Source organism: Photobacterium angustum (genome assembly GCF_003026365.1).
GTDB lineage: Bacteria > Pseudomonadota > Gammaproteobacteria > Enterobacterales > Vibrionaceae > Photobacterium > Photobacterium angustum.
This window is the reverse complement of sequence record NZ_PYOM01000017.1, coordinates 1-57,671: the sequence shown is the minus strand read 5'-3', so window position 1 is coordinate 57,671 and position 57,671 is coordinate 1. Positions and strand designations below refer to the sequence as shown.

At 41.8% G+C, this 57,671-nt stretch carries 49 protein-coding genes and 2 tRNA genes (1 of these 51 running past the window's edge); 26 read left to right on the top strand and 25 right to left on the bottom strand.

Annotation, left to right across the window (positions count from 1 at the left end):
• Together CTN01_RS16880 and ilvN are read left to right on the top strand one after the other, a co-directional pair.
• Positions 1 to 1,013: the 3' portion of an acetolactate synthase 3 large subunit gene (locus tag CTN01_RS16880; protein ID WP_045083521.1), read on the top strand. Its footprint begins 706 nt before the window's first position; only the last 1,013 of its 1,719 coding nucleotides appear in the window; the start codon falls outside the window, past its left edge; it ends in the stop codon at positions 1,011 to 1,013.
• Entirely contained in the window at positions 1,013 to 1,510 is a 498-nt protein-coding gene (gene ilvN / locus CTN01_RS16875) for an acetolactate synthase small subunit (protein WP_045083520.1), read from the top strand. The genes CTN01_RS16880 and ilvN overlap by 1 nt, the downstream gene beginning before the upstream one ends.
• Before the next feature lie 322 nt (positions 1,511 to 1,832).
• Here the strand turns inward: ilvN and CTN01_RS16870 are convergent, their stop codons facing one another.
• The 7 genes from CTN01_RS16870 to rpsU form a co-directional block, all read right to left on the bottom strand.
• Positions 1,833 to 2,456 carry an FCD domain-containing protein gene (locus tag CTN01_RS16870; protein ID WP_005369843.1) on the bottom strand — a complete coding sequence of 208 codons (624 nt, stop codon included), beginning with the start codon at positions 2,454 to 2,456 and terminating at the stop codon, positions 1,833 to 1,835.
• A gap of 358 nt (positions 2,457 to 2,814) precedes the next feature.
• Entirely contained in the window at positions 2,815 to 4,227 is a 1,413-nt protein-coding gene (gene pykF / locus CTN01_RS16865; protein WP_005369842.1) for a pyruvate kinase PykF, read from the bottom strand.
• Positions 4,228 to 4,800: 573 nt separating this feature from the next.
• Positions 4,801 to 4,876: transfer RNA gene (locus CTN01_RS16860), tRNA-Ile, on the bottom strand.
• Between the two features lie 199 nt (positions 4,877 to 5,075).
• Positions 5,076 to 6,926, bottom strand: a complete 1,851-nt coding sequence (gene rpoD / locus CTN01_RS16855; protein WP_045128295.1) for an RNA polymerase sigma factor RpoD — start codon at positions 6,924 to 6,926, stop codon at positions 5,076 to 5,078.
• 92 nt (positions 6,927 to 7,018) lie between these two features.
• Positions 7,019 to 8,776, bottom strand: a complete 1,758-nt coding sequence (gene dnaG, locus CTN01_RS16850; RefSeq protein ID WP_045148704.1) for a DNA primase — start codon at positions 8,774 to 8,776, stop codon at positions 7,019 to 7,021.
• A gap of 134 nt (positions 8,777 to 8,910) precedes the next feature.
• A complete protein-coding gene (locus CTN01_RS16845) occupies positions 8,911 to 9,354 on the bottom strand; it encodes a GatB/YqeY domain-containing protein (protein WP_005369839.1) in 444 nt (147 codons plus the stop codon).
• Positions 9,355 to 9,385: 31 nt separating this feature from the next.
• The gene (gene rpsU, locus CTN01_RS16840; RefSeq protein WP_005301411.1) at positions 9,386 to 9,601 is read right to left on the bottom strand and encodes a 30S ribosomal protein S21; all 216 of its coding nucleotides are present in this window, start codon (positions 9,599 to 9,601) and stop codon (positions 9,386 to 9,388) included.
• A 249-nt stretch (positions 9,602 to 9,850) separates the two neighbouring features.
• On the opposite strand from rpsU, the gene tsaD reads away from it, so the two are divergent.
• Positions 9,851 to 10,870 carry a tRNA (adenosine(37)-N6)-threonylcarbamoyltransferase complex transferase subunit TsaD gene (gene tsaD, locus CTN01_RS16835; protein WP_045128293.1) on the top strand — a complete coding sequence of 340 codons (1,020 nt, stop codon included), beginning with the start codon at positions 9,851 to 9,853 and terminating at the stop codon, positions 10,868 to 10,870.
• Between the two features lie 54 nt (positions 10,871 to 10,924).
• On the opposite strand, the gene plsY is transcribed toward tsaD, so the two are convergent.
• Positions 10,925 to 11,536, bottom strand: coding sequence for a glycerol-3-phosphate 1-O-acyltransferase PlsY (gene plsY / locus CTN01_RS16830; protein ID WP_045083517.1), 612 nt, complete (start codon positions 11,534 to 11,536; stop codon positions 10,925 to 10,927).
• A 247-nt stretch (positions 11,537 to 11,783) separates the two neighbouring features.
• Here plsY and folB point away from each other — a divergent pair, with 247 nt between their 5' ends.
• The 3 genes from folB to CTN01_RS16815 all read left to right on the top strand — a co-directional run bounded on the left by folB (position 11,784) and on the right by CTN01_RS16815 (position 13,473).
• Complete coding sequence (gene folB, locus CTN01_RS16825) at positions 11,784 to 12,137, top strand: dihydroneopterin aldolase (RefSeq protein ID WP_045130746.1); 354 nt, start codon at positions 11,784 to 11,786, stop codon at positions 12,135 to 12,137.
• Positions 12,134 to 12,607 (top strand): 2-amino-4-hydroxy-6-hydroxymethyldihydropteridine diphosphokinase, encoded by a 474-nt coding sequence (gene folK / locus CTN01_RS16820; protein ID WP_045148703.1) that lies wholly within the window; start codon positions 12,134 to 12,136, stop codon positions 12,605 to 12,607. The genes folB and folK overlap by 4 nt, the downstream gene beginning before the upstream one ends.
• A gap of 62 nt (positions 12,608 to 12,669) precedes the next feature.
• Positions 12,670 to 13,473 (top strand): undecaprenyl-diphosphate phosphatase, encoded by an 804-nt coding sequence (locus CTN01_RS16815; protein WP_045148702.1) that lies wholly within the window; start codon positions 12,670 to 12,672, stop codon positions 13,471 to 13,473.
• Between the two features lie 73 nt (positions 13,474 to 13,546).
• Here the strand turns inward: CTN01_RS16815 and CTN01_RS16810 are convergent, their stop codons facing one another.
• Entirely contained in the window at positions 13,547 to 14,782 is a 1,236-nt protein-coding gene (locus tag CTN01_RS16810) for a multifunctional CCA addition/repair protein (RefSeq protein WP_045148699.1), read from the bottom strand.
• 236 nt (positions 14,783 to 15,018) lie between these two features.
• Here CTN01_RS16810 and CTN01_RS16805 point away from each other — a divergent pair, with 236 nt between their 5' ends.
• Positions 15,019 to 16,692 carry an AAA family ATPase gene (locus CTN01_RS16805; RefSeq protein WP_045148698.1) on the top strand — a complete coding sequence of 558 codons (1,674 nt, stop codon included), beginning with the start codon at positions 15,019 to 15,021 and terminating at the stop codon, positions 16,690 to 16,692.
• Positions 16,692 to 17,648, top strand: coding sequence for a general secretion pathway protein GspB (locus CTN01_RS16800; RefSeq protein WP_045148696.1), 957 nt, complete (start codon positions 16,692 to 16,694; stop codon positions 17,646 to 17,648). Before CTN01_RS16805 ends, CTN01_RS16800 begins: the two co-directional genes overlap by 1 nt.
• Before the next feature lie 82 nt (positions 17,649 to 17,730).
• Here CTN01_RS16800 and CTN01_RS16795 read toward each other — a convergent pair whose 3' ends face one another.
• From CTN01_RS16795 to CTN01_RS16785, 3 genes are all read right to left on the bottom strand, one after another.
• A complete protein-coding gene (locus CTN01_RS16795; protein WP_045083510.1) occupies positions 17,731 to 18,348 on the bottom strand; it encodes a TIGR04211 family SH3 domain-containing protein in 618 nt (205 codons plus the stop codon).
• Positions 18,349 to 18,464: 116 nt separating this feature from the next.
• Positions 18,465 to 19,733 carry an inorganic phosphate transporter gene (locus tag CTN01_RS16790; protein WP_005369823.1) on the bottom strand — a complete coding sequence of 423 codons (1,269 nt, stop codon included), beginning with the start codon at positions 19,731 to 19,733 and terminating at the stop codon, positions 18,465 to 18,467.
• Between the two features lie 30 nt (positions 19,734 to 19,763).
• Entirely contained in the window at positions 19,764 to 20,444 is a 681-nt protein-coding gene (locus CTN01_RS16785) for a TIGR00153 family protein (protein WP_005369822.1), read from the bottom strand.
• Positions 20,445 to 20,629: 185 nt separating this feature from the next.
• Here CTN01_RS16785 and CTN01_RS16780 point away from each other — a divergent pair, with 185 nt between their 5' ends.
• A complete protein-coding gene (locus CTN01_RS16780) occupies positions 20,630 to 22,144 on the top strand; it encodes a CYTH and CHAD domain-containing protein (protein WP_045148695.1) in 1,515 nt (504 codons plus the stop codon).
• A 66-nt stretch (positions 22,145 to 22,210) separates the two neighbouring features.
• Here the strand turns inward: CTN01_RS16780 and CTN01_RS16775 are convergent, their stop codons facing one another.
• Entirely contained in the window at positions 22,211 to 23,005 is a 795-nt protein-coding gene (locus tag CTN01_RS16775) for an ion transporter (RefSeq protein WP_045083506.1), read from the bottom strand.
• Between the two features lie 130 nt (positions 23,006 to 23,135).
• On the opposite strand from CTN01_RS16775, the gene CTN01_RS16770 reads away from it, so the two are divergent.
• From CTN01_RS16770 to hldE, 3 genes are all read left to right on the top strand, one after another.
• Positions 23,136 to 24,716, top strand: coding sequence for a methyl-accepting chemotaxis protein (locus CTN01_RS16770; protein ID WP_045148694.1), 1,581 nt, complete (start codon positions 23,136 to 23,138; stop codon positions 24,714 to 24,716).
• A gap of 122 nt (positions 24,717 to 24,838) precedes the next feature.
• Entirely contained in the window at positions 24,839 to 27,736 is a 2,898-nt protein-coding gene (gene glnE, locus CTN01_RS16765; RefSeq protein ID WP_107188514.1) for a bifunctional [glutamate--ammonia ligase]-adenylyl-L-tyrosine phosphorylase/[glutamate--ammonia-ligase] adenylyltransferase, read from the top strand.
• A gap of 78 nt (positions 27,737 to 27,814) precedes the next feature.
• Positions 27,815 to 29,245, top strand: coding sequence for a bifunctional D-glycero-beta-D-manno-heptose-7-phosphate kinase/D-glycero-beta-D-manno-heptose 1-phosphate adenylyltransferase HldE (gene hldE / locus CTN01_RS16760; protein WP_045148692.1), 1,431 nt, complete (start codon positions 27,815 to 27,817; stop codon positions 29,243 to 29,245).
• Between the two features lie 73 nt (positions 29,246 to 29,318).
• Here hldE and tolC read toward each other — a convergent pair whose 3' ends face one another.
• A complete protein-coding gene (gene tolC / locus CTN01_RS16755) occupies positions 29,319 to 30,617 on the bottom strand; it encodes an outer membrane channel protein TolC (protein WP_045148690.1) in 1,299 nt (432 codons plus the stop codon).
• Here tolC and CTN01_RS22820 point away from each other — a divergent pair.
• The 9 genes from CTN01_RS22820 to idi all read left to right on the top strand — a co-directional run bounded on the left by CTN01_RS22820 (position 30,616) and on the right by idi (position 39,449).
• A complete protein-coding gene (locus CTN01_RS22820; RefSeq protein WP_005369808.1) occupies positions 30,616 to 30,762 on the top strand; it encodes a hypothetical protein in 147 nt (48 codons plus the stop codon). The two genes, tolC and CTN01_RS22820, sit on opposite strands and share 2 nt — an antisense overlap.
• A gap of 175 nt (positions 30,763 to 30,937) precedes the next feature.
• On the top strand, positions 30,938 to 31,561 hold the full coding sequence (gene nudF / locus CTN01_RS16750) for an ADP-ribose diphosphatase (protein ID WP_045148688.1): 624 nt from the start codon (positions 30,938 to 30,940) through the stop codon (positions 31,559 to 31,561).
• A gap of 38 nt (positions 31,562 to 31,599) precedes the next feature.
• The gene (locus tag CTN01_RS16745; protein WP_080896193.1) at positions 31,600 to 32,028 is read left to right on the top strand and encodes a DUF1249 family protein; all 429 of its coding nucleotides are present in this window, start codon (positions 31,600 to 31,602) and stop codon (positions 32,026 to 32,028) included.
• 38 nt (positions 32,029 to 32,066) lie between these two features.
• Positions 32,067 to 32,891 (top strand): 3',5'-cyclic-AMP phosphodiesterase, encoded by an 825-nt coding sequence (gene cpdA, locus CTN01_RS16740; RefSeq protein ID WP_045148686.1) that lies wholly within the window; start codon positions 32,067 to 32,069, stop codon positions 32,889 to 32,891.
• Positions 32,891 to 33,469 carry an esterase YqiA gene (yqiA, locus tag CTN01_RS16735; RefSeq protein WP_045083501.1) on the top strand — a complete coding sequence of 193 codons (579 nt, stop codon included), beginning with the start codon at positions 32,891 to 32,893 and terminating at the stop codon, positions 33,467 to 33,469. Before cpdA ends, yqiA begins: the two co-directional genes overlap by 1 nt.
• Positions 33,470 to 33,683: 214 nt before the next feature.
• The gene (gene parE, locus CTN01_RS16730; protein ID WP_045148684.1) at positions 33,684 to 35,567 is read left to right on the top strand and encodes a DNA topoisomerase IV subunit B; all 1,884 of its coding nucleotides are present in this window, start codon (positions 33,684 to 33,686) and stop codon (positions 35,565 to 35,567) included.
• A gap of 73 nt (positions 35,568 to 35,640) precedes the next feature.
• On the top strand, positions 35,641 to 37,917 hold the full coding sequence (gene parC / locus CTN01_RS16725) for a DNA topoisomerase IV subunit A (protein WP_045148682.1): 2,277 nt from the start codon (positions 35,641 to 35,643) through the stop codon (positions 37,915 to 37,917).
• Between the two features lie 173 nt (positions 37,918 to 38,090).
• A complete protein-coding gene (locus CTN01_RS16720; protein WP_045083499.1) occupies positions 38,091 to 38,816 on the top strand; it encodes a 1-acylglycerol-3-phosphate O-acyltransferase in 726 nt (241 codons plus the stop codon).
• A 108-nt stretch (positions 38,817 to 38,924) separates the two neighbouring features.
• Positions 38,925 to 39,449, top strand: coding sequence for an isopentenyl-diphosphate Delta-isomerase (gene idi / locus CTN01_RS16715; protein ID WP_045128280.1), 525 nt, complete (start codon positions 38,925 to 38,927; stop codon positions 39,447 to 39,449).
• 98 nt (positions 39,450 to 39,547) lie between these two features.
• Here idi and CTN01_RS16710 read toward each other — a convergent pair whose 3' ends face one another.
• From CTN01_RS16710 to CTN01_RS16690, 5 genes are all read right to left on the bottom strand, one after another.
• Positions 39,548 to 39,934 carry a RidA family protein gene (locus CTN01_RS16710; protein ID WP_005369791.1) on the bottom strand — a complete coding sequence of 129 codons (387 nt, stop codon included), beginning with the start codon at positions 39,932 to 39,934 and terminating at the stop codon, positions 39,548 to 39,550.
• Between the two features lie 111 nt (positions 39,935 to 40,045).
• Positions 40,046 to 40,534, bottom strand: a complete 489-nt coding sequence (locus CTN01_RS16705; protein WP_045083497.1) for an arginine repressor — start codon at positions 40,532 to 40,534, stop codon at positions 40,046 to 40,048.
• A 217-nt stretch (positions 40,535 to 40,751) separates the two neighbouring features.
• On the bottom strand, positions 40,752 to 41,219 hold the full coding sequence (gene pyrI, locus CTN01_RS16700) for an aspartate carbamoyltransferase regulatory subunit (protein WP_045083496.1): 468 nt from the start codon (positions 41,217 to 41,219) through the stop codon (positions 40,752 to 40,754).
• 15 nt (positions 41,220 to 41,234) lie between these two features.
• Positions 41,235 to 42,164: an aspartate carbamoyltransferase gene (gene pyrB, locus CTN01_RS16695; RefSeq protein WP_005369787.1), complete on the bottom strand. Its 930-nt coding sequence runs from the start codon at positions 42,162 to 42,164 to the stop codon at positions 41,235 to 41,237.
• 272 nt (positions 42,165 to 42,436) lie between these two features.
• Positions 42,437 to 43,447 (bottom strand): ornithine carbamoyltransferase, encoded by a 1,011-nt coding sequence (locus CTN01_RS16690; RefSeq protein WP_045148680.1) that lies wholly within the window; start codon positions 43,445 to 43,447, stop codon positions 42,437 to 42,439.
• A 305-nt stretch (positions 43,448 to 43,752) separates the two neighbouring features.
• On the opposite strand from CTN01_RS16690, the gene rraB reads away from it, so the two are divergent.
• Together rraB and CTN01_RS16680 are read left to right on the top strand one after the other, a co-directional pair.
• On the top strand, positions 43,753 to 44,151 hold the full coding sequence (gene rraB, locus CTN01_RS16685) for a ribonuclease E inhibitor RraB (protein ID WP_005369784.1): 399 nt from the start codon (positions 43,753 to 43,755) through the stop codon (positions 44,149 to 44,151).
• Positions 44,152 to 44,344: 193 nt separating this feature from the next.
• Positions 44,345 to 46,777, top strand: a complete 2,433-nt coding sequence (locus CTN01_RS16680; protein WP_045148678.1) for a beta-mannosidase — start codon at positions 44,345 to 44,347, stop codon at positions 46,775 to 46,777.
• A 71-nt stretch (positions 46,778 to 46,848) separates the two neighbouring features.
• On the opposite strand, the gene CTN01_RS16675 is transcribed toward CTN01_RS16680, so the two are convergent.
• The 5 genes from CTN01_RS16675 to pepA all read right to left on the bottom strand — a co-directional run bounded on the left by CTN01_RS16675 (position 46,849) and on the right by pepA (position 53,341).
• Positions 46,849 to 47,754: a bifunctional helix-turn-helix transcriptional regulator/GNAT family N-acetyltransferase gene (locus CTN01_RS16675; protein WP_080896192.1), complete on the bottom strand. Its 906-nt coding sequence runs from the start codon at positions 47,752 to 47,754 to the stop codon at positions 46,849 to 46,851.
• Between the two features lie 88 nt (positions 47,755 to 47,842).
• A complete protein-coding gene (locus CTN01_RS16670; protein WP_045148677.1) occupies positions 47,843 to 48,259 on the bottom strand; it encodes a DUF2061 domain-containing protein in 417 nt (138 codons plus the stop codon).
• 181 nt (positions 48,260 to 48,440) lie between these two features.
• Complete coding sequence (locus CTN01_RS16665) at positions 48,441 to 51,302, bottom strand: valine--tRNA ligase (protein WP_045148675.1); 2,862 nt, start codon at positions 51,300 to 51,302, stop codon at positions 48,441 to 48,443.
• A 28-nt stretch (positions 51,303 to 51,330) separates the two neighbouring features.
• Positions 51,331 to 51,783, bottom strand: coding sequence for a DNA polymerase III subunit chi (locus CTN01_RS16660; RefSeq protein ID WP_005369774.1), 453 nt, complete (start codon positions 51,781 to 51,783; stop codon positions 51,331 to 51,333).
• 49 nt (positions 51,784 to 51,832) lie between these two features.
• Entirely contained in the window at positions 51,833 to 53,341 is a 1,509-nt protein-coding gene (pepA, locus tag CTN01_RS16655) for a leucyl aminopeptidase (protein WP_005369773.1), read from the bottom strand.
• 195 nt (positions 53,342 to 53,536) lie between these two features.
• Between pepA and lptF the strand changes: the two genes are divergently transcribed.
• On the top strand, positions 53,537 to 54,637 hold the full coding sequence (lptF, locus tag CTN01_RS16650; protein WP_045148673.1) for an LPS export ABC transporter permease LptF: 1,101 nt from the start codon (positions 53,537 to 53,539) through the stop codon (positions 54,635 to 54,637).
• Positions 54,637 to 55,710 (top strand): LPS export ABC transporter permease LptG, encoded by a 1,074-nt coding sequence (gene lptG / locus CTN01_RS16645; RefSeq protein ID WP_045148671.1) that lies wholly within the window; start codon positions 54,637 to 54,639, stop codon positions 55,708 to 55,710. The genes lptF and lptG overlap by 1 nt, the downstream gene beginning before the upstream one ends.
• Before the next feature lie 33 nt (positions 55,711 to 55,743).
• Here the strand turns inward: lptG and CTN01_RS16640 are convergent, their stop codons facing one another.
• Positions 55,744 to 56,235, bottom strand: a complete 492-nt coding sequence (locus CTN01_RS16640; protein WP_045148669.1) for an RDD family protein — start codon at positions 56,233 to 56,235, stop codon at positions 55,744 to 55,746.
• A 223-nt stretch (positions 56,236 to 56,458) separates the two neighbouring features.
• On the opposite strand from CTN01_RS16640, the gene CTN01_RS16635 reads away from it, so the two are divergent.
• Positions 56,459 to 56,543: transfer RNA gene (locus CTN01_RS16635), tRNA-Leu, on the top strand.
• The last annotated feature ends 1,128 nt before the right edge of the window (positions 56,544 to 57,671 follow it).

The window sequence follows — 57,671 nt, the reverse complement described above, 5'->3', positions numbered from 1 at the left end:
CTGTTGTAAATACCCTGATGGGGCTAGGGGCGTTCCCTGGCACACATAAACAGTGTTTAGGTATGTTGGGTATGCATGGCACTTATGAAGCTAATATGGCAATGCATAACGCAGATCTTATATTTGGTATTGGAGTGCGTTTTGATGATCGTACGACCAACAACTTAGAAAAGTACTGCCCTGATGCAACGATCATGCACATAGATATTGATCCTTCATCAATATCTAAAACCGTATCAGCAGATATTCCTATTGTGGGCTCGGCGGATACCGTATTAAATAGCATGCTTAAATTATTGAAAGAGCATGAAGTTAAAAATGATCAACAAGAGATCGCGCAATGGTGGCAATCAATTGAATCGTGGCGTGAACGTGAATGTTTAAGTTATGACACTGATAGCGATCGAATTAAACCACAGCAAGTCATTGAAGTGCTTCACCGCTTAACGAATGGCGAAGCTTATGTCTCTTCTGATGTTGGTCAGCATCAAATGTTTGCCGCACTGTATTATCCATTTGATAAGCCACGTCGTTGGATTAATTCTGGTGGTTTAGGCACGATGGGCTTTGGTTTACCTGCTGCGATGGGAGTGAAGTTTGCTTTACCTGATGCAGAAGTGGTGTGCGTAACCGGTGATGGCAGTATTCAGATGAATATCCAAGAGCTATCTACGGCGCTGCAATACGATATTCCTGTTAAGATCATTAACTTAAATAACCGATTCTTAGGTATGGTGAAACAGTGGCAAGATATGATCTATCAAGGTCGCCATTCACATTCATACATGGACTCTGTGCCTGATTTTGCGGCTATTGCTGAAGCTTATGGCCATGTTGGTGTACGAATTTCAGATCCTAATAAATTAGAAAGTGAACTAGAGAAAGCTTTAGCACTAAAAGATAAATTAGTCTTTATTGATATCAGTGTTGATGAAACAGAGCACGTTTACCCAATGCTTATCCGTGGTGGTGCAATGAATGAGATGTGGTTAAGCAAGACGGAGAGAACATAATGCGTAGAATTATTTCAGTATTACTTGAAAACCAACCGGGCGCATTATCTCGTGTGGTGGGACTGTTTTCTCAACGTGGTTACAATATCGAGTCACTTACTGTTGCGCCGACTGATGATCCAACGTTGTCTCGCTTGAACATCACGACCAATGTGAAAAATGAATCGGCTTATGAGCAAATTGAAAAACACCTTCATAAGCTGATTGATATTTTAAAGGTCAGTAACATTACTGAATCAGAGCATGTTGAGCGTGAATTAATGCTAACCAAAGTTAAAGCAAGTGGCTTTGCGCGAGCAGAAGTTAAACGTACTGCAGATATTTTTCGGGGACAGATTATTGATGTTACAAGCCAAATTTATACTATTCAATTAATCGGTACAGGTGAAAAACTTGATGCATTTCTAGCGGCCGTAGGTGAAGCGACAGAAATTATTGAAGTCGCTCGAAGTGGTATAGTCGGCATGGCTCGAGGAGAGCGTGCATTAAAGGCGTAATTGTATAGCGCACTATTAACAAAGCCGATTGTTGTAATAAGCAATCGGCTTTTGTTTTTTTAATGCATGGATATCTACTAACCTTTAGTAAGGAGCAGAAGGCAGGGAAGCGCTTATACCATATGAGGTAAGCGATGCTGCGGCAATTTTTGGTCCGATTAACCACAGCTATTCTCGTTCTTTTAGGTTTTAAAGTGAGTGCAATTTACTTTTTGTTAGTTGTATTACTGTTAAATACCCATCATAAAGAGCTCTTTGGCTGGTAAGATCAAAAAGCTCGTTAATTGTATTAACGAGCTTTTTTTATTTATTATTGAAAAGGTTAGAGATGATTCTTTATATCATCAACCGCTCTTTCAAAGTGGGTCTGCATGATTTTCTGTGCGAGCTCTATATCACGATCAAGGACTGCTTTCATTAAGGCTTCGTGTTCCCCTTGATCGTTGTAGCGATCTTCAGCTTCTCGTGTTTTACTTACCCAAATATGACGATAACGTTTTATTTGATCGTAGATATCATTATAGATATCGAGCATTACAGGAGAGTTGGCACTGGTTAAAATGGCGGTATGAAAATCACTATGACGTTGTTCCCATTCAGATAAGTCAGTGTCATCAAGAGCTGGATCTAAGCGACTGAGTTTGTGATAGGTCGTTAAGATATTGAGCTCCCAAGCTTCATCACCTTGTGTGATTGCGCGCGTTAATAGCTCTCGAGAGATAACATTATTAGCACTAAAAAGATCTTGTAGTTCTTCAATTGAAACGGGGGCGACCCAACACCCTTTTTGTGGTGCAAATTTAACGTACTTTTTCCATGATAATTGCACTAAGGCTTCTCTAATTGGAGATGCACCTACGTTGTATCGCTCTTTAAGATCAGCGACAACGAGCTTTTGGCCTGGGGTAAGTTTACCGAGCAAGATATCTTGTCGGATAACCTCCATAACCTGATTCGTTAAAGTCGGGCTAGACACGTCAATCCTCTTCAGCTTCTTAAATTCTCGTTATTATTATTATTGAGAATTTATCGTCTTGTTATATATGAATTTATTAGTGATTTGAGATTAAAGTATACATTGGTTTGTTTATTGCTTAAACATTTTAGGTGCTATTTGGGCATTTATAGTAGGGGTATCATATAAGTGATGGCTAACATAAGGATGTCGCATTCCCCAAAGTAAGGGCTATCACGTATTTATTATTAAGGTTACAAGCAGCGCCTTAAGAGGGAGGGTGTTTAAGGTGTTAAGAGAATAAAAAAGGAGCTACTAGAGCTCCTTTTTATACATCAGTAGGTACGAATTAAAGTACGTGTACAGATGCTGTGTTTGTAGTACCTGAAGCTACTAGAGCACCAGAAACCATAACAACGATGTCGCCTTTAGCACCAAGACCCGTTTCAAGCGCTAGCTCTTTACCGCGTAGGTAGAATGCATCTGTGCTTTCAATTGAATCAACAACAACAGGTGTAACACCTTTAGAAAGACATAGCTGAGCTGCTGTCTTAGTATTTGTTGTTACAGCAAGAATACGTGCTGTTGGGAAGTACTTACGTACAGAGCGAGCTGACTTACCAGCTTCAGTAGCAACGATAATTAGCGGAGCGTTTAGTTTCTCAGCTGTATCTACTGCACCTTTACATACCGCTTCTGTGATACGTAGACGAGGGCTATCTAGACGAGAACCTAGCTCTGGCTTAACAACGTAATCTGTACGTGCACAGATTTGCGCCATGATAGTTACAGCTTCAATTGGGTATTTACCCTTCGCTGACTCACCAGAAAGCATTACTGCATCTGTACCATCCATGATTGCGTTAGCAACGTCGCCCGCTTCTGCGCGAGTTGGACGTGGGTTCTTAATCATAGAATCAAGCATTTGAGTTGCAGTGATTACAACTTTACGTGCGCGGTTACATTTCTCGATCATCATCTTCTGAGCGAAGATTACTTCTTCTACTGGAATCTCAACACCTAGGTCACCACGAGCAACCATGATACCGTCAGATGCATCAAGAATCGCGTCGAAGTTATCAACACCTTCTTGGTTTTCGATCTTAGAGATGATTTGGATGTTTTCGCCACCGTTAGCGGTTAGAAGTGCACGGATTTCTTGTACATCTTCAGCTTTACGGATGAAAGATGCAGCAACGAAATCAACGCCTTGCTCACAACCAAACTTAAGATCAGCTTTGTCTTTTTCAGCAAGTGCAGGAAGTTTTACAGAAACGCCAGGTAGGTTAACACCTTTGTTTTCGCCTAAGTCACCGTTGTTAAGTACTTTACACTTTACTTCAGTATCAGTTGTTTCTAACACTTCCATTTCGATTAGACCGTCGTCTACTAGGATAGTGTTACCTTTTGTGAGGTCTTTAGCAAAACCTGGGTAAGTTACTGCAACGCAGTTTTGGTTACCTACAACTGAAGTGTCAGTTGTAAATGTAAAATCTTGACCAGCTACTAGAGAGAAGTCTTGACCGCCTTCTAGTTTGATTGTACGGATTTCAGGGCCTTTAGTATCTAACAGGATTGCTAGCTCTTTGCCTGTATTAGCCATTACTTCGCGTAGGTTACGAATACGTTGACCGTGCTCTTCGAAGTCACCGTGTGAGAAGTTAAGACGCATTACGTTCATACCAGCGTTAGCTAGTTTAGTAAGCATTTCTACAGATTCAGTTTTAGGTCCAATCGTACATACGATCTTGGTCTTTTTCATTGAGGGTCTCTCCAGACGAACTTTTACCCGAGGGGAAATTATTATCATAGAACCAGTGTTCTCATCTGATTGCTGTATCACTACATCCTAAATGAGAGAATAGTTACTACGATGGTTGTAATAAAAAACTCGATAAACATTACTTTATAAAAACGTTGGCGCTTTGATAAAGTGACAGTACAAAATTTTTATTGTTACTTATCGTTGGTTAGATCTTGGTACTTGCGTTAATTTATAATATCAAACAGTTTATTGGATATGAGCTTAACGAGCGCAACATTATAGCAGAACTCTTATGATTTGCACTTAGAGTTAAGAGCCTAAATCGTCTCATTGTTATGTGACGTAACGATGATGATTATGCTGATAAATAAAAATAAAGTATTGTTATTTATCAAGACTTGAAGGGTTATTTAATATTGTCTTTACGCTGTAATATATTCTGTTGTGGTGAAGAAGTATCAAAGTAATTGATGAAATCACAATAATGGTTTTTGTGATCTGAATCTGAAAGGGTGTATATAGATAAAATAAAAGGCAGAGAAGGATTAACCTTTTCTGCCTTTCTATGTTTGGTGGCCCCTCCCAGACTTGAACTGGGGACCAAGCGATTATGAGTCGCCTGCTCTAACCACTGAGCTAAGGGGCCAATATGGGGCAAATTATAGGGGATGGATTTGCCCTTGTCTAGCGATTAAGGCTAGGATTTTGTTTGCTTTTTCAACAGTTAGTCTTCTATTCGAGATATTTGCAGCATAAATCAAATAAGTGACTTTGTTATTTTATTGTGTGCATTGCTTAAGATACAAAAAAGCGAGCGCTAGGCTCGCTTTTTTTAATGCTTAAGTTTACTCGTCGAGGAAACTGCGTAGCACATCAGAACGGCTTGGGTGGCGAAGCTTACGTAACGCTTTTGCTTCAATCTGACGAATACGCTCACGCGTTACATCAAACTGTTTACCCACTTCTTCTAACGTGTGGTCAGTATTCATATCAATACCGAAACGCATACGTAGTACTTTAGCTTCACGTGGTGTTAGGCCTGCAAGTACATCGTTTGTCGCTGCACGTAGATTGGTTGCTGTTGCTGCATCCATTGGTAATTGAAGCGTAGTATCTTCAATGAAGTCACCTAGATGTGAATCTTCATCATCACCAATTGGGGTTTCCATTGATATTGGCTCTTTAGCAATCTTCAATACCTTACGGATCTTGTCTTCCGGCATTTGCATGCGTTCAGCCAATTCTTCAGGTAATGGCTCACGACCCATCTCCTGAAGCATCTGACGAGAGATACGGTTCAGTTTGTTGATGGTTTCAATCATGTGAACAGGAATACGAATAGTACGTGCCTGATCTGCGATTGAACGTGTGATTGCCTGACGGATCCACCATGTCGCATAAGTTGAGAATTTGTAACCACGACGGTATTCAAATTTATCAACAGCTTTCATCAAACCAATGTTACCTTCTTGGATTAGATCCAAGAACTGCAGACCGCGGTTGGTGTACTTCTTCGCGATAGAAATAACCAGACGTAAGTTTGCTTCAACCATCTCTTTTTTCGCACGGCGAGCTTTTGCTTCACCGATAGACATACGACGGCTGATGTCTTTAATACGTTCGATTGAAAGACCTGTTTCTTCTTCTAGCATGCGTAGCTTAAGCGAAGAACGACGAAGATCTTCTTCGTATACCTTTAAGCGCTCAGCATAAGGTTTGCCAGAATTTAGTGCTTCATCAATCCAATCTTGGCTTGATTCGTTACCTGCAAATAAGGAAACGAATGTTTTCTTTGGCATTTTGCTGTTATCAACACACATACGCATGATAAGACGCTCGTTAGTGCGTACTTTATCCATAGAATCACGTAGTGAGCTAACCAAACGGTCAAACTGCTTAGGTATCAGACGGAACTGCTTGAATACTTCTGATAGCTCTTCAACTGCAACTTCAGTCGTCGCATTTTGACGACCGTTTGTTTCAATTGCTAACGCCATTTTATCGTAGGCTTGGCGTAGTTCTAAGAACTTCTCGCGAGCAAGCTCTGGATCGATGCTGCCGTCATCTTCTTCTTCATCGCTATCTTCAGCGTCTTCGTCATCTTCAAGATCTTTATCTTCGTCTTCAAGATCACTTTCGCTTAGCTCTGAACCAATGTGCGTTGCTGTTGGTGCAGCAGTTGCTTCTTCGTTAGGATCAACAAAGCCTGAAATAATATCAGTTAGGCGAAGCTCATCAGCTTCAACTTTATCGAATTGCTCAAGTAAGTGAGCAATTGCAGATGGGTATTCAGCGACAGAACATTGAACTTGGTTAATACCATCTTCAATGCGTTTTGCGATATCAATTTCGCCTTCACGAGTAAGTAGTTCAACCGTACCCATCTCACGCATGTACATACGTACAGGGTCTGTCGTGCGGCCGATCTCGCTTTCTACGCTTGATAATGCTTGCGCCGCTGCTTCAATGGCGTCTTCGTCGGCATTATCTTCAGTCATCATGAGTTCATCGGCATCAGGGGCAGTTTCAACTACCTTAATACCCATGTCATTAATCATTTGAATAATGTCTTCAACCTGATCAGAATCAACAATATCTTCTGGTAGGTGGTCATTTACTTCGGCGTAGGTCAGATAGCCTTGTTCCTTGCCTTTCGCAACAAGTAACTTTAGCTGTGACTGCGGATTTTGCTCCATAGACGGTATCCAACTTCGGGTCTGAGTGATAATTTAGTATGCAGAGTTGCAAACCGTTAATTATAACAAATTTCTTAATTGTTGACTACTTATTAAACAGGACGATTCAGTAATAGTAACTGTAATTCCTGTTTTTCTTCGACTGATAAGCCGACTGTTCTCGATTTAGTCTGCAACTGTTCAATTTGTTGTTTGACGCACTGATCAATAATTTTGTCCATTGCGTCTAAAAATACATCTAAGCTGTTGTCTTCATCTTTCGACAACGGTAATACCCACGCAGCGAGACGAGCCATTGTGGCTTCATTCTTGGTACCGCGCCAGTGTTCTAAAAGTTGTCCAGTGCTGATATTGGGGTTACTTCGGCATTTATCAACTATCGATAGCAATAAATTTAAGCCTGATAATTCAATATTTTCAAATGCACTCATGTCAAACTCAAGGTGAGTGACAAAGTTAGGGTGCTGAATCAATAATGCGATCACTTCTCGCATTGGTGTTCGTTTAATTTGTACTTGGCCAACAGGCTTTGATGTTTTGCCATGCATTGATATTAGTTGCTGAAGCTGGGCTTCGTCAGGCAAACCTAAATTTTTGCCAAGCAGCTCACGTAAGTATAGCCTGAGCGTGCCACCAGGGACCTTATCGATCAGTGGAACGGCGAGGGTGCTAAGTTTTGCTTTCCCTTCGCGGCTGGTGGTATCTACCTGTCGCATTAAACTGTTGAAGAGAAAATCTGATAATGGCATCGCTTCATCAACACGTTGTTCAAAGGCGTCTTTGCCTTCAGCACGAATACATGAATCAGGATCTTCGCCGTCAGGCAAGAACATGAATTTGAGTTGGCGACCATCCGTTAAATACGGCAGTGCTTGCTCCATTGCTCGCCATGCAGCGTCTCGTCCAGCTCTATCGCCATCATAACAACATACAACCGTGCTAGTTTGACGAAATAGACTTTGAATATGATCGCCTGTGGTTGATGTACCGAGTGACGCTACGGCGTAATCAACACCAAATTGCGCTAACGCGACGACATCCATATAACCTTCAACTACCATGATTTTATTTGGTTCACGGTGAGTTTGTAACACTTCATATAAGCCGTATAACTCGCGACCTTTATGGAAAATATCGGTTTCAGGTGAGTTGAGGTATTTTGGGGTGCCATCGCCTAACACGCGTCCGCCAAAACCAATAACTCGTCCACGTCGATCATGGATCGGAAACATCACTCGGCCACGGAAGCGATCATAACGACGACCATTGTCGTTCTCGATCAGCATACCTGTGTTTACAAGTGCTTTTTGCGATTCATTATCTCTGCCAAAACGACTCCGTACCATGTCCCATTGATCAGGAATAAACCCGATCGAGAATTTTTTTACGATTTCACCGGATAAGCCACGACCTTTGAGATAATCGATAGCAATTTCACCTTCTTTGGTACGAAGTTGAGATTGGTAAAATTGTGAAACTTGTCCCATCAACTCATAGTAATTACGTTTGTCAGCGGCTTTTGGACCACGATGGGTATTATTTCCATCGTTTTCACGTGGCACTTCCAAACCTAGCTGTGAAGCTAATTCTTCAATCGCATCAACAAAATCAAGGCGATCAAACTCCATGACAAAATCGAGTACGTTACCGTGCACACCACAACCGAAACAGTGGTAAAACTGCTTTTCTTGGCTAACAGAAAAAGAGGGTGTTTTTTCGTTATGGAAAGGACAACAAGCACCAAAGTTTTTGCCTTGTTTTTTGAGTTTTACCCGTGCATCAATGACATCGACAATGTCATGTCGAGAAATAAGATCATCAATGAATGAACGTGGTATTTTTCCTGCCATAAGAAAGCAAATAACCTGATAGTGAAATGAAAGAAGATTGTTATTGGAGTGTGTTGAGTTCTTGTTCAATCAGATACGAACAAGCCGTGCATCCCCAAAAGGATAGCACGGCTTGTCGCTGAATAGGAGAGTGATTAACCTAGTTTAGTTTTCACTAACTTGCTAACAATCCCCATATCGGCACGACCCTGAATTTGCGGTTTCAGTACGCCCATCACTTTGCCCATATCTTGCATAGTGGCAGCGCCAGTCGCAGCAATAGCTTCATCCATTAACGCAGAGATTTCCTCTTCAGTTAGTGGTTGAGGCATAAACTCGGCTAGAACACTGATTTCAGCATGCTCAACATCAGCTAAGTCTTGACGGCCTGCAGCTTCATATTGGGCTACAGAGTCACGACGTTGCTTAACCATTTTTGTTAATACAACCAACACGTCGTCGTCGTTAAGAGTGATCTTTTCGTCAACTTCACGTTGTTTAATTGCTGCAAGAACTAAACGGATAGCGCCAAGACGAGGTTTATCCTTCGCCTTCATCGCCGCTTTTTGTTCGTCTTTAAGACGTTCAATTAGAGTCATTACGCGATCCTTCTGTATTAAAATCTAAAGATTAGTACAGACGAACGCGACGCGCGTTTTCGCGAGCCAATTTCTTCAGGTGACGCTTAACTGCCGCTGCTTTAGCGCGCTTACGTACAGTTGTTGGCTTTTCGAAGTGCTCACGACGACGAACTTCAGAAAGGATACCTGCTTTTTCGCAAGAGCGCTTAAAACGACGTAGTGCTACGTCAAACGGTTCGTTTTCACGTACTTTGATTACTGGCATGTAATACTCACCTCAGAGTGATTCTATTTAAAGCTGACGTTCAAAGTGTCAGCTGATTAAAAATGGTGCGAAATTCTAATCTGATCTGGGGGCATTTGTAAAGCATTCTGCGCCTATGAACTGGTTAATTTATGTCAACAACGGTAACATGCCCCTTAATTAGTACTTCCTAACCCTATTTGAGTTATCGGTTGTTATTGAAACTATACCGATTTTTCATTTAAACCCCCTAATAGTATAGAGGTTGTTATGCGTATACTGGGCATCGAGACTTCCTGTGATGAAACAGGTATTGCGATTTTCGATGATGAAAAAGGTCTCTTGGCACATGAACTTTACAGTCAAGTAAAGCTACATGCGGATTACGGTGGTGTTGTGCCTGAGTTGGCATCGCGTGATCACGTTAAGAAAACGATTCCATTGATTAAGGCTGCGCTTGCTTCTGCCGGACTGACTCATGACGATCTTGATGGTGTTGCTTATACCGCAGGCCCTGGTCTTGTTGGTGCATTATTAGTGGGTGCAACCATTGGACGCAGTCTGGCGTACGCGTGGGATTTACCTGCCGTTGCGGTGCACCATATGGAAGGACACCTTCTCGCGCCAATGTTAGAAGATAATGCACCTGAATTCCCATTTGTTGCCTTGTTGGTTTCTGGCGGTCATACCATGATGGTTGAAGTTAAAGGCATTGGTGAATACCAAATCCTAGGCGAGTCGATTGATGACGCGGCAGGTGAGGCTTTTGATAAAACAGCGAAGATGATGGGGCTTGATTACCCAGGTGGCCCATTACTGTCTAAAATGGCAGAAAAAGGCACTAAAGGGCGTTTTAAATTCCCTCGACCAATGACAGATCGTCCCGGTCTTGATTTTAGCTTTTCTGGTTTAAAAACATTTGCGGCGAATACGATTCGTGCTAACGATGATGATGAACAAACCCGAGCTGATATCGCGTTTGCATTCCAAGAGGCGGTAGTCGATACCTTAGCAATTAAATGTAAACGTGCACTAAAACAAACAGGTTTAAAGCGCTTAGTGATTGCTGGTGGTGTCAGTGCAAACAAGCACTTACGTCAAGAGCTTGAAAGCATGATGAAGAACCTAAAAGGTGAAGTGTTCTATCCTCGTACAGAATTTTGTACAGATAACGGTGCAATGATCGCTTATGCAGGCATGCAGCGTTTGAAAAACAAAGAGACGATGGATTTAGGTGTTAAAGCCTTCCCACGCTGGCCAATTGATCAACTGAAACCGATTGCTGACTAATAAAAAACTGGTATAGCAATAGAAGAGCGAAGCAAAGAGCTTCGCTTTTTTTGTTTAAACGTCTTTGTTTTTCTTGGAAAACTTATCCCAAATCTTGGTTTCTTGTCCATCGAGAAGGCGACGAATATTTTCGTGGTGTCGCAAAATGATTAAGCAAGAAAGCATGGAAACTGGCATGGTGTATTCAGGTTTTACAAGCCAAGTGAGCATCGGTGCAGCAAGGGCTGTGATAAGTGAAGCGAGTGAAGAGTAGCCAGTTACAACCAGTGTGAGTACCCATGTTGTAATGAGCATGCCGCTTAAATCCCATCCAATAGGCGCTAATGCCCCAAGGGCTGTTGCAACTCCTTTACCGCCTTGGAAATGAAAAAACAGCGGGTAGATGTGGCCTAGGCAAGCCGCAATACCGATGATACCGAGTAAAAAAGGATTAATACCTAAAAAGTAGCTTAGCCATACAGGTAACATACCTTTTAGAATATCTGACACTAAAACTAACGCTGCTGCACTTTTTCCACCTAAACGAAGCACATTGGTGGCACCAGGATTACCGGAACCACTTTTTCGAGGATCGGGAAGTCGATACAACCGTGAAATTAATACGGCGCTAGAAATAGACCCAAGTAAGTAGGCGGCAATGATCATCAGTAGCGCTAGTGGTGTCATGCATTTATCCGGATATCTAAGGTAAGAGCCAGTTCAACAGGAATTGAAATGTTAACTGGATCTTATCTGCGTCAATATTACGGAACTGTAATTTTGACTCGTTCATGGCTGTGGTATAGTTCCAGCCAAGTTAACAGTGATAATGTTACATAGTTAATAACAACACTTATGTTAACGAATATTACCTGATAATACGCGCTTTTGCTGACATTGGGTATCCGACCTCTAACAAAATTAGCGATTGAGCATGGATACGGTATTTATCGAAAAATTAGAAGTTATTGCCACTATTGGGGTATATGACTGGGAGCAGGAAATTAAGCAAAAATTAGTGCTTGATTTGGAAATGGCGCATGATAATCGACCTGCTGCTAACAGTGATGATGTTACTTATGCATTGGATTATTCAACGGTAAGTACCGCTGTTACGAATTTGATTGAACAGGGACGATTTCTGTTAGTTGAGCGTGTAGCTGAAGATGTGGCAAATTTAATCATGACAGACTTTAATGTGCCTTGGATCAAAGTACGAGTGACTAAACCTGGTGCTGTGGTGAATGCGCGTGGCGTTGGAGTGCAAATAGAGCGAGGTAGTAAGTGATCACCGCGTATATCAGTATTGGTAGTAATATTGAACGTGAATATCATTTAAAAGCTGGCTTAGATGCGGTGAAGACACTGGCAAGTAAATGGCGAATGTCTCGCATTTTTGAAGCTGAGCCTGTGGGTTTTGATGGCGATAATTTTTTTAATGCAGTGATCGAAATACAGACATCGTTATCGTTATCTGCATTACAATCTCAACTTAAAGAGATTGAACGCAAATTAGGGCGTCCGACACATGCAGTTAAAAATCAAAGTCGTACTATCGATCTTGATTTGTTGTTGTATGGCGATGCTGTGAGTGATGCTTTACCGTCGTTACCACGTTCTGATATTTACCGTTTTGCTTTTGTTCTGTGGCCGCTCAGTGAATTAAATCCTGATTTAGTGATACCACAAGAGACTCAAACATTGGCGCAACTTTGGCAAAATTTTTCTCAACAGCAAATATTATGGCCTGTTGAGTGAGTCGTTTAGTAGAAAGTTAGTCATTACTTACTTTTTATTCTGTGTTTAATTAAGGACAATTAATGAGTCATCTTGAAGCATTTATGTTAGCCCTTATTCAAGGACTAACAGAGTTTTTACCCGTCTCTAGCTCTGCCCATTTAATCTTACCGTCTGAGATCTTAGGTTGGCCAGATCAAGGCTTAGCGTTTGATGTCGCTGTACACGTTGGTACGTTGATGGCGGTTATTCTTTATTTTCGAAAAGAAGTGGTTTCGTTATTAACCGCTTGGATGAACTCCATTTTTAAACGTGAGCATAGCGCTGAATCGAAATTAGCATGGATGATTGTGATAGCGACAATCCCCGCCTGTATCTTCGGTTTGGTGATGAAAGACTTTATTGAAATGTACTTGCGTTCAGCATGGGTGATTGCGTGTACCACGATTATTTTTGGTTTGTTGCTATGGTGGGTTGATAAACGTGCGAAGCAAACCGATAACGAGTATCAAGTGAATTGGAAGAGTGCGTTGTTTATTGGTCTAGCGCAGGCAGCGGCCATTATTCCTGGAACCTCTCGCTCTGGTGCGACGATGACTGCGGCTCTTTATCTTGGCTTTACTCGTGAGGCTGCAGCGCGTTTTTCATTTTTAATGTCGATCCCTATTATTCTTTTAGCAGGCGGTTATCTAGGTTTAAAACTGGTGACAGGCGCTGATCCTATTGATGTAGGAAACTTAAGTATTGGTATCGCAGTATCATTTATCAGTGCTTATGCGTGTATCCACGTATTTTTGAAATTAGTAACGCGCTTGGGGATGACACCGTTCGTTATCTACCGCTTAATTTTGGGTATTGGTTTGTTCCTATTCTTGATGTCCAAGTAATTTGAACGTGCTATTTACACACAAAAAAAGCCGACATCATGTCGGCTTTTTTGTATTTATCACTGAGCGAGTATTAGAATTCTTTTCGGGTTTCTTTTAGATATTGCGCGACGGCTTCGCTACGTTTTAAGGCAAGTTGCTCTCTGATCTCTGCGCCTTTAAAACCTGCGGCGACAATGGCTTTGACATCAACGGTTAGTGCAGTCTTAAAGACCGCTTGTAGAATGTCTGCTTGCTGATACGGTGTTTGCTCAAAGTGGGTGCGTCCACGAGCATCAGCACGACAGCACATTGCTAGTTGAGCAACACGGTCGGGTTTTCGCCATGCGTCAATTTGATCAAAGATTTTAATAAAGGTATCAGCACGCATTTCTTCAGCATAATGGATTTTGGTGTGCTGTTCACAGACCAATAATGCTAGATCGCGATAGTCATTTGGTATACGCAAACGTTGGCACAGCGCTTTGATAGGTTTGATACCATCTCGACAGTGTGTCTTGTGATGAGGAAGATCCTCTTTTGGGGATAAGGCTTTACCCAAATCATGTACCTGTGCGGCAAAACGAATGGTTTTATCGGTGGTTAACTCAGCGGCTTTTTTAGCCACTAATAAAGTATGGATACCGCAATCAATTTCAGGATGCCATTTTTCAGGTTGTGGTACGCCAAACAGAGCATCAATTTCTGGCATGACAACCGATAAAGCACCACATTGGCGCAGTACCGTAAGAAATACTTGTGGATCATCACTAGAGAGTGATTTCTCCCACTCTTTCCATACCCGCTCAGGTGTTAGACTTTCTAATTCACCACTGATCACCATCTCTTGCATTAACGAGATAGTTTCAGGTGCGACAGTAAAACCTAAATGAGCGAAACGCGCGGCAAAACGAGCGACACGTAAGACACGCAAAGGATCTTCACTAAATGCAGGGGAGACGTGACGTAAAATTTTATCGTGAAGATCTTGTTGACCATGGTAAGGATCTATTAACTCCCCCGTTGGTGATTGAGCTATCGCATTGATGGTAAGATCACGGCGCTGTAAATCTTGTTCAAGCGTTACATCAGGTGCAGAATAACAAATAAAGCCAGTATAACCATGCCCGGATTTTCGCTCGGTTCGAGCTAGAGCATGTTCCTGTTTCGTTTTTGGGTGAAGAAAAACAGGAAAGTCACTGCCTATTTGTTCAAATCCTGCAGCTAGCATTGCTTCTGGTGTTGTGCCAACCACAACCCAGTCTTTATCTGTTACCGTAAGGTTTAATAAGGTGTCACGAACGGCACCACCAACAAGATAGGTTTGCAATGAAAGCTCCTTATATTTGATACAAATGAGATGAATCTCTACCGATTTTAGTTAAAAACTGACCATAATACTGTATTCAGTGTGAACTTGGTCTATGCGCTACTGCTTGGCAGTATACAATAACCCAATCAATACCCATGATAATAAATACCGCAATGTTGACGGGTATTTTAGAACAAAAGAGCATTTAACCTTGCTTTACGGTTATCACTTATTTTAAGCATCAGAGTATTTTTATGTATCAGGACTTTTTCGGGATCACTGAAGCGCCTTTTTCTATCGTCCCTAGCGCACGCTTTTTATATCTCAGTGAACGACATCGAGAAGCATTGACACATATGTTGTCAGGATTAACCGATGGTGGTGGCTTTGGTTTATTAACGGGAGAAGTTGGTACCGGTAAAACAACCGTACTACGTGCGATGATTTCCCGATTGTCACACCAAACACAAGTTGCTGTTATTTTAAACCCAGCGTTATCAGCTCATGATTTATTAGCTGCAATTTGTGATGAGTTAGGCTTACATTATCAATCTGACGCAAGCTTTAAACAGTTAACTGATATCATTTATCGCCACTTGATTGCTAATCATGCTGAAGGTCGACAAACATTGCTGCTGGTGGATGAAGCACAGCACCTTATGCCTGATGTATTAGAACAATTACGCTTATTGACCAACTTAGAAACGGACAGCAGAAAACTGCTTAAGGTTGTGTTAATTGGTCAGCCTGAATTACAGCAATTATTGCAACAAGAGCGTTTACGTCAGCTTGCTCAACGTATAACTTCTCGTTATCACCTACTACCTTTAACCGAAACAGAAGTGAGCGAGTATATTCACTACCGTTTAACTGCTGTCGATTGTTTATATCCTGTGTTTGATGCAAGTAGTATCAAGCATATTGCAAAAGCAACTCAAGGTATTCCGCGCTTAATTAACCTTGTGTGCGATAAGTCGATGCAATTGGCTTGTCAAGCCGGCACGCATCAAGTGACTAAAGCTATGGCGGTGCAAGCGTGTGAAGATATTTTAAGTTGGCAAGTTCCTGTTCAGTCAAAAGTGCACTCGCAAGGGGGTAAAACTGCGGCATCATGGCTCCCGTGGGGAGTTGCTATGGCATTATGTTCAACATTAGTGGTGGGTGTCTGGCATTATTGGCCATTACCTGTTGCACCCGCTGTGCCACCGATAGCACCGAACCATTCGTTATACGCTGCTGCAAATTTGTCAGCTGTTGAAACATTGAGTGAGTTAAAAAATCAGGAAATAACAACAGCGTTAAATCACCCAGAAAATACCCAAGGAAGGTTAGTGAAACTGATTGATGCGAGTCGTAAAGAGCGAACTTCGATGCAAACGTTATATCGTTTATGGGGCTTTGATACCGCATTAAATCAAGCAACATGTGCTACCAGTTCGCGGATCAGCTTGGCATGCTTTAGTGGTAAAGCGACATTAGCAAAATTAGGCTTAATTAACCGTCCCGTGATCGTAACTTTAAAAGATGGCGCGCAGAAGCCTTTCTACGCGGTGTTATATGCGATTACCGATGATCGTATTGAATTACTTCTGGGAAAAGAGCGAATTTCGGTGACACCAAAATGGTTTGAATCACGTTGGGATGGACAATTTAGTTTATTGTGGCGCCCACCATTAGGTGATAAAACCAGTATTCGTTTTGGACAGAATGGTCCACGCGTTGCATGGCTTGACCAACAATTGAATGATTTTCTTGGTGAGGAATCGCCAAGAAAAGGTTATTTTGATCAATCAATATTAGATAAATTGCGTCGTTTCCAACGTTCACAAGATTTAGCGGCTGATGGGATAGCAGGGCCTATGACACTTATGGTGCTGGATTCTGCGATGAACCTACCTGGACCAACGTTACAGCCGGAGCACAGCTAATGTCTCAATTGCTAGATAGTTTAAAACAATCAGATAATAAAAATACGGATCAGTCTGAACGAGAAGCGGGTCAAGGAACCGTTAAAGTTGTACATCCAATGCGAAGTGTTAAAGCTCAGAAAATGTCGACATCATGGGCATGGCCACTTGTTATTGCATTACTTCCTGCGGCTTCTATTGTTGGATATAAGGTTTATCAGCAAGCTAAATATGAGCAGGTTCAAACAACAGCGCTGAGTGCACCGTTAAAGCAAGCACTTCAATCGCAACCCTCGACAGCAACATATGATCAGCGAGTATTACAAGCGCCAGCAGAGGGCCGTCAGGCTACTGTATTATCACCAAATAAAGACGTCGTTTTTCTGGATTATCCTCAATTAGTGACAGAGCCTCTTCCTGTTGGTGATAGCTTGTATTCAGCCGTGCCTGCTTATCAAGATTATGAAGTTTCAACGCCAACTAAACCTTATTCAGCCGACGTTTCTACAGATAATTATGCTCCGGTAACCAAAGCATCAGCAAAGCAATCTAAAGATCAAGATCCCTATCAACTAGATAATTTAGATCTTTCTGCCTTATCACCTAAGTTAGCCGCTCAGCTTAAATCCGCGATTGTGGCAACAGATGGCGAAAGTTATCAAGACAATGAACTCGATCGCAGTGAGAGTGAAGTCGATGATCAACCTGTAGTTAAAGCGCCTAAACAATCACAAAGTAAAGTGATCCCTATAGGCTTACTACCAGCATCGATTCAAAACCAATTACCTAAAATGAACTTTGAGCAGCACATATATTCGTCAACCCCTGCTAAGCGATGGGTTAAGGTGAATGGTAAAGAATTGCACGAAGGTGATAGTATTGCGCCTGGCGTCAAATTAGCCCGTATCGAGTCACGAGATGTGGTATTAAAGTTTGATGGTTATGAAATCAGTATGCCAGCATTGTCAGAGTGGTAATACGCGCTGACAATAGATAATAAAAAAGGCAGCTTAGCTGCCTTTTTTGATCCAGATATTGAGACCTCTGCCTCTTTGAGCATTAAGCCCAACCGTTATTACGTTTACGACGGCGTGGGATAAGGTGAGGCAGCACAAGACCAAATAATAATCCTGCACCAGCAACAAGACCACCATAAGTGAACCACTTCATTAAGAGGTCGTCTTTTTGAGTATCAATTTTTGCGCGAAGTTCACGGATTTGATCTTGAGATGACGATAACTCGCTTTGCAGCTTATTATTGCGAGTTTCTAGATCATTAATCTGTGTATTACGTTGAGCTAATGTGTTTTTAAGCCCTGCGTTTTGACTATCGCTTGAAGTTAGCGCTTCAGCAAGTTTAGCCTTAACTTCTGTTAATTCAGTTTGTAGCGCAGGAACACGCTCTTTTAGGCCAATTTCAGTTGAAACAAATTTTGAATCAACCCAACCACTACGGCCACGATCATCCGTAATTTGAGTAAAGCCTGCGGCTTTATTTGAGCTAAGTAGAGTTACTTTCGTACCCGCATCAACGCTACCGATAATACGGTATTGTGTGCCGGGGCCTGAATGCATGTAAGTAAATAGGTTGTCTGAGATATAACGAACCTGTTCTGCATTTGCTACTGGCGCAACAGCAGCACAAATAAGTAAACAAAGACTAATGAGGTACTTCACAATCTGATCCTTGGGGAGTCTTAATTTTTTTAAGGTCGTTGATAGTAAGAATTTTGGGAGGAAGGTGCAAGAAAAGAGGGAGGCTAAGCCTCCCTCTTTTGAACCTGTGCCACTATTTAACCAAATATGGCTTGCATAATGTAGAAGAAAATGACAGCAAGTAGTGCACCTGCTGGCAGAGTTACAACCCATGATGCAACGATGTTACGAACAACACCAAGATTTAATGCCGCAATACCACGAGCAAAACCCACACCTAAAACTGCACCTACAAGTGTTTGTGTAGTTGAGATAGGTAAACCTGTACCTGATGCCAGCACAACAGTCGATGCTGTTGCTAGCTGTGCAGCAAAACCACGGCTTGGGGTTAGTTCTGTGATACCTGTGCCTACGGTAGCCATTACTTTATGACCTAGAGTCGCAAGGCCGATAACAATACCGATACCACCTAGTGGAAGGATCCACCATGCAATTTCACTTTTCTCTGCAATTTGACCTGCATGTTCAACCGTAGAAACTACAGCAGACAGAGGACCAATCGCATTAGCTACGTCATTTGAGCCGTGAGCAAATGCCATTGCACAAGCGGTTACTACCATTAGTACGCTAAATACACTTTCAACACCGGCATAACCATTGCTATCAACAGAAGAGCCGTCGTCAGTGTATTTACGTTGAATGTAGAAGTAACCTGCTACCATCACAAGTAGTGATACTACAAGTGATGCAACCCAAGCTTCACTGTTTGTTAAATGCAAACCAACGTGCTTTAGACCTTTCTTAATTGTTACTAGTGCAATGACCATCGCAGTAATAAACATGTAGACAGGAACAAAGCGCTTTGCATTTATCAGTGGAGTATCAGTGTCAAAAATTAATTTTTGGGCGCTGATAAATATTAGGTAAGCAAAAATACCTGCAATAAGAGGGGTAATTAACCAGCTACCAACAATACCTTGGATTGAATGCCAATCCACTGCATTAGTACCAACAGACACACACGCAAAACCGATAATTGCACCGATGATTGAGTGAGTTGTTGATACTGGCCAGCCCATATAAGAAGCGAGCAGTAGCCATGTACCAGCTGCAAGTAGCGCTGACATCATGCCGTATACCAGTACTTCAGGTTGGGCTGCGTAGAGTGAGGTATCGATAACACCTTTACGGATTGTATCTGTTACTTCACCACCAGCAAGATAAGCACCAGCGAACTCAAAAATCATCGCAATGATGATTGCTTGCTTCACAGTCAGTGCTTTTGAACCTACTGAAGTACCCATGGCATTGGCAACATCATTTGCACCAATACCAATCGCCATTAAAAGACCAAAAATAGCTGCCACTCCAATAATTAGAGTGCCGTAGTTAGCCAGGATTTCCATTGTAAAACCTTGTTTTGTTAATTCTCGTTATTAAGAACGCGAAAGCATAATCTCTAAACGCGAGCCTACACGCTGTGCTTGATCAGCAATCGCGCCTACCCACTCGAGAATCTTATACAGGAACATGACATCCACCGGGCTGTGTTGGTCTTCGATGGACATTAATTGTTGACGTAAGACAATCTGCATAGAATCAGTATCATCTTCGATAACATCTAGCTGATTAATCATTTCGGCAACAAGTGTCACTTCTCTGCCTTTGAAACCAGTCTCAAGAAGCTCATCCAATTCGTTAATTACACGGCGTGCTTGATCAGCAGCGTCTAAACAACGTTGAACGTAAGCGACAAAGTCTGGGTACATGATCGCAGGGATTTGTAGCTTACGACCTAAGACACGACCAGCGATATCTTTAGAGAGGTTAGCGAGTTTATCCTGCTGGGTTAACAGTCCTAGCATGTCAGTACGATCTACTGGCATGAAAAGACCACGAGGAAGCTTCAGACGGATCTCACGCTTAAGCACATCCGCATCTTTTTCAAGTTGCGAGATCTGTTCGCGTAAAACTGCCGCCTTCTCCCAATCTCCAGCATTACATGCTTCAAAGAATGGGATAAGCAAGTTACAACATTCAGTTACGCGAATAACGTGACGTTGCAGTGGTTTGATTGGGGATTTTGCAAAGAGCCCCATAATTGTATTTACTGGCATAGCCGATCAACCTAGAGAGTGCCCGAAAAAGGCTAATTCTTGAGCGATGGTCATTGAAGCGCGCATGTTAACGTATATGTGAGTATAGTGGAACTAATTTTGATCAAGGTTTTATCGATATTTCTGACTTGCCCTCAAGCGCAGAAGCAAATATCCTTGGATTGCCACTGTTTATAGGTATAACTATGGAAACCGAGATAGAACTGAAGTTTATCGTCTCACCAGAATTTTCTAGTCAATTATTGAACAAAATAACTGAAGCGAAAATTCTGCAGCAGAGCAGTCGAGAATTAGGCAATATTTACTTCGATACGCCAGACCAATTATTGCGTCAGCATGATATTGGCCTTCGGATACGTCGTTTTGACGATGTTTATGTACAGACATTAAAAACTGCAGGTCGGGTCGTTGCAGGTTTACACCAACGTCCTGAGTATAATGTAGAAATTGATGGTGATACGCCCACTTTGGCTTTACATCCAGCGGATGCGTGGCCAGAAGGTTTTGATGTTGATCTTGCTCAACAGCAAATTAAACCTTTATTCTCAACCGATTTCACCCGTCAGCAATGGTTAGTCGCTATGCCTGATGGAAGCCAAATTGAATTGGCTTATGATCATGGTGAGGTCCATACCAATGGTAAATCATCGCCAATTTGTGAAGTTGAGTTAGAGCTTAAATCGGGTCAAACCGACGCTTTATTTACGCTCGCCCGTGAACTTTGCGCGGATGGTGGTATGCGATTAGGTAATTTGAGTAAAGCGGCTCGTGGCTACCGCTTAGCAGCAGATTATCAAGGTGATACACCAAAGCCTTTAACGCTGGTGGCAACGACTGAGCAAGATACGGTTGAATCGACATTCATTAAAACGTTAGAGCATGCATTAGAGCATTGGTTATACCACGAACAAATTTATACTGAATCACAAGATCAGCAAGCGTTAGTTCAAATCTCCCAATCATTAAGCTTATTGCGCCAAACCTTTGCAACTTTCGGCGGCATTATTCCGCGTCGTGCCAGTGCTTTGTTGCGCCAAGAATTACAATGGTTAGAAGGTGAGTTAGCGTGGTTAGAAGATGCCAATAGTATTCAAGCGCTAACGGATGATAAATCTTATGTATTGCGTAAGTTAAATGGCCGAAAATTGCTGCAACAGCAGTTAGATGCACGCTATGCACAGCTCCCCGATAGCGAAGATATGCTGCGATTGATGAATTCGGCGCGTTATTGCGGTTTATTGCTTGATTTAAGTCGTTGGATATTAAGCCGTGGTTGGCAGCCGTTTTTAGATGATAAATCACGCGCAAAACTTGCTGGTGCGATTAAACCTTTTGCCGATAATATCTTATCTCGTTCATGGCGTGAGTTACTGGATGCCTTTCCTGCTGAACGCCAATTAACACGTTCTGATTACATTGATCAGAAACCACGTTTGCAACGAAATTTGATGTGTGGCTTATCTTTTGCTGAGCTTTACGATCCTGAATTACGTCAAGCTTTCCGTATGCCATGGTTTGATTTATTACAAGGTATTGACGACCTTTATGCCTTAGAGCCTATACGTCAGTTATTGCCGTTATTTGAAGGTGATGACTTTGTGCAAATTGAGAAATGGTTGCAGCGTCAAAATGAATCATTGATCCATGCAATGGATCAAACACGAAAAATGAGTATTGAACTCGCGCCATATTGGCCTTAAGTGCTAGAGAGAAAACAAAAGCCTTGCTCAAGCAAGGCTTTTTTATAGCTATATATTTTTGTTTTCTTAATGCTGGCTTGGTGTATTGGTGCTTTTATCTTGTGATAGTTGATCAAGTTTCGTTTCCAAGCGATCTAACTTAGCCAGTAATACTTGTTGATTGGCTAGCATTTCTCGCCATTCTTTTCGATGTGCTTTTTCGAGTAAGTCTTTTTCATGTTGTGGATCTGAAATTATTGAGCTTATCAAGCCTGCCACCATACCAAATAAACCTACGCCACAAATGATGATACCAATAGCAATGATCCTACCTAATGTTGTAACCGGATAATAATCGCCATAACCCACGGTCGAGATAGTGACAAATACCCACCATAGTGCATCCCCTGCAGTATGAATATTAGCTTCTGGGACATTGCCTTCTACAAACAAGATAGAACTTGCGCCAATAGTGATAAGAACCGTTAATAATAAGAAGATCGAAGCCAAAGTGGTTTCTCGGCGATTGTTTTGTAGCTGAAAGTAAATGTTTTTACTCGAACGTAATAAGCGAATAACACGCAGAACCTGTAAAATACGCATAAAACGTAACGGTTCGATAGCGGGAATACTGGCGATAAAATCAGGCCAGTGGTGCTTTAGGTAGGCAGCTTTACTTTTACTTCTAAATAAATCTATCAGCAGTTGGCACCAGAAAATCAAGCAGATAAAAGTGTCGATGGCAATAAAAATACGAAACGTTGGACTGTGTTTATTGAGAAAAAGTGTGCTGGTCACAATGATAAGCGAGGTAATAGAGAGAACTAATGCCATCAAACTCATGGGATGTAGCTCATACTTTACGTCATCAATTACTTTCATCACTAAGGTCTTTGTGGTTATTGTCGATATATTGCTATTAAGAAAGAAGATAGCAAAATTTATTGATAGTTATTGTGCTTCATCTTCATTTATTTGACTTGAAAATTGAAGGGCAATAGGGAGGCTCCAAATGGCAACGATGCATTTTTCATCATGGGAAAAAGGACTAACAAATATCCGTCTTGTGCCCAAACTGATCCTATTAATGGTGTTTAGTACGGTACTGCTACTTGGAAAGCAGTTATGGGATGCTCAAACATTTTATTCTGCTGTCTCAGAAATCCAAAAAGATCGCGCTAAAGAACAAGCGGTTTCATATGCTAATTTGTTGAAAAATATGGATCAAGCCGACGCCGATATAACAAAGACCTTTCTTAATCAAGCTTCAGCTCAAGATGCGTATGTTTATATTATTGATCGTAAAAGTGGCAAGGTCGCTGGGCACCCATCAGTAACGCAACTGGCTCAACTCAATGCAACGACATCAGAAAATCAACCCTTATCTGCTTTACTTTCTCAATTAACGATGTCCTCTCCATTAACGTTAGAGCAAGGGCGTTATGAATATGCAGAGTTACTTCCCCAGCGTGATTTAGTGGTCGTAGGCTCTCAGTCAACTCAAGTTGCTAAAAATTATTACTATCAATATTTATGGCAAATTGCATGGCAAACTGGGGTTATGATCCTTGCTTTTATGGTGCTGCTATTAGGAGGTTCAAGGGTAATGCTACGCCAAATTAGTTACTTAAAACAAAGTATTAAAAATTTGGCACAACGTAATTTAATTGAGCCGATTGAGATGGATTGCCGTGATGAATTTGGTGATTTAGCCCGTGAATTAGAAACAGCACGCTTTCAGTTACAGGAAGTATTGCAAGCTCAACGTGCAGCGGCGAGCGAGCTTTCGAGTCTTTCCGATATTATGTCAATTAGTATGGTAGAGACGAAAGCATCGGCACAAGAAGAATTTGCTGAGATTGATCAATTAGCTTCTGCGATGTCAGAAATGACCTCTACGGTACAAACCGTTGCTGAACACGCAAGGCAAGCTTCTGATGCCACAGTTGGAACATCAGAGCAAGCTGCGCAAGGGCAAGAATTTGTAGGTAAAACAATGAACACAATTAATCAGCTTTCTGGCGATATTCGTCAATCTGCTGATGCGGTTAATCAGGTTGAGGCGCGTGTTGAAAAGATCAGTACAGTGATAGTGACAATCCAAAGTATCTCAGAGCAAACCAATTTACTGGCATTGAACGCTGCGATTGAAGCTGCACGAGCAGGAGAGGCAGGACGCGGTTTTGCTGTTGTTGCTGATGAAGTACGTAATTTGGCACAACGGACACAAACCGCAACGGTTGAAATTCAAGAGATGATCAGTCAATTGCAACAAAGTGCTCAGCAAGCCGTGGGGTTGATGGAGCAAAGTGTTGAAGAAGCGGCAGAAGGGGTCGACTTGGTAACCAGTGCTGGAGATGAACTAGAAAAAATTGTCGCACAAGTAAAGCTTATTAATGATATGAATTTCCATATAGCTACCGCAGCAGAGCAGCAAACAACGGTTGCTGATGAGATGAACCAGAATTTAACCAATGTGCGAGAGTTGGTAGAAGCGTCGGTGACAGTGGTGACTGAGCTTGCTGAAACGTCCGATACCATGCACCAACATGCTAATGATTTAGAAACAAAAATTAAGGCATTTCAGGTGTAATTTATCGCCTCGTGTAATAGATAACCTGTAATGTATAAAATTATAACGCCCATCATTTGATGGGCGTTTTTCTATGCTAATGTAGAAACAATTCTGTCAGATTACTTGTTCAAGGAAAGCACATGACTGTAGAAAAGAGCGCTTTTTTTCCTAATATTTCTCGTTTTACTTCTCTGGCTGATGCCGCTGATCTTGCTATTGATAAACTTGCCGAACATCACCCTGAAGCGTTAGCGCAATGGCAAGGACAAGATAGAGAAGAACTGCGTTCAGTTTTAGGCTTAAGTGATTTTATTTTTTCGTCATTAGTGCAAGATCCTGAATGGCTAACTTGGCTACTGCATCATCGTCAGCATGTTGAATCGATTGATTACCGCCTGTGCTTATCTGAGCTGTTAAATGATGTAAAAGATGAAAACCAATTAATGCATGTGTTAAGGCAATTTCGTCGTCGACAAATGTGTCTTATTGCTTGGCATGACTTTACTAATGTTGTCCCGTTAGAGCAGAGTTTAGAGGCATTATCACAGCTTGCTGAAGCGTTGATCATGGAAGCGTACCATTGGTTATATCGACAATGTTGTGCTGATTGGGGCACACCGATGAACGCAAGCGGTGAAGCTCAACCTATGCTGGTGTTAGGAATGGGTAAACTGGGGGGGGGAGAGCTAAACTTTTCTTCCGATATCGATCTTATTTTTACCTATCCAGAAAATGGTGAAACGCAAGGTGGGCGTCGAAGTCTTGCCAATGCGCAGTTCTTTACCCGATTAGGACAGAAGTTGATTAAAGCGTTAGATCAACAAACTTATGATGGATTTTGTTATCGCGTTGATATGCGTTTACGTCCTTTTGGGGATAGTGGCCCATTAGTGATGAGCTATGCTGCACTTGAAGATTATTACCAAGAGCAAGGACGTGATTGGGAACGTTATGCGATGATCAAAGCGCGTGTTATGGGAAAAGAAAGCTTTAGCCAGTATCAAGAATTACGTCAAATGCTACGCCCTTTTGTTTTTCGTCGTTATATCGACTTCAGTGCTGTACAAGCTTTGCGTCGCATGAAAGCGATGATCAGTAGTGAAGTAAGACGTCGAGGACTTAGCAATAATATTAAATTAGGCGCTGGTGGGATCCGAGAGGTTGAATTTATTGCCCAGTCGTTTCAGTTGATCCGTGGTGGACGTGAGCCGAGTCTGCGAGGACGAGGATTACTACCCACCTTATCTGCGATGAATGAATTAGGCTTATTGCCATCACAAGATGTGGCTGTGTTACAAGATGGCTATTGTTTCTTGCGTCGTTTAGAGAATTTACTTCAAGCAATCGACGATAAACAAACGCAAACATTACCTGATAAAGCACTTGATCAAGCACGTTTAGCATGTGCAATGGGGTATGCTGATTGGGCTGCTTTATTGCAAGATGTTGAATCACATATGTCTGCTATTCACTTGATTTTTGAAGATATCATCGGTGTGGAAGAGCAAGATGATCAAACAAGTGTCGATGCCCAATACCATGAAATGTGGGCAATGGTACTCAATTACGAAGTTCTACTCGCGATCCTTGCAGAATTAAATGAGCCAGCATCAATTGAGTTAGCAGAGCACTTAATTGGTTTTAAAGCTGAGTTGTCTAAACGTACATTGGGCCCCCGTGGGCGCGAAGTGTTAGCTCGCCTAATGCCCGAAGTGTTATCGCAAGTTGTGATGCGAGATGATGCGACTCAACTGTTACCGCGTTTAACCAAACTGATCATTCGGATCGCAACACGTACCACTTATCTTGAGCTATTGGTCGAACACCCAGCCGCTTTACAGCAATTGATTCGACTTTGTGCTGCAAGCCCTATGGTTGCCGATCAACTGGCGCTATATCCACTTTTATTAGATGAATTACTCGATCCACAGCACCTTTATAAGCCGACAGAGCTCACCAGTTATAAAGATGAATTGCGTGAATATCTTGCTCGTATTCCAGAAGAAGATATGGAGCAGCAGATGGAGGCGATTCGACAGTTTAAACAAGTGCAGTTGCTGAAAATTGCAGCGGCTGACATTGCTGGCATTTTACCTGTGATGAAGGTCAGTGATCACTTAACTTATTTGGCTGAAGCGATTGTTGCTGCTGTAGTGAACCAAGCATGGTTACAAATTGCTCAGAAATATGGTGAGCCGAGCCATTTAGTTGAACGACAGGGTAAAGGGTTTGGTGTTGTGGGCTATGGCAAAGTTGGTGGTTGGGAGCTTGGTTATGGCTCTGATCTTGATTTGGTCTTTATGCATGATTGCCCTGATAATGTTTATACCAACGGCGTTAAAGAAATAGATGGCCGTCAATTTTATTTACGTCTAGCGCAACGGATAATTCACCTATTTTCAACTCGAACCGCATCAGGCGTGTTATATGAGGTTGATATGCGGTTACGTCCATCTGGTGCTTCAGGGTTATTGGTCAGTACCGTCACCGCGTTTGCTGATTATCAACAGCAAGAGGCGTGGACATGGGAGCATCAGGCGCTTGTTCGTGCTCGCATGATTTATGGTGACCAACAATTGCAGCATGCTTTTGCCGATGTTCGCCAGCAGATATTATCAATTCCTCGCAAACGAAATGAATTAGTCAAAGCTGTTGTCGAGATGCGCCATAAAATGCGAGATCATTTAGGTAAGAAAAAAGCAGGAATGTTTGGTTTAAAACAAGATAAAGGGGGTATCACCGATATTGAATTTCTAGCCCAATTTCTTGTGTTAGCGAATGCTGCAGAGCAACCTATTGTGACGCGTTGGTCTGATAATATCCGTATATTTTCATCAATGACACAAGAAGGCATCATTTCAGCTGAGAATGCAAAATTACTCCAGCATGCTTACTGTGAAATGCGTAATGAAACCCATAAGCTTAATTTATTAGGATCAAATGCGTATGTATCTGATAAACAATTTGTTGAGCAACGAGAAAATGTTGAAGCGATCTGGCAGCAAATTTTAGAGCCAATCAATAGTGATGATAACTAATGGAATAACATTGTCCTGATGCATCTTGATTTTAGTTTATGCTAGTATTTGAGCGTTTTCATATTCCCGGAGAAAAAAATGAAACTGACCCTTCCTGATTATAACCAAGCAGGTGTATTGATTGTTGGTGATGTCATGCTAGACCGTTATTGGACAGGTCCTACAGGGCGAATTTCACCAGAAGCGCCAGTACCTGTTGTTAAGGTTGATCAGATTGAAGAGCGCCCGGGCGGTGCCGCTAACGTTGCAATGAATATTGCAGCATTAGGCGGGCATGCAAAATTGATTGGTTTAACGGGCATTGACGAGCAAGCGAAAGCGCTGACTGAAAAGTTATCTTCACTGAACGTTTATTGTGATTTTGTTTCACTGCCTAGCTATCCGACAATTACTAAACTTCGTGTAATGAGTCGTGGGCAACAGTTGATCCGTTTAGACTTTGAAGAAGGTTTTCATAACGTTGATCCCGCACCGATCATTGCGCGTATGAAGCAATCCTTAACTGATGTGAAAGCCGTCATTTTATCTGATTATGCGAAAGGTGTATTAGAGCACGTTCAAGGTATGATCCAATTAGCGCGCGAAGCAAATGTACCTGTGTTAATTGATCCAAAAGGTTCGGATTTTGAACGTTACCGTGGCGCCACACTACTTACACCAAACTTATCTGAGTTTGAAGCGGTAGTCGGTAAAGTCACGTCAGATGAAGACTTAGTTGAGAAAGGTTTAGCCCTTATTGAAAAGTTTGATTTTGAAGCCTTGTTAGTCACTCGCTCTGAGCATGGCATGACGTTACTTGAAAAAGGCAGTGAGCCTTTACATATGCCAACGCAAGCGCAAGAAGTGTATGACGTAACAGGTGCTGGTGATACGGTGATCTCAGTGCTAGCCGCTTCATTATCTGCAGGTAAATCGTTATCAGATGCTTGTAAATTAGCCAATGCTGCGGCAGGTGTCGTTGTCGCGAAACTGGGTACATCAACCTTATCTACGATTGAATTAACAGATGCCATTCATGGTAGTCAAGACAGTGGTTTTGGTGTGATTTCCGAACCTCAATTAATTCAAGCCGTAAAGTCAGCACGCGCGCGTGGTGAGACGGTAGTTATGACAAATGGTTGTTTTGATATTTTACATGCCGGTCATGTTGCTTATTTAACTGAAGCGGCAAAATTAGGCGATCGTTTAATTGTTGCGGTGAACTCTGATAGCTCAGTGAAAGACTTAAAAGGTCCAGGTCGTCCAGTCAACCCAGAAGATCGTCGTATGGCGGTATTGGCAGGTCTTGGTGCGGTTGATTGGGTGGTACCGTTTACCGAGGAAACACCACAACGTTTGATCAGTGAAGTGCTTCCGAGCATTTTGGTGAAAGGCGGTGATTATAAACCTGAAGAAATTGCAGGTGGTAAAGAAGTTGTAGCGGCTGGTGGTCAAGTACTGGTACTTAACTTTGAAGACGGCTGCTCTACATCCAAAATTATTGAAGCGATCCGTGGTGGTCGTGGCTAATCAGTTATAGCGACAAAAATTGCAGATAATAAAAAAGCGCCTAAAGGCGCTTTTTTATTTTTGATGATTAAGCTTATTGCTTAATTAAGCCTTTATTTATATCAACAATATCTTGCTCACTTAGGGTACCTACCGCTTGTTTTAGCTGTAGTTGTGCAAGAATGTAATCATAACGAGCATTAGCTAATAGGCTGTTTGCTGAATAGAGACTCTTTGTTGAGTCAAGAACATCAACAATAGTACGCGTACCCACATCAAAGCCCGCTTCTGTTGCTTCTAAAGCTGATTTAGCTGAAATAACGAGCTGTTTGTATGCTTTTATTGAACCCGCTGCAGCATGAATGTTGTTGTAATAGTTACGTACATCTTTTACTACCGTACGGTATTGGCCTTCAAGCTCTTCACTTGAAGCGACATACGCGTATTGCGCTTGTTTTACTTGAGAGCTGATATTACCACCAGAGTAAACTGGAAGGTTTAACTGAATTCCAGCAGTTAAAGAACCTTGATCTGGCTCTGTAGTGCCTGGCCCTGATCTATCGTATTTATAACCAGAAGTGAACGACAAGGTTGGTAGATGGCCAGATTCTGCAAGTGAAATATTGTCTCTTGCGATATCTTGACCAATTCTTGACGCCAATAATGTTAGATTGTCAGTCTCAGCTGTTTTTACAAACGTATCAGGTGATTTTTGTAATGGAGTCACAGAGAAAGTCTTGGTATTCAAGGCATCCAGAGAGGTGTACTCACGGCCTGTAATTTCACGCAGTTCTTCATAGCTATTTGCGACTGCATTTTCTTTTAGAATCACATCAGCCGCAACTTGATCATATTGTGCTTGGGCGTCATGGACATCCGTAATGGCAGATAGACCCACTTCAAAGCGCTGTTTCATCTGTTCTAGTTGTCGGCCTACAGCTTTCTTCTCGGCCTCACCAAAACTTAGATCGTCTTTGGCTTTTAAAATATTAAAGTAAGCCTGTGCGACACGAAGAATTAAGCCTTGTTGCTCTGCTGAGTATGTAGCATCACTTTGACGGGCTTTTTTTTCAGATACATCTAAACCAATCCAGCTTGAGCGATTATAAATCTCTTGGTCAAGTTGAAGACCGCCACCAAATCCATCTCTATTGTTGTCTTTGGCATCTAAATGGTAGCTATTGTAGCCCGCGCTTAAGTTAATCTGCGGCAGTAATACACTACGAGAAGAGTTAATTGCTTCAAATGCTGCATCTTTATCTGCTGCGGCTTTTAGAAGTTGTGGATCATTTTGTTTTGCTTGCTGATAAATTTGAGCGAGATCATCAGCAAGAGCTGATTGACTAAGTGAGCCAAATGCAAGGCTGATAACGATTGGAAGCAATTTTTTCATGGATGCCTTTCCTGGTCTTGCTGACAAAATGGGAGCTAAAAATATAATTACAAACTGTAGTTTACCTCAACATGCCTTGCTTGAAACTGATCATTGCAAAAATTTACGTAAATATGATGGTTTATTTTTTACTTATGGTGGTTGAAATTTAAACTTTTATCAATTTGGTTTAAAAAAAAATGTAATCTTTATTAATTTTGTTGAAGTAAATCATTGCTGATAATCTGATTGAATGAAAAGATAAGCAACCTTCTATGTTTGTTATGGTTATCTGTTAATTATTGCGATCTAGTGCACTTTATTTATATAAGGGAATAATGATGAGCCCAAATAAGACAAGTCCACTGCAGTTTGGTGTGGATGATGTAAAAGTTGAGGCGAAAGATACTGTCTACAATGGCTTTTTTAAAATGGTGAAATACCGTTTTCGTCATAAACTATTTGCTGGTGGATGGAGTGATACGGTCAACCGAGAAATGTTTGAACGTGGGCATGCCGCTGCTTTATTACCTTATGATCCTATTACTGATAAGGTCGTTTTAATTGAACAATTTCGTGTCGGTGCGATGGCTGCTGGATGTGAGCCTTGGCAGTTAGAAATTGTCGCAGGCATGATTGATCACCAAGATGAATCTGCAGAAGATGTCGTTAAGCGAGAAGCAGTTGAAGAGGCGGGGCTAACTGTCACTGAACTTCAAAAAGTGACGCGTTATTTATCAAGCTCAGGTGGTTGCTCTGAAATGCTGGATATATTCGTTGGTACTGTTGATAGCACAACAGCGAGTGGTATTCATGGTTTAGCTGAAGAAAGTGAAGATATTCGTGTTCATGTTGTTTCAAGAACACAAGCCTATCAGTGGGTAGAATCTGGTAAAATTGAAAATGCAGCCTCGATTATTGCCTTACAATGGTTACAGCTTCATTATTTACAGCTACGACAATAGGTCAATAAAAGGTTATCACTATTTAAAGGATTTTATCATTGAACTCTCGATACTCAGTCGATTTATCAAGCCTTATGCGCTTGTACGAAACCAATTATGCTAAGTTGCTCCCGTTATTACCTCGCAGTGACGAAGTAGGTGATGAAAGGTTTTATCGAGTGTGTGATGATATATATCGCTTAAAAATCATAGAATCCACACGCTATACTACGATGATTTCTCTAGGATTAAAGAGTGATCAAGATGTTGTCGATTATTTATCGCCAGTGTTAACAGTAAGGCTTTATCATGATGCTAGAGTCGCAGAAGTGTGTTCCGCTCAACAGATTTCTCGTTTAAAGCCAATATATGATTATCCTAACTTGCGTATGCATCAGAAAGATGAGAAACATCAAGTAAATCGTTTTTTAGGCGATTGGTTAAACCATTGTTTACGCCGTGGGATCAGTAACCAATCTGTTTGTTAATTGTTTTTGATTGATTAAAAGACAAGGTTTTTGACGTTTTGCAGACTTATTCGCTGCCACAGACGAACCCTGATAGTGTGGTTCTTCTTCAAATTACAGACACTCATTTGTTTGCCAATGAATCAGGCGCTTTGCTTGGTGTGGCAACTCAACAGAGCTTTCATGCCGTACTTAATGCGGTAGATGCTTCTGCGCGTAAATTTGATGCAATTGTTGCAACGGGAGATATTTCCCAAGATCACACTCCTGATTCCTACCAACGTTTTGCTGAGGGCATTGCTCGTTGGGAACAACCGTGTTTTTGGTTACCGGGTAATCACGATTACCAACCAACAATGGCATCAATATTACCTTCAGAACAAATTAAAGATAGTGAACAAATATTGGTCGGTGAACATTGGCAAGTTGTACTACTTGATAGCCAAGTAGCTGGTGTTCCACATGGCGAATTATCTCATCATCAATTAGCATTACTTGATCATGCTTTATCGCTATACCCTGAGCGACATGCTTTGGTGTTACTCCATCACCATCCGTTACCCGCGGGGAGCGCATGGCTTGATCAGCATCAGTTACACAATAGTGATGCACTGTGGCAGGTCATTGATAAACATCCTCAAGTTAAAGCTATTTTATGCGGTCATATTCATCAAGAATTGGATCGTATTCATCGTGGTGTCAGAGTGCTAGCGACACCTTCGACGTGTATTCAATTTCTTCCCGATTCTGATGATTTTGCATTAGATCAAGTAACCCCTGGTTGGCGCTATTTAGAATTAACCGCGACAGGAGATATTATTACTCAAGTTGAACGCCTTGAAGGTGATGTATTCCAACCAACTTTTGATTCAGCAGGGTACTAATGGCATCACTACTTATTTATTTACACGGCTTTAATAGCTCGCCGCAATCACTAAAAGCGCAACAAATGGCGCAGTATTGTGCAGACCATCGACCTGATATTAAGGTTGTGATGCCTCAACTACCGAGCTACCCTGAAGAGGCGCAGGTTTATCTTGAACAGTTGATCCTTCGCTTTAAAGACGAGTACAAGATAGGTTTAGTAGGGAGTTCATTAGGTGGGTTTTTATGTACTTGGTTAAGTGAACGGTTTGCTTTACCAGCGGTATTAATTAATCCAGCAGTAAAACCCTATGAGTTGTTAGTTGATTACTTAGGACCACAGCAGAATCCATATAGTGGCGAAAATTATGTACTTGTTCCCCAGCATATGGCGCAATTACAGCAACTAGATGTGGCGACAATACATGCTCCACAACGCTTTTGGGTACTATTGCAAGAAGGTGATGAAGTATTAGATTATCGCCAATCAATGATGAAATATGCTGAATCAAAATTGACCGTTGAACCTAATGGGGATCATAGTTTTGTCAATTTTGAACGATTTCCTGCGTCAATTATCCAATTCTTAGAATTATAACTGGTAGAATGCTGCCATGTTTAGCATTCGCGAGTGACTCTGTATCGCGATATGTTTTCTGATATTACTTATATTTCTATGACATGTTCTATCTGATGTTCTTGTAAATAACATCATTACTCACAGTCATGAGCCTTCATGTGTCCCAGAACTTGACATATAGCGCTGGGTTACTGACTATTATTTTCAAAACTTTCCCGTAAATTTCCGTGATATGACAGATCAAAGCTATAACGCTGGAGCCATAGAGGTTCTTAATGGCCTTGAGCCAGTACGCCGCCGTCCCGGTATGTATACCGACACGGCTCGACCTAACCACTTAGGTCAAGAAGTTATCGATAACAGTGTCGATGAAGCATTGGCTGGACATGCCCGTAAAGTTGAAGTGATCCTTCATGCCGATCAATCATTAGAGGTGGTTGATGATGGTCGTGGTATGCCTGTTGATATTCACCCTGAAGAAGGTGTCTCAGGGGTTGAACTTATTTTATGTAAGCTTCACGCAGGTGGTAAGTTTTCTGGTAAAAACTACCAATTTTCAGGTGGTTTACACGGGGTAGGTATCTCGGTTGTAAACGCCCTTTCTAAGCGTGTTGAAGTCACGGTAAAACGTGATGGCCAAGTGTATCAAATTGCGTTTGAAAATGGTGATAAGGTTTCAGATCTTGAAGTGATAGGCACTTGTGGCCGCCGCGCGAAAGGCACACGTGTTCATTTTTGGCCTGATCCAAAATATTTTGACAGTGCCAAGTTCTCAGTTTCTCGTCTAAAGAGTAATTTGAAAGCTAAAGCAGTGTTATGCCCTGGTCTAGAAATTGTATTCACCAATAAAATCACCGATGAAACGATTCGTTGGTGCTATGAAGATGGCTTAAAAGACTATCTTGCTGAAGGTGTAAAAGGGTATACATTACTGCCAGAAGAACCATTTACTGGCGTGTTCAGCTCGCAAACAGAAGCTGCTGATTGGGCGCTGTTATGGCTACCTGAAGGCGGTGAATTGATCACTGAAAGTTATGTTAACTTGATCCCCACAGCGCAAGGGGGTACTCACGTTAATGGTTTACGCCAAGGCTTATTAGATGCGATGCGTGAATTCTGTGAGTTCCGTAATTTATTGCCTCGTGGTGTAAAGTTAACGGCCGATGATATTTGGGAGCGTTGTGCGTATGTCCTGTCGGTAAAAATCCAAGATCCACAATTTGCAGGTCAAACCAAAGAGCGTTTATCGTCACGTCAATGTGCGGCGTTTGTTTCTGGTGTGGTAAAAGATGCCTTTAGCTTATGGCTTAATGAACGTCCACAACTGGCAGAGCAACTAGCAGAAGTCTGTATTGCAAATGCGCACCGTCGTATGCGTGCAAGTAAAAAAGTGGTGCGTAAGAAAATTGCATCAGGCCCAGCACTGCCTGGTAAGTTAGCGGACTGTTCACAACAAGATCTTAATCGCACTGAATTATTCCTTGTCGAGGGGGACTCGGCGGGCGGCTCGGCGAAACAAGCTCGTGATCGTATGTTCCAAGCGATCATGCCACTTCGCGGTAAGATCTTAAATACGTGGGAAGTGTCTGCCGATCAAGTCCTTGCCTCTCAAGAAGTACATGATATTTCAGTCGCACTCGGTATTGATCCAGATAGTGATGATTTAAGTGGGCTACGTTACGGTAAGATCTGCGTTCTTGCGGATGCGGACTCCGACGGTCTTCACATTGCTACCTTGTTGTGTGCGTTATTTATGAAGCACTTTGAAACCTTAGTACGTGCTGGACATGTGTTTATTGCGATGCCACCACTGTACCGTATCGATTTGGGTAAAGAAGTGTACTACGCCCTTGATGAAGCTGAGAAAAATGGCATTCTTGATCGCCTTAAAGGCAAACGTGGCAAAGTTAACGTGCAGCGATTCAAAGGTCTAGGTGAGATGAACCCACTACAGCTGCGTGAAACGACTATGGATCCGAATACTCGCCGTTTAGTGCAGTTAACGATTGATGACGACAGTGAAACCAACGAAATGATGGACATGCTACTTGGTAAGAAGCGTGCTGAAGATCGTCGTCACTGGTTGCAAAGCAAAGGCGATATGGCTGAAGTGTGATCAGCCTTTTACTCTATTTCATCTGTTAGTGATAACTGACAGATAAGCAAAATTAAAGACGGATTATCTAACGATGACTGATGTCTCAATGGATGGCGTTGAACAGCTTCCCCTTAGGAAGTTTACTGAAGACGCTTATTTAAATTATTCCATGTATGTAATCATGGATCGTGCTTTACCGTTTATCGGTGATGGTTTAAAACCGGTACAGCGACGTATTGTTTATGCGATGTCTGAGCTAGGTTTAAGTGCGACAGCAAAATATAAAAAATCAGCTCGTACAGTGGGTGATGTATTAGGCAAATACCACCCACACGGTGATTCAGCTTGTTACGAGGCCATGGTACTAATGGCGCAGCCGTTCTCTTACCGCTATCCATTGGTTGATGGTCAAGGTAACTGGGGTGCTCCGGATGATCCTAAATCATTTGCTGCGATGCGTTATACCGAATCACGTTTATCACGTTTTTCTGAAGTATTGCTGTCTGAGTTAGGCCAAGGCACTGCAGACTGGGTACCGAACTTTGACGGTACAATGCAAGAGCCTAAGATGTTACCTGCACGTTTGCCGCATATTTTGCTTAATGGCGTGACGGGTATTGCTGTTGGTATGGCAACGGATATTCCACCGCACAATGCGCGTGAAGTTGCCAATGCTGCAGTACACATGATTGAAAACCCAAAAGCGGATCTTGATGCGTTAATGGAGTTTGTTCAAGGCCCTGATTACCCAACAGAAGCGGAAATCATTACTTCAAAAGCAGACTTAAAGAAAGTCTACAAGAGCGGTCGTGGTAGCATTAAGATGCGTGCGGTTTGGCATAAAGAGAACGGTGATATTGTTATTACCGCATTGCCACACCAAACATCCGGTGCGAAATTACTTGAGCAAATCGCAAGCCAAATGCGTGCGAAAAAATTGCCAATGGTGGAAGATCTTCGTGATGAATCCGATCACGAAAACCCAACTCGTATTGTGATTGTGCCACGCTCTAATCGTATTGACTGCGAGCAGCTGATGAATCACCTGTTTGCTTCAACTGATTTAGAAAAGAGCTTTCGTGCAAATCTGAACATGCTTGGTCTTGATGGTCGTCCGCAAGTCAAAGGTTTAGTACAGATCATTGCTGAATGGTTAGAGTACCGTCGTACGACAGTGCGCCGTCGTCTGCAATACCGTTTAGACAAAGTGATAGCGCGTCTGCACATATTAGAAGGTTTACTGGCTGCTTACTTAAATATTGATGAAGTGATTGAAATCATCCGTAGTGAAGATGATCCAAAAGCCGAGTTAATGTCACGTTTTGATTTATCGGCGATTCAAGCTGATGCGATTTTAGAAATCAAACTACGTCAGTTAGCGAAACTAGAAGAGATAAAGATCCGTGGTGAGCAAGACGAACTTTCTAAAGAGCGTGAGCAGCTAGAAAAGTTACTTGGTTCTGAGCGCCGTTTAAATACTTTAATTAAGAAAGAAATTCTCGCTGATGCTGAGAAGTACGGTGATGATCGCCGTTCGCCATTAGTTGAACGTGAAGAAGCGAAAGCATTAACTGAACGTGACTTGATCCCAAGTGAGGCGATCACCGTTGTACTATCAGAGAAAGGCTGGATCCGTCATGCTAAAGGCCATGAGGTAGATCCAAGCACGCTAAATTATAAGTCGGGTGACAGTTACCTTGCTCATGCACGAGGTAAGAGTAATCTGCCTGCAATTTTCTTAGGCTCTGATGGACGCAGTTATGCCTTAGAATCACATAGCTTGCCATCTGCGCGTAGCCAAGGTGAACCGATCACTGGGCGTTTAAATTTAACTCCAGGCACAAATATACGCCAAGTGTTAATGGCAGAAGATGATCAACTTTGGTTAATGGCATCGGATGCTGGTTACGGATTTATCTGTAAGAGCACAGATATGGTATCGAAAAATAAGAGCGGTAAAGCCTTATTAACGGTACCTGAAAATGCTGCTGTGCTGCCACCGCAGCCTGTTGCTGATATTGAGAATGATCAGATATTAGCCATTACCAATGAAGGTCGAATGTTACTGTTCCCAATTAAAGATTTACCGCAACTGGGTAAAGGTAAGGGTAACAAGATCATTAACATTCCATCTGCACGTTCAAAAGCGCGTGAAGAATTCTTATCCTACTTAACGGTAATTAGCGCAGATACCCATGTCACTCTTTATGCGGGCAAACGTAAACTAGGATTGAAACCGTCGGATCTCGATAATTTCCGTGGTGAGCGTGGGCGTCGAGGAGCGATGTTACCTAGAGGTCTACAGCGAGTAACACGGATGGAGATTGATTCACCAAATGAGCAATCTTCAGATGTTCCATCGGAATAGTTATTTCTGATGATCTATTCAAAGCCCTCAAGTTGAGGGCTTTTTTGATCTAAGCTGTGCGTATCGTTTCTATTGATAAGTTAATAACAAGTGAGTAAAGAATACACATAAAACGTGTATTTTCTCTTGCTGTGAGTATACTAGCGAACGCTTGTACGCTGAGGAGAGCTAGAATGATTTTTGTTTTGCGGATATTTGCTATCGCAATTTTTGCTATTGTGACGTTTATTTTTGGTTGCGGATATTGTTTATTAAGCCCACGTAACCCTAAACACGTTTATACCTTTGGACGTTTGTTTAGCAAAATGTCACGTGTACTGGGGATCAAATTAGAGTTCCGATATGCCGAGGGTGCTGAAAAAGTAGGTTCTGCTATCTATATTGCTAACCACCAGAATACTTATGATCTTTTTACGGTTTCTGGTGCTGTCATGCCTCGTACCGTTACTGTGGGGAAGAAAAGTTTAGTATGGATACCGTTATTTGGTCAGCTATACTGGATCACGGGTAACATCTTAATTGATCGCGCAAACCGCAGTAAAGCGGTGGGTACCATAGGTCAAGTTGTCGATAAAATTAAGCAAAACAAAGTGTCAGTGTGGATGTTCCCTGAAGGCACTCGCTCTCGTGGTCGTGGTTTATTGCCGTTTAAAACTGGTGCTTTCCATGCTGCAATTGGCGCGAACGTTCCTGTTGTACCGATTGTCTGTAGTTCAACTGATCATGTTAGGTTAAATCGCTGGGATAACGGTGTAGTGATTGTCGAACTGATGAAGCCGATTTCAACGGACGGTTTACATAAGGAAGATGTTCGCAGTCTCTCTAGCCGTTGTCATGATGTTATGGCTGAAAAATTAGCAGAGCTTAATGCAGAAGCGAGTGAGCGTAGTAAACGCTAATTTGTTTGTTTCGTAAGTATTAATAAACAAGGACATGTTTATCACATGTCCTTGTTTTATTTTAACCCCTGAATATCAGGGGGAATTTTATAACAGTAGTAAAGAGTGATGACTGAAGAATATGTAGTCTTGGTTGATAACCAAGGTGAATATCAAGGCTTACAAGAGAAAATGGCAGCGCATAAACAAGGTGCTTTGCATTTGGCTTTTTCGGTTTTGTTGTATCGAAATACCACGTCTGGCCGTGAATACTTACTTCATCAACGCGCGTTGCACAAATATCATAGTGGTGGGTTGTGGACTAACACGTGTTGTTCACACCCTCGCCAACATGAGTCGATAGAGCAAGCAGGGATACGACGTTTAGCTGAAGAAATGGGGATCACGGAAGTGACTTCGTTGTCTGATATTGGTCACTTCTGCTATTACGCAGAGCTTGATAACCAACTGTTTGAGCATGAGCTCGATCATGTGTTGGTAGCTGATGCTGGCGAGATAAAGGTTGTTCCTAACGCTGATGAAGTGATGGATTACCGCTGGTGGTCTGAAGAGGCGATTAAACAAACGCTAAAGACTCAGCCTGAGTTATTTACAGCATGGTTTAGTCAAGTTTTTGCTTTTGCCACTAAGTAATTAGCGTTGTTTTATTCATAAAAAAGCTGCTATCGAGATTCCGTTAGCAGCTTTTTTTATAGCAAATTAAGAGGTAATTAAACGTTTATTAGCAACGATTATTTACGAACAGCAATTGCTTCAATTTCAATTTTTACATCTTTTGGTAAACGTGCAACTTCAACACAAGAGCGTGCTGGGTAAGGTGCGTTATGTTCATCAAAGAAGCTACCATATACTTCGTTAACGGCTGCGAAGTCATTTAGATCTTTAACAAAAACCGTCATCTTAACAATGTCAGAAACCTGAAGACCTGAAGATTCAACGACTGCTTTTACATTGTCTAAAGATTGGCGAGCTTGCGCTGCAATTTCTTCTGGTACTTCACCTGTTGCTGGGTTTACAGGGATCTGACCTGAAGTGAGTACCATATTACCAAGATCAACACCTTGTACGTATGGACCGATTGCTGCAGGAGCTTGCTCTGTATGAAGAACCTTAGTCATTGTTTACCCTTACTTATGTTTAATTGTTATAGCGTAAGTGACGCGTCACGCTACCTGATTGATGATGTTATGGGGGCTAAGTTAGGAAGATTCAAGCTGGTTAGAACGTTTTTATATCATACCAAGACTTAGACAAACGGCTTCTTCACAATCACTGATCCGATCAATATGACAAGGTGCAACCATTATAGTGTCATTGCCAGCTATGGTTCCTAAAATTTCTTGATGTGGATGAAGGTCAATAATTCTTGCGATGAGTTGTGCTGATCCCGGGTGGGTTTTAACAACAATCACTAAGTTATTATGAGTAACAAACTCAATTTGTGAAGCGATCTCAGAGTCAATATATGTAGGGTTGGTGGTTTCAGTAACACAATACACCCGCTTACCATAGACGTTCGGAGCTTTTATTATTTTGAGCTTAGTGAGTAGACGTGAAACGGTGGATTGGCTGATATCATCAAACCCCTCTTTAATTAGAGCGTTGCGAATATGATCTTGAGTTGAATAATTGTGCGTTTGTAATAATCGTTTACAAACGGCTGTCATGTTTTTTTCGCAATAATGACTGATGATTCCGGGGGATTCATGTCCATTCATGGACATCTCCTTATTGTTCTTTATGCATTTTGATTGGTGCAATGCTGCAAGAATAATCACTTTTAGTGATATTTAATGCAAAGATGGTAGCAGGGAGGAATAATAAGAAACTTGATGTTTATCACTAAATAATGTCTTAGTGGTATTTTTGTTGTTTGTGGGGAGAGATTTAAAGAATAAAGCCCGCTATGAAGCTAACGGGCAGTTGATAACAAAGTTATGCGTTGCACTCTGTCACGATTTCACGAGAGAAAACTTTTTCGCAGTATTTACATTTAAGTTGAATATCTGCTTTTTTAGTCAGTACCTTAAAGCCACTACTTACTGGCTCACCGTGTGAAATACAGTTAGTGTTTGGACACTTAAATACTGCACTAATAAAGTCAGGTAATGATAAGTTAAGTTTCTTTACTACTTCATAATTTTCAATTTGGTTAACGGTTGCTTTCGGTGCATACAGTGCCAGTTGGTTAGCTTGATCTTCATTGATAAAGACATTTTCAATCTTGATCAAATCTTTTGCACCAAGGGCTGATGAAGGCAGGTTCAAACCAATTGTCACTCGTTGGTTCGAGTTATCCATATTAAATAGTTTAAGTACCTTGATACCCACATGCGCAGGAATATGGTCGATAACAGTGCCGTTTTTGATTGCTTCAACTTTAAGTTGGGTTTCTTTAGACATGATCATCGCTCCTGCTTATAAGGTTTCGTTAAGAACTAGGGCTAATAGCGCCTGACGTGCGTAAACACCATTTTCTGCTTGCTGGAAAAAGTAAGCATGTTTAGTTTTATCAACATCCACGGTAATTTCATCAACACGTGGTAGTGGATGCAGCACTTTTAAGTTGTCACGTGCACCTTCTAGCATCTTCGCCGTTAATATATAAGCCGCCTTCATGTGGGCGTATTCTGATTCATCAAAACGTTCTTTTTGTACTCGCGTCATATAAAGGATATCAAGCTCAGGGATCACATCTTCCATATCACTATGAAGGCTATAAGCAATACCTGCGTCATCTAACTCTTCACAAATATAGTCAGGCATCGCGAGTACTTCTGGCGCGATGAAAAAGAATTTTACGTTCTCAAATTTAGATAAGGCTTGAGTTAACGAGTGAACCGTACGTCCGTATTTTAAGTCGCCAACAAAGGCAATATTAATGTTATCTAACGTGCCTTGGGTTTCGTAGATGGTGAACAGATCTAAAAGGGTCTGCGTTGGGTGTTGGTTTGCACCATCACCACCATTGATAACTGGAATACCGTTAGAGAATTCAGATGCCAAACGAGCAGCGCCTTCTTGAGGGTGACGCATAACGAAAGCGTCAACGTATGAAGTAATCACTTGTACTGAATCAGAGAGCGTTTCGCCTTTATTGGCTAGAGACGTATTGCCTGCGCTATCAAACCCCACCACAGTCCCGCCTAAACGTTGAATAGCGGTTTCAAATGATAGTCGGGTACGGGTTGATGGTTCAAAGAAGCAACTTGCAATCACTTTGTTTTTTAGTAGTTCAGGATTAGGATCAGCTTTCAATTGTCCTGCGGTTTGGATAATTAATTCAAGCTCTGCGCGACTAAGCTCTGGGATGGAAATAATATGCTTTTTAAACAGCGAATTAGCCATGGTTTCTTTCCCTCAAAATAAAATAAATAACGCTCAATACGGCATTCACCGTGATCCTTGCCGATTTACAGACAAAAAAAAGCCTCCTTAATAAAAGGAGGCTTTTTTTATGAAAATAGAAACACGAACCTGCGTTAAAAAGCGGTGACGATAATTCTGTAGTGGAGTTATTGTCAGGTTCATCTCTTAGCTCGTGTTCGACAAATTGGCAAGGATTATACCGTCATTTTTAAGTGACGCAAGCGTTTGCTAAAACTATCAACAGGCATTTATTAATGCCCCAGTGTGGCAACCATGACTGCTTTAATGGTGTGCATACGATTCTCTGCTTCATCAAAAACAATTGAATGTTTGGATTCAATGACTTCATCGGTGACTTCAACGCCTTGGGCCAGTTCAGGATATTCTTGCGCGAGCTCCTTACCAATAGTGGTATCTTCGCCATGGAAAGCGGGTAAGCAATGCATAAATTTCACATGAGGATTACCTGTTGCTTTCAGTAAGTCCATATTGACTTGATAAGGGAGCATTAACTGAATACGCTCAGCCCACGCTTCTTTTGCTTCACCCATTGAAACCCATACATCAGTATATAAAAAGTCACATCCTTGAACACCTTCTTGCACATTTTCTGTGAGAGTGATTTTCGCGCCTGTCTCTGATGCAATTTCACGACACTGTGCTACTAACTCGCTTTCAGGCCAGAACGCTTTTGGCGCAACGAGACGAATATCCATCCCCATTTTCGCTGCCCCAACGAGTAATGAATTTCCCATGTTATTACGCGCATCACCTAAATAAGCAAAGGTGATTTCATGGAGTTGCTTGCCACGACCATGTTCTTGCATCGTTAGAAAATCAGCTAAAATTTGAGTCGGGTGGAATTCATCGGTTAACCCATTCCAAACTGGTACTCCAGCATATTGCCCCAACTCTTCAACAACGGCTTGACCAAAGCCGCGGTATTCAATGCCATCATACATGCGACCCAATACGCGCGCGGTGTCTTTCATTGATTCTTTGTGGCCGATTTGTGAGCCTGATGGGCCAAGATATGTCACTTTTGCGCCTTGATCAAAAGCCGCCACTTCAAATGCACAACGAGTACGGGTCGATGATTTTTCAAATATGAGCGCAATATTTTTTCCGCTTAAGCGTGGCTGCTCGTAACCATTGTATTTGGCTTTTTTTAATTCAGCAGATAAATCGAGAAGATGTTGAATTTCTCGTGGAGTAAAATCTAATAATTTAAGGAAGTTACGGTTACGAAGATTAAAAGCCATGATAGTTCCCTCTTTCATTTTATAATGTTTCTAACCGAATACCCCCCTTGTTGTGACTAGGTTGCTAGATATTCGTTATTGTTACTTTATGTTTATCTTATTATTACTGTGTTGTGAATAGCTGTGCGCTTATTATGCAAGATTATTTGGTTTCCTTAGTTTTTTCGAGAGTAATAAGAGTGCTGAATATGAACGCTAAAACCCAAGGTAAGACTAATTATCTGTGCTTCTCACTAACAGGTGGTAATTGATGGCAAACCATGCGATATTTGCCAGCAAATTGATTCCACAGTCGGAGTGAACCCATGTCTTATGCAGAACTGATCGAAGAGCAAAAAGAAGAAACACGCGAAATTATTGCCGCGTTACTTGAAGATGGCAGTGAGCCAGATGCTCTTTATACGATTGAGCACCACTTTTCAGCGGATACGTTTGAAGAGTTAGAAGGTGCTGCTGTAGAAGCCTTTAAACTTGGTTTTGAAGTTTTAGAAGCAGAAGAGCTTGAACTAGCACCAGAAGATGGCGGCGGTAAAGTTGTTTGTTTCGATGCTGTAATGGAATCAGCACTGAACGCTGAGTTGATTGACGAACAAGCAGAAAAGTTAATCAAACTTGCTGAAAAACACAATATCGATTACGACGGTTGGGGCACTTACTTCGAGTCTGATGAAGATGACGAAGAAGAGTTCGAAGACGAAGAATAATCGTAAAAATCAGATTGAATAATTAAAAGCCGGCATTTTGCTGGCTTTTTCTCCTTTTAGCCGTGGTTATCGATCTTTTTATGTTTTGAGATGAACAAAGCGTAATCACGATCACGGTGCACTAGAAAAAATTGCGTAAATTTATTTGTTTTATTATCAAGCTGACTGAGTACGCTCAGTGCTGGAGTTATTGATGACAATTTCGCTTAATGGTCAATGGCAGTTAACCTGTGTTCAACGAGCGGCACTACAAGATCTTCATATTGAATTGCCAGGCGATGTACATTCTGCGCTTTATGCTGCAGGCGAGATCCCTGATCCATATTGGGCTACCAATGAAAAGAAAGTTCAATGGGTCGGTGAATGCGATTGGGTTGTTAGTCGACAGTTTGAGTTAACCGAAGGGCAGTTAGCTTGTAATGCGATGGACTTAGTAATGGATCACTTAGATACCGTTGCCGAGATCCGTGTAAACGGCCATACCGTGGCTGATTTTAATAATATGTTCATGCGTCATAAAGTGGATGTATTAAGCTGTCTGCAAGTGGGTAGCAATCGTATTGAGATTGTCTTACATCGTGCTGATTTAGCCGCTAAAAAACGCGCAGATAAACTACCATTCCCAGTGCCATGGGCTGAAGGGAATAACCAAATTCCTCACATGAATACTTTGCGTAAAACACAATGTCATGCTGGTTGGGATTGGGGAATTTGTTTATCGGTACTTGGTGTTTATGGTGACATTGAGCTTCAACCGATAGAGCATGTTCGAATCAGTCATGTGAGTACGAAACAAAAGTGGCTAGATCAAGAGTGCGAATTATCTGTCACGCTCAATTATGAAGTGGTATCAGAGAAAGGATTAGCAAACGCAGCTGTCACGTTTAACGATCAAACCTTTCACCTAACGCTTGATCGTGACGCAACGAAAACATGTGTCTTGTTCCGTATCGCAGAGCCTCGTCGTTGGTGGCCTGCTGGGTATGGCAAACCACGTTTATATGATCTGAAAATTGAAGCTGATGGCAGTTATATCAATAAGAAGATTGGTCTGCGCAAGCTTGAATTGATCACTGAAGATGATGAACTTGGCCAAAGTATGGTCTTTAAAGTTAACGATGTTGAGATCTCTGCATTGGGTGCCAATTGGATCCCGATGGATGCGATGCCTTCACGTATGACGGATCAACGTTATCGTTCTTTGCTTGAAGATGCGTTAGCTGCCAATATGAACATGCTACGTGTTTGGGGCGGGGGCATGTATGAAAAAGATATCTTCTATGAGTTGTGTGATGAATTAGGGATCATGGTATGGCAAGATTTGATGTTTGCTTGTGCGCTGTACCCCTCAACACCTGATTTTGTAGCAGAAGTAAAACAGGAAGTTGAATACCAAGTCCGCCGATTAAAAGATCATGCAAGCCTAGCCTTATGGTGTGGTGATAATGAAGTGATAGGTGCGATTAGTTGGTATCCGGAATCCCGTCAAAACCGCGAAAAATATCTTGTTAATTATGATCGCTTAAATCGTGCATTAGCTGAAGTGGTTGAAAAAGAAGATCCTTCTCGCCGTTTTTGGGCGAGTTCGCCGTGTAATGGTGAGTTAGATTTTGGCGATGCGTGGCACGATGATAAGCGTGGCGATATGCATTTCTGGGATGTATGGCATTCAGGTAAAGATTTTGAAGCCTACCAAACTGTCACGCCACGTTTTTGCTCTGAATTTGGTTTTCAATCATGGCCATCACTGCCGACAGTGAAGACCTTTGCTCCTGAGCAAGATTGGAATATCACGTCACCAAGTTTTGAATGTCATCAGAAAAATAGTCGTGGTAATTCTATTATCACTGAAATGTTTACCCGCTATTTCCGTTTCCCTAATGGTTTCGTCAATATGTTGTACCTATCGCAAGTACAACAAGCGATGGCGATTAAAACGGCAGCAGAATATTGGCGTGCACATAAGCCGACAAACCGTGGCATTTTATTCTGGCAATTGAATGATTGCTGGCCAGTAAGCTCATGGTCTTCGCTAGAATATAGTGGTCGTTGGAAACAGTTGCACTATCATACTCGACGTTTCTTTGCGCCACAGATGGCGACCTTTATACGTGATGATCAAGGAGTAAAACTTCACTTGATCAATGATGGTCGTAATAGTGCTGAGTTAAAAGGTGAGGTGGTATGGCAGAGTTGGGAAGGCGAGATTTTGTATCGTGAACCTATTTCAGAGTTCCTTGATCCCGATTGCACGAAAGTGGTTTGGGAATGGTTAAATGAGGATCTTGATGGTCACGAGACTGAAGGCTTCTTCCATGTGCATTTACGTAACGGCGATAAACTGATTGAAAACACATGGTTCCCAGCTAAGCCTAAAGAATGTGAATTAGAAGATCCTGATTTACGCTTTGAAGTTGCTGAAATGAACGGTGAAATATCAGTGATGCTGAGTAGCAGCAAACCTGCTTTCTATGTTCATTTGGAATTTGAAGGGGAAGGTCGCTTTGAAGATTCAAGTTTCACGCTCGTCCCTGAGCACCAACGCCAAATTAAATACATTGGTTCAGCCAGCTACGATGAAGTTGTGCAAGGCTTACGTGTTTACCATTTAAAGCAAAGCTACTAATACATTATATCGTTTTAAAAAAGCCTGCTGAGAGAGCCTCTGAGCAGGCTTTTTATTATCTAATTAAAGAATTAGAAAGTTTTAAGCATGTGAATTTCACATACACTGTGCCCAGTACTGCCTAATGCGGTAGGAATATCGACAAAGCCTAAAGATTGATAGAGTTTCACCGCTTCTTTCAATACCTCAGTAGTTTCTAAATAACAGCCTTTAAAACCATTTTCTCGGGCAAACTTTAATGCTTTAATAGTTAATACTCGTGCTAACCCCTTACCTCTGAGCTCTGGTAAGAAGAAGACTTTTTGCAGTTCACTCCACTGTGCATCTCCCGCTAATGGTGCTACACCGCCACAGCCTAAAATACGATTGTTTTTTTCTATCACCCAATAACGACTTTTCGGTAATTGGTAATGCTGGCATAGATCATCAAGATGAGGATCCGCAACGCTAAAGCCTTTATCTGGGGTTAATCCATATTCAGCTGAAACACGACGAATAAGTGCAGCAATGGCGGCATTATCTAAAGGCGTGATTTCTCTTAGTACGTATCCCTGTTGATGCTCTGTGATTGTCAAAGCTTTATGGTAACGACGTAAACTTGTTTCTAACTGCTCTATTTCATCTTGATCCAGTTGATCTAAAATCGTTTGGGTATCTTGATCAAGCTGGTGGTGAAGAGTGGTGAGTGTTTGAATACCCTTGGGTGTCAACTGAGAGAGTTGGCTACGTTTATCGTTAGGGTTGGCAATTGAATGGATCAATCCTTGGTTGAGTAACATGGCTAAATTACGGCTGGCATTGGATTTATCGACCCGTAAACGCTCTGCCATTTGATTAACCGTACAAGGCCCTTGTTCGAGTTCAATCAAAGTGTGGGCTTGTACAGGGGTAAGGGCGAGTTGTCCACATTGACTATTTAGCATGCCGAGTTGACGGACTAATTGGCGAGAGAGCTGACGAAGTTGTTGGGGCTGCATGATCCATCCTTGAATTTAATTGCACTACGCAATTAAAGTAGTTGCAGCCTGCAACAATGTCAATCTGTTTAATCTATCACGCTGTTTATCAGTGCTGACAAGCCATTGCATCTAGCCAAGTTGGCTGATGTGTCTCTACTTGGTTGTGATCTTTACGTTGCCATACACGTTCATGGAAATAGTAAGCCATGGTATTAATTGAAGGCTCGATCATTGCCATTAGGCTACCAATCAGTATGTCTCCAGTAAGAAGGTACACAACACTAAATGCGACACAGAAGTGCACAATAGCAAAGCTAACGGTTTTACGACTTGGTGTGCTAAAGCGTGACTGTTTAAGTGTTTTGTTTTGCCATACTTTTTCATGGAAATAAAAGGCAACGGTATTAACCATCGGCTCAATCATTGCAATTAAACTACCAATAATGATATCGCCAGTAAGAAGGTAAGCTACGCTAAAAGCGACAGTAAAATGGATGGCGGCAAAACTGATTGTCTTTTTCATAGGGTGATCCTCAATTTAATGAGGTCATTATCATTGAATATTAGCAATAACTAAATTTGTTATTTTATATATTACTAATAGGTGAAAGCTATTGTTTGAAAAGAGATGATGGAATTTGAAATATAAAAAAACCGACAGTATGTGACTGTCGGTTTTTATTAATCAAGAATGATTGGTGAGATTATAGCGCAGCAATCGTTGCTTTTTGCTCAATAAGCTTCACTAATGTTTCTTCATAACCGGCTAGCTTTTCACGCTCTTTAGTGATCACGATTTCAGGCGCTTTAGCAACGAAGCCTTCGTTACTTAGCTTGCCAGAAGTACGTTTGATTTCGCCTTCCATTTTCGCGATTTCTTTGTCTAAACGTGCAAGCTCTGCATCTTTATCAATCAAGCCCGCCATAGGGATCATCAATTCAGATTTGCCTACAAGTGCAGTCGCACAAGCTGGTGTTGCTTCACCGTCAGCCAATACTTTCACTTCTTCTAGTTTTGCTAGAGATTTCAGTACCGTCAGGTTTGCTTCAACACGTGCAGTATCAGCTGCATCAGCCACTTTTAGCATTACTGATAATGGCTTACTTGGCGCGATATCGTATTCTGAACGTAGGTTACGAATACTCGTGATAAACGCTTTAACAAACTCAATGTCAGTGATCGCTGCTTGGTCAAATTGCGCTTCATCAAACTGAGGCAATGCCTGAGTCATGATGGTTTCACCTTCAACACCGTCAACAAGTGGCTTAACGCTCTGCCAGATAGATTCAGTGATGTAAGGAAGAACAGGATGCGCAAGACGTAATGTCTTCTCTAGCACTGTGATTAGAGTATGACGCGTTGCACGTTGCTGTGCTTCTGTACCTTTCCATAGAACAGGTTTAGTTAGTTCTAGGTACCAGTCACAGAATTGGTTCCAGATGAACTCATAAAGTACACCTGCAGCCATATCTAAACGGAAGTTATCAATGTGAGCATTGAACTCTTTTGCCGCTAGCTGGAATTGTGATTCAATCCACTTGTCTGCTAGTGAGTAGTCAAGCTCACTACCTGCTGCGAAACCGCAATCTTGATCTTCTGTGTTCATTAGTACGTAACGACTTGCGTTCCATAGCTTATTACAGAAGTTACGGTAACCTTCAAGACGTTTCATGTCCCAGTTGATGTCACGGCCCGTTGAAGCCATAGCAGCAAGAGTGAAACGTAGGGCATCAGTACCGTAAGGTTCGATACCGTTCTCAAATGTTTTACGAGTCGCTTTTTCAATCTTCGCTGCAAGTTGTGGCTGCATCATGTTGCCACAACGCTTCTCTACTAGAGACTCAAGATCAATACCGTCGATCATGTCGATAGGGTCGATAACGTTACCCTTAGATTTCGACATTTTATCGCCATTTTCGTCACGGATAAGACCCGTTACGTAAACTGTTTTAAATGGGACTTGTGGCTTGCCGTCTTCATCTTTACAGAAGTGCATGGTCATCATGATCATACGTGCAACCCAGAAGAAGATGATATCAAAACCTGTTACCAACACATCAGATGGGTGGAAGGTTTGAAGATCAGCAGTGTTTTCTGGCCAGCCTTGCGTACCGAATGTCCATAGTGCTGAAGAGAACCATGTATCAAGTACATCATCGTCTTGGCGTAATACGACAACTGGTGCTAGGTTATGTTTTTCACGTACTTCAGCTTCGTTACGACCAACGTAAACATTACCGTCGTTATCGTACCAAGCTGGAATGCGGTGACCCCACCATAGCTGACGTGAAATACACCAATCTTGAATGTCACGCATCCAAGCGAAGTACATGTTTTCGTACTGCTTCGGCACGAATTGAATATCACCATTTTCAACTGCTTCAACAGCAGGTTTTGCTAGCGGTGCTGCACGAACGTACCATTGGTCAGTTAGCATTGGTTCAATAACCACGCCACCACGGTCACCGTAAGGGATCGTTAGATCGTGATCTTTGATTTCTTCTAGTAGACCTAGTTCATCAAATTCAGCAACAATCGCTTTACGTGCTGCAAAACGTTCCATGCCATGGTATTTCTCTGGCAGCGCTGTGCTGTATGCATCACTTGGCTCGCCATTAGTTGTGAATACTTCAGCAGCATCACGAATATCAGCATTGAACGTTAGGATGTTGATCATAGGCAGGCTATGACGTTTACCTACTTCGTAGTCATTGAAATCGTGTGCAGGAGTGATTTTCACACAACCGGTGCCTTTTTCCATGTCTGCGTGCTCATCACCTACGATAGGGATGCGACGGCCAACGATTGGAAGCATGATTTCTTTACCGATCAGATCTTTGTAACGTGGATCTTCAGGGTTAACGGCAACACCAGTATCGCCCAGCATAGTTTCAGGACGCGTAGTTGCAACAACGATGTAGTCTTTACCTTCCGCTGTTTGTACGCCATCAGCTAATGGGTAACGGAAGTGCCACATGTGGCCTTTTTTATCTTTGTTTTCAACTTCTAGATCTGAGATCGCAGTATGTAGTTTAGGATCCCAGTTAACTAGGCGCTTACCGCGGTAAAGAAGATCTTCTTGGTATAGACGAACGAAAACTTCTTGAACGGCATTTGATAGACCATCATCCATCGTGAAGCGCTCACGATCCCAGTCTACTGATGCGCCAAGGCGACGAAGCTGCTTAGTGATCGTGCCACCAGATTCGCCTTTCCATTCCCAGATCTTATCGATGAAAGCATCACGACCGTAATCGTGTTTTGTTTTGCCTTCTTCAGCAGCAATCTTACGTTCCACAACCATTTGGGTAGCAATACCTGCGTGGTCAGTACCAACCTGCCATAAGGTGTTTTTGCCTTTCATACGCTCACAACGGATCAGGGTATCCATGATGGTATCCTGAAACGCGTGGCCCATGTGTAGGCTACCTGTGACGTTTGGTGGTGGGATCATAATGCTGTAAGCATCTTTAGATGTATCACCATGAGGCTTGAAGTAACCAGCCTCTTCCCAGCGCTGATATAGCGCTTGTTCAATTGATTGTGGGTTGTATGTCTTTTCCATAGCGCTCTTAGAAGGATTCTATGTGGAATTAGGGCGTCTCAGTAGCAGTGGCAGTCGTAATTTGAATGCCTGCAAGGCGATATGCCTTGTAACGCTCGCGCGCTAACTGCTTGAGCTTTTCATCGCAAGGAACGAAGTCTACCACTTGTGCAAAGCTAACCGCAAAATTTGGTGCGTTTTCCGCTAAATTAATTAGCGTAGCACGGCGTCCAGTATGACGTAATGTTGACCAGCCAATCTCAACGGGAGAGCCGCCATTAGGCCCTTCGCCTACAAGGTTGTGGGGCACAAAACTATCAGGGTCCTGCTGCCATAGATATTCATCTATTTGTTCTGCTTGTTGTTTATTTGCTGCGAGTAGGTAAACGTTGTTACCTTGCCGGTAACTCATCGCTGCTAAATGACAGGCAAAATGGCACTGAAAGTGACTATCAGCACTCTCTTGCTTGTCATCGATTATATAAAACGTAGCATGAGTCATGGTTTTTTGTTCCTAAAGAAAAGGGCCTTACGGCCCTTTTCGATGTCTTTTACTCGACGATCTCTTGGCCTGCTCTATTTAATAAGAACTGGACAAGTAGAGGGACTGGTCGACCGGTAGAGCCTTTTGCTGCACCACCTTTCCAAGCGGTACCAGCAATATCAAGGTGCGCCCAGTTGTACTTTTTAGTAAAGCGAGATAAGAAACAACCTGCAGTTATAGTTCCTGCACCAGGCGTGCCTAAGTTTGCCATATCAGCAAATGGGCTAGCAATTTGCTCTTGGTATTCATCGCTCATCGGCAGACGCCAAGCGCGATCACCTGATTGCTCTGATGCATTTATAATTTCATGTGACAGTGGATTATGGTTACCCATTAAACCACTAATGTGATTACCTAAAGCAACCACACAAGCACCTGTTAATGTCGCAACGTCAATTACACACTCAGGTTCAAAACGCTCAACGTAAGTTAATGCATCACAAAGCACTAAGCGGCCTTCAGCATCGGTATTTAATACCTCAACTGTTTGACCTGACATAGTGGTTAAAATATCACCAGGACGATAAGCGTTGCCGCCGGGCATATTTTCACAGCCCGCTAACACACCAACTACATTGATTGGTAAATTAAGCTTAGCTAATGCTTTCATGGTACCGAACACAGAGGCTGCACCACACATGTCGTACTTCATTTCGTCCATTTGAGCGCCAGGTTTAATCGAAATACCACCTGAATCAAAAGTTAACCCTTTACCGACAAGCACGATTGGCTTAGCGTCTGAATCGGGGTTACCTTTGTACTCAATAACCGACATCATGGCTTCATTCTTAGAACCACGACCCACAGCAAGGTATGATGTCATCCCTAAAGATTGCATCTCTTGCTCACCAATGATTTTAGTACTCACAGTCTCAAAATCATCGGCTAGACGGCGTGCTTGTGAAGCAAGATAAGCTGGATTTGCCACGTTTGGTGGCATATTACCCAAGTCTTTACTTGCGCGAACACCTGATGCTATCGCCAGACCATGGCTGATAGCGCGCTCACCCAACGAGAGCTCACGACGAGTCGGTACATTAAAGACTAGCTTACGCAGTGGACGACGAGTCTCTGGTTTATTACTCTTAAACTGGTTAAAGGTATATAAGCTATCTTTAGTTGTTTCGACAGCTTGACGAACTTTCCAGTAAGTATCACGACCTTTAACATGAAGCTCTGTTAAGAAGCACACGGCTTCCATAGAGCCCGTTTCATTTAAAGTACTGATTGTTTTTTTGATGATTTGCTTATATTGGCGCTCATCAAGTTCACGTTCTTTACCACAACCGACCAATAAAACACGCTCTGATAATACATTTGGTACATGGTGTAGTAAGAGCATTTGCCCCGGCTTACCCTCAAGGTCGCCACGACGCAGTAAGGAGCTGATATAACCATCACTGATTTTATCTAGCTGTTCCGCGATTGGAGAGAGGCGACGTGGTTCAAAGACGCCAACAACAATACAAGCACTACGCTGTTTTTCGGGGCTGCCGCTTTTTACACTGAACTCCATGCGTACTCCTAACATCCTAATAAAGACAATTAACGCTAAATGTTGGATAATACCACACTTGTTTGCTCTGCCGTGATTTCGGTATACGCTTAGAGTGCAGTCTTTCATTTAGCTGAAAGATAAAAAAATAACTGATTTAACGAAAAACTATAGTGATTCCATCAAAAAAACAAGTTTTCTATGGGAATATAACGCGTGATTATTGTTAGGTATTTGACAAGAGAGACACTAAAGAGCCAATTAGCGGTACTTTTTGTACTTTTTCTTGTCTTTATTAGCCAAAAGTTTATTAGCATTTTAGCCGATGCAACCGATGGCTCGATCCCGAGTGATCTCATTCTAACCTTCATGGGATTATCTATCCCTTCGATGGCACTATTAATGCTCCCTTTGAGTTTATACATCGGTATCTTACTCACGTTCGGCAGGTTATATGCTGAAAGTGAAATCACGGTGATGAATGCAACGGGGATGGGGAAAAAATTATTACTCCAATCTGCATTAGCTTTGGCCGTTATTACGGGGGCTATTGCCGCAGTGAATTCATTTTGGGTTGCACCTTGGTCGCAAGAGCATATAGAGCAACTTAAAGAAGAAACAAAAGCTGGGCCAACGTTAAATATGTTGGTAAAGGGGACGTTTCAGCCGGTACCGAATGGAAGTGGAGTTATCTTTATTGATAACATTACTGATAAAGGCTCGAAGCTTCATAAGGTTTTTGTAGCACAATTAAAAGCCACTGACACTTTGCAACCTAGTGTTATGGTTGCTGATAATGGCACAGTTAAAGAATTATCTGATGGTCGTCAAATGTTAGAATTGAATGACGGCGCTCGATATGAAGGTGTTCCTACTCAGCTGAATTATTCCATTACTCATTTTAATGACTACCAAGCACTAATAGGCCAACGTGAAGTTAAAGCAGGTAATCGTGATTGGGAAGCCCAACCCACAATGGCCTTAATAAAAGATCAAAGCTTAGCAGCAAAAGCTGAATTACAGTGGCGTTTCTCTTTAGTGCTTTGTATTCCATTGTTAGTGATGATTGTTGTGCCTCTGTCTGCTGTTAATCCACGTCAGGGACGATTTGCAAAATTAGCACCAGCTGTTTTGATTTATCTCGCTTATTTCTTAGCGATCTCATCGGCAAAATCGGCGATTGAAGATGGTATTATCCCGTCAGCTATTGGTATGTGGCCAATTAATATTACAACCTTGTTAGTTGCTCTTGCTTTAAATAGCTGGGATTCAATGCCTGTGCGACGCCTTAAAGATAAATTACGGAGACGCAGTTAATGTTTAAAATTCTCGACTGGTATATAGGTCGAACGATCATTGCAACTTTCTCACTGACACTATCAACCTTAGTTGGCTTATCTGCGATCATTAAATATGTTGAACAGTTAAGAAAAGTGGGGCAAGGAAGCTACGATCTCCTAAAAGCTCTGTATTTTGTCTTATTATCAATGCCGCAAGACATCATTATGTTTTTTCCTATGGCGGTATTATTAGGTGCATTAATTGGTTTAGGTATGCTGGCATCAAGCTCTGAGCTGGTCGTAATGCAAGCGGCAGGTTTTTCTAAGCTTGATATCGGTTTATCGACCTTAAAGACGGCAGTCCCAATGATGATAGTGGTTGTTTTACTGGGGCAGTGGGGAGCACCGCAAGCGCAGAAAATGGCACGTGAATATCGTTCGGCATGGGTTTATGGCGGTAGTGTGATTGCCGCACAAAATAGTGTATGGGCTAAAAATGATAATAGCTTCATTTATATGGGGCGTGTTCATGACCTCAATAAAGTGGATGTTGTTAATATTTGGCAGTTTGACAACAAAGGTCAGTTGGACGATGTAACATCAGCAAAACGCGCGTCTTACGATAAAGCGACGGGTTGGACAATGCATGATGTGACCATAACTGATATGACAGGTAGTAATCAGTTAACCAATAGCCATATAGCAAATAAGCACTGGGAAACAACATTAACACCAGATAAATTAGCCGTTGTAACGGTGAAACCTGAAGAATTATCGTTGTCAGGCTTATATCATTATGTAAATTATCTTAAAGAGACCAAGCAAGATGCTTCTCGTTATGAGTTAGCATTCTGGCGTAAAGCGCTTCAGCCAGTCTCCATTGCTGTTATGATGCTATTAGCATTATCTTTTGTTTTTGGTCCTCTTCGCTCGGTTACGATGGGGGCTCGTGTCCTTTCAGGTGTCATTTTTGGTTTTGCATTTTATATTTCAGACCAAGTGTTTGGTCCAATGATCTTAGTGTACCGATTACCGCCTATCTTAGGGGCATTAGGTCCAAGTTTAGCGTTCTTGTTTATTACGATATATTTGTTAAGACGCAAACTATAAAACTAAAAAAGGAGCCTAACGGCTCCTTTTTCATTAGCGAATATCTTTTGTCACTATCATTTCACATTCTGCCATCACGTCTTGTAGCGCTCGACGTTTAGTGTTGTATGCAAGTAAGTTCCCCAACCCTAAGGCTGCAGTTGCAGCGCGGATCAATGCTTGAGTTATACTAATTGGGCGCCCATCTTTATTTTGCACTTTTAATTTCCATGCTCGCATACCCAACGTTTGGCCGCCATGAGTCCAAAAATAAGTGTAGAATCCAATAATTACGGCGCCTAAGTAGCTAGAGTAAAGCAAGTTAGCTTGTGGATGATGCGTTAAATAAGCACTAACATCTTCATAATGAGCTAAATCGAGAATATTTAAATGCAGTAGGAGCGCTATTCCTGCCATTGCTATACCGCCAGCTAGCATAAGAATTGCAGCGACAATTAAAGCGTCATAAAACCAAGCGGCTAAACGCCGAAATAAGGTTGGATATTGTGGGGAAGTCGTATTTTTTATTTTTGCTGATTTTGACATAAAACATCCGATTTTTCTAACTGTGTCCATATGTGCTGAGTGTAACAGTAAACAATAAGTCAGAGAACGCTTGATATTGCTACAGAATGTGTAACGTGGTGGTGCTATTATCACCAACAAACAAGGAAACAGGATGAAAAAATAGCGGTTAAAGATATTGGTTGAATATCTTAACGATAAAGGCTTGCCTCGCTGCATTGTATACGTATAATAGCCGCCATAAGCCCGAGTGGTGAAATTGGTATACACGACGGATTCAAAATCCGTTTCCTTCGGGAGTGACGGTTCAAGTCCGTCCTCGGGCACCAAATTTCAAACAAAGCCTTAATCGAAAGATTGGGGCTTTGTTGTTTTTAGACAGTAGGCTCACCAACTTCTTCCTGAGATTCGTATCATATTAATTGTTACACTAATCTGAAAGTTATCTGACTTGATTGTTGAATTACGTTGAATCAATCGAGTAACGTAGCTATTCAATTATTTAGTTTATAATCAAATATATCGTCTTATTTACTCATATATAACAGAAAGATAGGTATGATTGTTCAATGTGGACATGTAACCCCTCATTTTATTTATAATAATTTATGTGAAGGTCTTATCTGAAATGAGAGGGATACTTTGATTATAAAAAAACTGTGCAATAATTATTTCTGGTGCAGGTAAATACTTAGCGTCTAATTATTTATTCGCTAACTTCTTACATCCGACGTTACCTGGTTTATTTGAAAATAATTTTCAACCTTTCGTTAATGCAGCATTATGGACCATTAAAATTGAAGTAATGTTCTATCTTGTTGTGCTGTTTTTGCTTTTGAGTCTGGTGCGATTTCAAAACTGTTAAATAGAAGTGTATTTCGATCCTTTGGTAAATGGTCTTATTCTATCTATTTAACGCACGCAGCTATTCTCTTTATGGTTACATCGGTCGCATTAATAGGACAAAAAGTGTTAGGTAAATAAATCGCCCCAATGATAGAGGGGGCACGGTTTATCGATTTAGGTTCGACTTTTTATAATAATGTACTTGTTGTTTCTGTTCTTTTGATCATTATCCTTGTGTCGAAGACGACATATAAATTTATAGATCTCAGAGGACAAGCATTAGGAAAACGGGTAATGAGCTTTAAATAAATATGAAATGTCAGATATTCAGTGTGCAAAATATACGATTATTACGTTCGTGATTAGATGTTGAGCTATCGCGTTTTTGTAGTGTTTTTTATTGAAAAAAAAGCTTGCCAATGTGATCTGAATCTCTATAATGCGACCTCACTGACACGGAGCAAGCCACTGGCTAGCAACGAAATCAGTATTGTTCTTTAACAATTTGACCATGCAATCTGTGTGGGCACTCGTTGAAAAGTTAAGTCGAAAGATTTATCAATGATACTAGTGACCAATACAAATAACTTCGGTTATTTGGCACAGTCAAT

What these genes read in the sequence shown, in the direction of transcription:
- ilvN (WP_045083520.1), top strand. Translation starts at nt 1,013, where the DNA reads ATGCGTAGAATTATTTCAGTATTACTTGAAAACCAACCGGGCGCATTA.
- CTN01_RS16870 (WP_005369843.1), bottom strand. Translation starts at nt 2,456, where the DNA reads ATGGAGGTTATCCGACAAGATATCTTGCTCGGTAAACTTACCCCAGGC.
- pykF (WP_005369842.1), bottom strand. Translation starts at nt 4,227, where the DNA reads ATGAAAAAGACCAAGATCGTATGTACGATTGGACCTAAAACTGAATCT.
- rpoD (WP_045128295.1), bottom strand. Translation starts at nt 6,926, where the DNA reads ATGGAGCAAAATCCGCAGTCACAGCTAAAGTTACTTGTTGCGAAAGGC.
- dnaG (WP_045148704.1), bottom strand. Translation starts at nt 8,776, where the DNA reads ATGGCAGGAAAAATACCACGTTCATTCATTGATGATCTTATTTCTCGA.
- CTN01_RS16845 (WP_005369839.1), bottom strand. Translation starts at nt 9,354, where the DNA reads ATGACTCTAATTGAACGTCTTAAAGACGAACAAAAAGCGGCGATGAAG.
- rpsU (WP_005301411.1), bottom strand. Translation starts at nt 9,601, where the DNA reads ATGCCAGTAATCAAAGTACGTGAAAACGAACCGTTTGACGTAGCACTA.
- tsaD (WP_045128293.1), top strand. Translation starts at nt 9,851, where the DNA reads ATGCGTATACTGGGCATCGAGACTTCCTGTGATGAAACAGGTATTGCG.
- plsY (WP_045083517.1), bottom strand. Translation starts at nt 11,536, where the DNA reads ATGACACCACTAGCGCTACTGATGATCATTGCCGCCTACTTACTTGGG.
- folB (WP_045130746.1), top strand. Translation starts at nt 11,784, where the DNA reads ATGGATACGGTATTTATCGAAAAATTAGAAGTTATTGCCACTATTGGG.
- CTN01_RS16815 (WP_045148702.1), top strand. Translation starts at nt 12,670, where the DNA reads ATGAGTCATCTTGAAGCATTTATGTTAGCCCTTATTCAAGGACTAACA.
- CTN01_RS16805 (WP_045148698.1), top strand. Translation starts at nt 15,019, where the DNA reads ATGTATCAGGACTTTTTCGGGATCACTGAAGCGCCTTTTTCTATCGTC.
- CTN01_RS16800 (WP_045148696.1), top strand. Translation starts at nt 16,692, where the DNA reads ATGTCTCAATTGCTAGATAGTTTAAAACAATCAGATAATAAAAATACG.
- CTN01_RS16790 (WP_005369823.1), bottom strand. Translation starts at nt 19,733, where the DNA reads ATGGAAATCCTGGCTAACTACGGCACTCTAATTATTGGAGTGGCAGCT.
- CTN01_RS16785 (WP_005369822.1), bottom strand. Translation starts at nt 20,444, where the DNA reads ATGCCAGTAAATACAATTATGGGGCTCTTTGCAAAATCCCCAATCAAA.
- CTN01_RS16780 (WP_045148695.1), top strand. Translation starts at nt 20,630, where the DNA reads ATGGAAACCGAGATAGAACTGAAGTTTATCGTCTCACCAGAATTTTCT.
- CTN01_RS16775 (WP_045083506.1), bottom strand. Translation starts at nt 23,005, where the DNA reads ATGAAAGTAATTGATGACGTAAAGTATGAGCTACATCCCATGAGTTTG.
- CTN01_RS16770 (WP_045148694.1), top strand. Translation starts at nt 23,136, where the DNA reads ATGGCAACGATGCATTTTTCATCATGGGAAAAAGGACTAACAAATATC.
- glnE (WP_107188514.1), top strand. Translation starts at nt 24,839, where the DNA reads ATGACTGTAGAAAAGAGCGCTTTTTTTCCTAATATTTCTCGTTTTACT.
- hldE (WP_045148692.1), top strand. Translation starts at nt 27,815, where the DNA reads ATGAAACTGACCCTTCCTGATTATAACCAAGCAGGTGTATTGATTGTT.
- CTN01_RS22820 (WP_005369808.1), top strand. Translation starts at nt 30,616, where the DNA reads ATGGATGCCTTTCCTGGTCTTGCTGACAAAATGGGAGCTAAAAATATA.
- tolC (WP_045148690.1), bottom strand. Translation starts at nt 30,617, where the DNA reads ATGAAAAAATTGCTTCCAATCGTTATCAGCCTTGCATTTGGCTCACTT.
- nudF (WP_045148688.1), top strand. Translation starts at nt 30,938, where the DNA reads ATGAGCCCAAATAAGACAAGTCCACTGCAGTTTGGTGTGGATGATGTA.
- yqiA (WP_045083501.1), top strand. Translation starts at nt 32,891, where the DNA reads ATGGCATCACTACTTATTTATTTACACGGCTTTAATAGCTCGCCGCAA.
- parE (WP_045148684.1), top strand. Translation starts at nt 33,684, where the DNA reads ATGACAGATCAAAGCTATAACGCTGGAGCCATAGAGGTTCTTAATGGC.
- parC (WP_045148682.1), top strand. Translation starts at nt 35,641, where the DNA reads ATGACTGATGTCTCAATGGATGGCGTTGAACAGCTTCCCCTTAGGAAG.
- CTN01_RS16720 (WP_045083499.1), top strand. Translation starts at nt 38,091, where the DNA reads ATGATTTTTGTTTTGCGGATATTTGCTATCGCAATTTTTGCTATTGTG.
- idi (WP_045128280.1), top strand. Translation starts at nt 38,925, where the DNA reads ATGACTGAAGAATATGTAGTCTTGGTTGATAACCAAGGTGAATATCAA.
- CTN01_RS16710 (WP_005369791.1), bottom strand. Translation starts at nt 39,934, where the DNA reads ATGACTAAGGTTCTTCATACAGAGCAAGCTCCTGCAGCAATCGGTCCA.
- CTN01_RS16705 (WP_045083497.1), bottom strand. Translation starts at nt 40,534, where the DNA reads ATGAATGGACATGAATCCCCCGGAATCATCAGTCATTATTGCGAAAAA.
- pyrI (WP_045083496.1), bottom strand. Translation starts at nt 41,219, where the DNA reads ATGTCTAAAGAAACCCAACTTAAAGTTGAAGCAATCAAAAACGGCACT.
- pyrB (WP_005369787.1), bottom strand. Translation starts at nt 42,164, where the DNA reads ATGGCTAATTCGCTGTTTAAAAAGCATATTATTTCCATCCCAGAGCTT.
- CTN01_RS16690 (WP_045148680.1), bottom strand. Translation starts at nt 43,447, where the DNA reads ATGGCTTTTAATCTTCGTAACCGTAACTTCCTTAAATTATTAGATTTT.
- rraB (WP_005369784.1), top strand. Translation starts at nt 43,753, where the DNA reads ATGTCTTATGCAGAACTGATCGAAGAGCAAAAAGAAGAAACACGCGAA.
- CTN01_RS16680 (WP_045148678.1), top strand. Translation starts at nt 44,345, where the DNA reads ATGACAATTTCGCTTAATGGTCAATGGCAGTTAACCTGTGTTCAACGA.
- CTN01_RS16675 (WP_080896192.1), bottom strand. Translation starts at nt 47,754, where the DNA reads ATGCAGCCCCAACAACTTCGTCAGCTCTCTCGCCAATTAGTCCGTCAA.
- CTN01_RS16670 (WP_045148677.1), bottom strand. Translation starts at nt 48,259, where the DNA reads ATGAAAAAGACAATCAGTTTTGCCGCCATCCATTTTACTGTCGCTTTT.
- CTN01_RS16665 (WP_045148675.1), bottom strand. Translation starts at nt 51,302, where the DNA reads ATGGAAAAGACATACAACCCACAATCAATTGAACAAGCGCTATATCAG.
- CTN01_RS16660 (WP_005369774.1), bottom strand. Translation starts at nt 51,783, where the DNA reads ATGACTCATGCTACGTTTTATATAATCGATGACAAGCAAGAGAGTGCT.
- pepA (WP_005369773.1), bottom strand. Translation starts at nt 53,341, where the DNA reads ATGGAGTTCAGTGTAAAAAGCGGCAGCCCCGAAAAACAGCGTAGTGCT.
- lptG (WP_045148671.1), top strand. Translation starts at nt 54,637, where the DNA reads ATGTTTAAAATTCTCGACTGGTATATAGGTCGAACGATCATTGCAACT.
- CTN01_RS16640 (WP_045148669.1), bottom strand. Translation starts at nt 56,235, where the DNA reads ATGTCAAAATCAGCAAAAATAAAAAATACGACTTCCCCACAATATCCA.